Origin of the sequence: Pseudomonas agronomica, assembly GCF_025917275.1 — a bacterium.
GTDB classification, from domain to species: domain Bacteria; phylum Pseudomonadota; class Gammaproteobacteria; order Pseudomonadales; family Pseudomonadaceae; genus Aquipseudomonas; species Aquipseudomonas agronomica.
Genome location: NZ_JAOSHO010000002.1, coordinates 1 through 51,436 on the forward strand (window position 1 = coordinate 1; position 51,436 = coordinate 51,436).

Annotated in this window: 44 protein-coding genes, 3 tRNA genes, 1 other RNA gene and 2 pseudogenes; 17 read left to right on the forward strand and 33 right to left on the reverse strand. The window is 59.0% G+C overall.

Annotated features, from left to right (window positions below; genetic code table 11):
• Together OC610_RS00285 and OC610_RS00290 are read right to left on the reverse strand one after the other, a co-directional pair.
• A pseudogene (locus OC610_RS00285) lies at nucleotides 1-150 on the reverse strand (1,6-anhydro-N-acetylmuramyl-L-alanine amidase AmpD); the annotation flags it as partial.
• A 64-nt stretch (nucleotides 151-214) separates the two neighbouring features.
• Complete coding sequence (locus tag OC610_RS00290; protein ID WP_264425986.1) at nucleotides 215-2,425, reverse strand: DUF1631 domain-containing protein; 2,211 nt, start codon at nucleotides 2,423-2,425, stop codon at nucleotides 215-217.
• Between the two features lie 232 nt (nucleotides 2,426-2,657).
• Here OC610_RS00290 and nadC point away from each other — a divergent pair, with 232 nt between their 5' ends.
• Nucleotides 2,658-3,506: a carboxylating nicotinate-nucleotide diphosphorylase gene (gene nadC, locus OC610_RS00295; RefSeq protein ID WP_264425987.1), complete on the forward strand. Its 849-nt coding sequence runs from the start codon at nucleotides 2,658-2,660 to the stop codon at nucleotides 3,504-3,506.
• A gap of 38 nt (nucleotides 3,507-3,544) precedes the next feature.
• Here nadC and OC610_RS00300 read toward each other — a convergent pair whose 3' ends face one another.
• Complete coding sequence (locus tag OC610_RS00300; RefSeq protein ID WP_198797615.1) at nucleotides 3,545-3,850, reverse strand: DUF6388 family protein; 306 nt, start codon at nucleotides 3,848-3,850, stop codon at nucleotides 3,545-3,547.
• A 295-nt stretch (nucleotides 3,851-4,145) separates the two neighbouring features.
• Between OC610_RS00300 and OC610_RS00305 the strand changes: the two are divergent.
• Nucleotides 4,146-4,334, forward strand: a pseudogene (locus tag OC610_RS00305) (type II toxin-antitoxin system HicB family antitoxin); the annotation flags it as partial.
• Nucleotides 4,335-4,362: 28 nt separating this feature from the next.
• On the opposite strand, the gene OC610_RS00310 reads toward OC610_RS00305, so the two are convergent.
• The 16 genes from OC610_RS00310 to rlmE all read right to left on the reverse strand — a co-directional run bounded on the left by OC610_RS00310 (nucleotide 4,363) and on the right by rlmE (nucleotide 19,889).
• Nucleotides 4,363-4,438: transfer RNA gene (locus OC610_RS00310), tRNA-Thr, on the reverse strand.
• A gap of 125 nt (nucleotides 4,439-4,563) precedes the next feature.
• On the reverse strand, nucleotides 4,564-6,669 hold the full coding sequence (pnp, locus tag OC610_RS00315; RefSeq protein WP_264425989.1) for a polyribonucleotide nucleotidyltransferase: 2,106 nt from the start codon (nucleotides 6,667-6,669) through the stop codon (nucleotides 4,564-4,566).
• Between the two features lie 193 nt (nucleotides 6,670-6,862).
• Nucleotides 6,863-7,132 (reverse strand): 30S ribosomal protein S15, encoded by a 270-nt coding sequence (gene rpsO / locus OC610_RS00320; RefSeq protein ID WP_011332409.1) that lies wholly within the window; start codon nucleotides 7,130-7,132, stop codon nucleotides 6,863-6,865.
• A gap of 143 nt (nucleotides 7,133-7,275) precedes the next feature.
• A complete protein-coding gene (truB, locus tag OC610_RS00325) occupies nucleotides 7,276-8,193 on the reverse strand; it encodes a tRNA pseudouridine(55) synthase TruB (RefSeq protein WP_030139793.1) in 918 nt (305 codons plus the stop codon).
• Nucleotides 8,194-8,196: 3 nt separating this feature from the next.
• A complete protein-coding gene (gene rbfA, locus OC610_RS00330; protein ID WP_181287552.1) occupies nucleotides 8,197-8,598 on the reverse strand; it encodes a 30S ribosome-binding factor RbfA in 402 nt (133 codons plus the stop codon).
• 159 nt (nucleotides 8,599-8,757) lie between these two features.
• The gene (gene infB / locus OC610_RS00335) at nucleotides 8,758-11,277 is read right to left on the reverse strand and encodes a translation initiation factor IF-2 (protein WP_264425992.1); all 2,520 of its coding nucleotides are present in this window, start codon (nucleotides 11,275-11,277) and stop codon (nucleotides 8,758-8,760) included.
• 27 nt (nucleotides 11,278-11,304) lie between these two features.
• The gene (nusA, locus tag OC610_RS00340) at nucleotides 11,305-12,786 is read right to left on the reverse strand and encodes a transcription termination factor NusA (protein WP_181287550.1); all 1,482 of its coding nucleotides are present in this window, start codon (nucleotides 12,784-12,786) and stop codon (nucleotides 11,305-11,307) included.
• A 59-nt stretch (nucleotides 12,787-12,845) separates the two neighbouring features.
• Nucleotides 12,846-13,304 (reverse strand): ribosome maturation factor RimP, encoded by a 459-nt coding sequence (rimP, locus tag OC610_RS00345; RefSeq protein WP_033864484.1) that lies wholly within the window; start codon nucleotides 13,302-13,304, stop codon nucleotides 12,846-12,848.
• 136 nt (nucleotides 13,305-13,440) lie between these two features.
• Nucleotides 13,441-13,517: transfer RNA gene (locus OC610_RS00350), tRNA-Met, on the reverse strand.
• Nucleotides 13,518-13,614: 97 nt separating this feature from the next.
• A tRNA-Leu gene (locus OC610_RS00355) sits at nucleotides 13,615-13,700 on the reverse strand.
• 21 nt (nucleotides 13,701-13,721) lie between these two features.
• Nucleotides 13,722-14,105 carry a preprotein translocase subunit SecG gene (gene secG, locus OC610_RS00360; RefSeq protein WP_181287548.1) on the reverse strand — a complete coding sequence of 128 codons (384 nt, stop codon included), beginning with the start codon at nucleotides 14,103-14,105 and terminating at the stop codon, nucleotides 13,722-13,724.
• 4 nt (nucleotides 14,106-14,109) lie between these two features.
• Nucleotides 14,110-14,865, reverse strand: coding sequence for a triose-phosphate isomerase (gene tpiA / locus OC610_RS00365; protein ID WP_264425993.1), 756 nt, complete (start codon nucleotides 14,863-14,865; stop codon nucleotides 14,110-14,112).
• A 66-nt stretch (nucleotides 14,866-14,931) separates the two neighbouring features.
• Nucleotides 14,932-16,269: a phosphoglucosamine mutase gene (gene glmM, locus OC610_RS00370; RefSeq protein ID WP_264425995.1), complete on the reverse strand. Its 1,338-nt coding sequence runs from the start codon at nucleotides 16,267-16,269 to the stop codon at nucleotides 14,932-14,934.
• 16 nt (nucleotides 16,270-16,285) lie between these two features.
• Nucleotides 16,286-17,137: a dihydropteroate synthase gene (gene folP, locus OC610_RS00375; RefSeq protein ID WP_264425996.1), complete on the reverse strand. Its 852-nt coding sequence runs from the start codon at nucleotides 17,135-17,137 to the stop codon at nucleotides 16,286-16,288.
• A gap of 8 nt (nucleotides 17,138-17,145) precedes the next feature.
• Nucleotides 17,146-19,056 (reverse strand): ATP-dependent zinc metalloprotease FtsH, encoded by a 1,911-nt coding sequence (gene ftsH / locus OC610_RS00380; protein WP_264425997.1) that lies wholly within the window; start codon nucleotides 19,054-19,056, stop codon nucleotides 17,146-17,148.
• A 200-nt stretch (nucleotides 19,057-19,256) separates the two neighbouring features.
• Complete coding sequence (gene rlmE, locus OC610_RS00385) at nucleotides 19,257-19,889, reverse strand: 23S rRNA (uridine(2552)-2'-O)-methyltransferase RlmE (protein WP_003177853.1); 633 nt, start codon at nucleotides 19,887-19,889, stop codon at nucleotides 19,257-19,259.
• A 108-nt stretch (nucleotides 19,890-19,997) separates the two neighbouring features.
• On the opposite strand from rlmE, the gene OC610_RS00390 reads away from it, so the two are divergent.
• Entirely contained in the window at nucleotides 19,998-20,306 is a 309-nt protein-coding gene (locus OC610_RS00390) for a YhbY family RNA-binding protein (protein WP_003177852.1), read from the forward strand.
• A 10-nt stretch (nucleotides 20,307-20,316) separates the two neighbouring features.
• Here the strand turns inward: OC610_RS00390 and OC610_RS00395 are convergent, their stop codons facing one another.
• From OC610_RS00395 to grpE, 8 genes are all read right to left on the reverse strand, one after another.
• A complete protein-coding gene (locus OC610_RS00395; RefSeq protein ID WP_264426002.1) occupies nucleotides 20,317-20,721 on the reverse strand; it encodes an MFS transporter in 405 nt (134 codons plus the stop codon).
• Between the two features lie 28 nt (nucleotides 20,722-20,749).
• A complete protein-coding gene (gene greA / locus OC610_RS00400; RefSeq protein ID WP_030139783.1) occupies nucleotides 20,750-21,226 on the reverse strand; it encodes a transcription elongation factor GreA in 477 nt (158 codons plus the stop codon).
• A gap of 2 nt (nucleotides 21,227-21,228) precedes the next feature.
• Nucleotides 21,229-24,450, reverse strand: a complete 3,222-nt coding sequence (carB, locus tag OC610_RS00405; protein ID WP_264426003.1) for a carbamoyl-phosphate synthase large subunit — start codon at nucleotides 24,448-24,450, stop codon at nucleotides 21,229-21,231.
• Nucleotides 24,451-24,555: 105 nt separating this feature from the next.
• A complete protein-coding gene (carA, locus tag OC610_RS00410; RefSeq protein WP_264426004.1) occupies nucleotides 24,556-25,692 on the reverse strand; it encodes a glutamine-hydrolyzing carbamoyl-phosphate synthase small subunit in 1,137 nt (378 codons plus the stop codon).
• Between the two features lie 255 nt (nucleotides 25,693-25,947).
• Nucleotides 25,948-26,754, reverse strand: a complete 807-nt coding sequence (gene dapB, locus OC610_RS00415) for a 4-hydroxy-tetrahydrodipicolinate reductase (protein ID WP_264426005.1) — start codon at nucleotides 26,752-26,754, stop codon at nucleotides 25,948-25,950.
• Between the two features lie 9 nt (nucleotides 26,755-26,763).
• Nucleotides 26,764-27,888 carry a molecular chaperone DnaJ gene (dnaJ, locus tag OC610_RS00420; RefSeq protein WP_264426006.1) on the reverse strand — a complete coding sequence of 375 codons (1,125 nt, stop codon included), beginning with the start codon at nucleotides 27,886-27,888 and terminating at the stop codon, nucleotides 26,764-26,766.
• Nucleotides 27,889-28,253: 365 nt separating this feature from the next.
• Nucleotides 28,254-30,170, reverse strand: coding sequence for a molecular chaperone DnaK (dnaK, locus tag OC610_RS00425; RefSeq protein ID WP_030139778.1), 1,917 nt, complete (start codon nucleotides 30,168-30,170; stop codon nucleotides 28,254-28,256).
• A 101-nt stretch (nucleotides 30,171-30,271) separates the two neighbouring features.
• Nucleotides 30,272-30,838: a nucleotide exchange factor GrpE gene (gene grpE / locus OC610_RS00430; protein ID WP_181287537.1), complete on the reverse strand. Its 567-nt coding sequence runs from the start codon at nucleotides 30,836-30,838 to the stop codon at nucleotides 30,272-30,274.
• A 241-nt stretch (nucleotides 30,839-31,079) separates the two neighbouring features.
• On the opposite strand from grpE, the gene recN reads away from it, so the two are divergent.
• Entirely contained in the window at nucleotides 31,080-32,753 is a 1,674-nt protein-coding gene (gene recN, locus OC610_RS00435) for a DNA repair protein RecN (RefSeq protein ID WP_264426008.1), read from the forward strand.
• Nucleotides 32,754-32,828: 75 nt separating this feature from the next.
• Here recN and fur read toward each other — a convergent pair whose 3' ends face one another.
• The gene (gene fur, locus OC610_RS00440) at nucleotides 32,829-33,233 is read right to left on the reverse strand and encodes a ferric iron uptake transcriptional regulator (protein ID WP_030139775.1); all 405 of its coding nucleotides are present in this window, start codon (nucleotides 33,231-33,233) and stop codon (nucleotides 32,829-32,831) included.
• 97 nt (nucleotides 33,234-33,330) lie between these two features.
• On the opposite strand from fur, the gene OC610_RS00445 reads away from it, so the two are divergent.
• Nucleotides 33,331-33,858 carry an outer membrane protein assembly factor BamE gene (locus OC610_RS00445; protein ID WP_030139774.1) on the forward strand — a complete coding sequence of 176 codons (528 nt, stop codon included), beginning with the start codon at nucleotides 33,331-33,333 and terminating at the stop codon, nucleotides 33,856-33,858.
• 58 nt (nucleotides 33,859-33,916) lie between these two features.
• Here OC610_RS00445 and OC610_RS00450 read toward each other — a convergent pair whose 3' ends face one another.
• From OC610_RS00450 to OC610_RS00460, 3 genes are read right to left on the reverse strand one after another with little or no spacing between them, the layout of a single operon-like run.
• Nucleotides 33,917-34,219 (reverse strand): RnfH family protein, encoded by a 303-nt coding sequence (locus OC610_RS00450; RefSeq protein WP_264426009.1) that lies wholly within the window; start codon nucleotides 34,217-34,219, stop codon nucleotides 33,917-33,919.
• The gene (locus OC610_RS00455) at nucleotides 34,216-34,659 is read right to left on the reverse strand and encodes a type II toxin-antitoxin system RatA family toxin (protein WP_030139772.1); all 444 of its coding nucleotides are present in this window, start codon (nucleotides 34,657-34,659) and stop codon (nucleotides 34,216-34,218) included. The genes OC610_RS00450 and OC610_RS00455 overlap by 4 nt, the downstream gene beginning before the upstream one ends.
• A 7-nt stretch (nucleotides 34,660-34,666) precedes the next feature.
• A complete protein-coding gene (locus tag OC610_RS00460) occupies nucleotides 34,667-36,070 on the reverse strand; it encodes a sodium-dependent transporter (protein ID WP_264426011.1) in 1,404 nt (467 codons plus the stop codon).
• A gap of 118 nt (nucleotides 36,071-36,188) precedes the next feature.
• Here OC610_RS00460 and smpB point away from each other — a divergent pair, with 118 nt between their 5' ends.
• A complete protein-coding gene (smpB, locus tag OC610_RS00465; protein WP_030139770.1) occupies nucleotides 36,189-36,671 on the forward strand; it encodes an SsrA-binding protein SmpB in 483 nt (160 codons plus the stop codon).
• A gap of 117 nt (nucleotides 36,672-36,788) precedes the next feature.
• On the opposite strand, the gene OC610_RS00470 is transcribed toward smpB, so the two are convergent.
• The gene (locus tag OC610_RS00470) at nucleotides 36,789-37,556 is read right to left on the reverse strand and encodes a GntR family transcriptional regulator (RefSeq protein WP_181287532.1); all 768 of its coding nucleotides are present in this window, start codon (nucleotides 37,554-37,556) and stop codon (nucleotides 36,789-36,791) included.
• A gap of 262 nt (nucleotides 37,557-37,818) precedes the next feature.
• Between OC610_RS00470 and OC610_RS00475 the strand changes: the two genes are divergently transcribed.
• The 11 genes from OC610_RS00475 to OC610_RS00525 all read left to right on the forward strand — a co-directional run bounded on the left by OC610_RS00475 (nucleotide 37,819) and on the right by OC610_RS00525 (nucleotide 51,179).
• Entirely contained in the window at nucleotides 37,819-39,513 is a 1,695-nt protein-coding gene (locus OC610_RS00475; RefSeq protein WP_264426012.1) for a lactate permease LctP family transporter, read from the forward strand.
• A gap of 149 nt (nucleotides 39,514-39,662) precedes the next feature.
• Nucleotides 39,663-40,487 carry a (Fe-S)-binding protein gene (locus OC610_RS00480; protein ID WP_264426013.1) on the forward strand — a complete coding sequence of 275 codons (825 nt, stop codon included), beginning with the start codon at nucleotides 39,663-39,665 and terminating at the stop codon, nucleotides 40,485-40,487.
• Complete coding sequence (locus tag OC610_RS00485; protein WP_264426014.1) at nucleotides 40,484-41,938, forward strand: LutB/LldF family L-lactate oxidation iron-sulfur protein; 1,455 nt, start codon at nucleotides 40,484-40,486, stop codon at nucleotides 41,936-41,938. The genes OC610_RS00480 and OC610_RS00485 overlap by 4 nt, the downstream gene beginning before the upstream one ends.
• A complete protein-coding gene (locus tag OC610_RS00490) occupies nucleotides 41,938-42,609 on the forward strand; it encodes a LutC/YkgG family protein (protein WP_264426015.1) in 672 nt (223 codons plus the stop codon). The genes OC610_RS00485 and OC610_RS00490 overlap by 1 nt, the downstream gene beginning before the upstream one ends.
• A complete protein-coding gene (locus OC610_RS00495) occupies nucleotides 42,606-45,416 on the forward strand; it encodes an FAD-binding and (Fe-S)-binding domain-containing protein (RefSeq protein ID WP_264426017.1) in 2,811 nt (936 codons plus the stop codon). The genes OC610_RS00490 and OC610_RS00495 overlap by 4 nt, the downstream gene beginning before the upstream one ends.
• A 124-nt stretch (nucleotides 45,417-45,540) precedes the next feature.
• Nucleotides 45,541-45,831: a hypothetical protein gene (locus OC610_RS00500; protein ID WP_264426018.1), complete on the forward strand. Its 291-nt coding sequence runs from the start codon at nucleotides 45,541-45,543 to the stop codon at nucleotides 45,829-45,831.
• 93 nt (nucleotides 45,832-45,924) lie between these two features.
• Nucleotides 45,925-46,318: a transfer-messenger RNA gene (gene ssrA, locus OC610_RS00505) on the forward strand.
• Between the two features lie 187 nt (nucleotides 46,319-46,505).
• Entirely contained in the window at nucleotides 46,506-47,762 is a 1,257-nt protein-coding gene (locus tag OC610_RS00510) for an integrase domain-containing protein (RefSeq protein ID WP_264426019.1), read from the forward strand.
• Nucleotides 47,763-48,711: 949 nt separating this feature from the next.
• On the forward strand, nucleotides 48,712-49,692 hold the full coding sequence (locus OC610_RS00515) for an integrase domain-containing protein (protein ID WP_264426020.1): 981 nt from the start codon (nucleotides 48,712-48,714) through the stop codon (nucleotides 49,690-49,692).
• Nucleotides 49,689-49,964, forward strand: a complete 276-nt coding sequence (locus tag OC610_RS00520; RefSeq protein WP_221608127.1) for a hypothetical protein — start codon at nucleotides 49,689-49,691, stop codon at nucleotides 49,962-49,964. Before OC610_RS00515 ends, OC610_RS00520 begins: the two co-directional genes overlap by 4 nt.
• A 361-nt stretch (nucleotides 49,965-50,325) precedes the next feature.
• A protein-coding gene (locus OC610_RS00525; protein WP_264426021.1) for an IS5 family transposase occupies nucleotides 50,326-51,179 on the forward strand; the annotation gives its coding sequence in 2 pieces (ribosomal slippage) (nucleotides 50,326-50,667 and nucleotides 50,670-51,179; 852 coding nt in all).
• 11 nt (nucleotides 51,180-51,190) lie between these two features.
• Here the strand turns inward: OC610_RS00525 and OC610_RS00530 are convergent.
• A partial coding sequence (locus OC610_RS00530; protein WP_264426022.1) for a hypothetical protein occupies nucleotides 51,191-51,436 on the reverse strand: 246 nt, incomplete at its 5' end.

Consider the following 51,436-nt stretch of genomic DNA (forward strand, 5'->3'; position numbering starts at 1 on the left):
CTGCACTTTTCCCGTGGCGAACTGTGCCGGCGGCAAGCTGATGTTATGGATGACCAGCAGGGAAATTTCGCCATCGGGGCGCGCATTGAAATTGGGCGACGGGCAATGACGCACGCCATCGCACCAACCGCTCGCGGGGTCCAGCTGCATACAGGTTCCTTCGATAACGACGGAGAATCCCGTCAGTATGCCGCGATCGGACCGGGCAGCGCGATCACTTGCCGCGATTGAGTTGACGCAGATTACCCAGCACGGACTCGAGCGCGCGATCGAACAGCAGGGTATCGTCCAGCAACCGCGCCGCCCCCCGGCGAAACTCCAGGGCCAGGCTGGTGCGGCTGTGCTCCAGGACCTTGAGACCGGTGCGGTTGACGAAGACGTACTTGCCGGTTGCCTGGATGATTGCCGCCAGCTTGCAGCGAAGGTTGTTGTCTTCGTCTTCCTGGAACTCGACCCAACTTCCCAGGCGCAATTGGTCGACTTGAAGCAGGCCCACGTCATCGGCTGGCAGGCGCACGGTCGGTTCTTCGACGGGCGTTTTCGGTGCCGTGCGCAAGACGATGGGCTCCGCCACCTCGACCATGACCGGCAAATCAGTGGGTTCGGCCTGCTCCGTTACCTGGCCCAACCTTTGTAGAGCCTGGACATGGAGCACTTCCAGTTCGCTGAAAAACTCGCTGGTGGCGAACGGATCGAACGCCGAGCGACTCAGCCCTTCGCGCAAGGCCTTGAGCAATTCCGGCACCATCGCCAACAAGCGCAGGCCCGCATCAGGCTCTTCGTGGTGCTGGACGCTCCAGACCAACTGTTCGAGGGTCAACACATCGGCCTGCCATTCGGAGGACTGCTCGCCATGCTTGAAACCTGTCAACAACAACACCTGGCTCCAGGCCTGCTGCACGAAATCCACCACGGCCTGGGGCAGGAGCTTGCCCAGCATGATCTGGTTCAGCGCCCCTTCGACCCGCTGACGGGCCAGTTCAGCCTTGGCCCGCCCTTCTTCGGCGTCCCTGATGCGTTGTTCGAGCAACTCACTGCGACGGCGCTCATCGCTGGCAAACGCCAGGAAATCGGCCAGCACTTCGGAAAATATTGCCGGATCATCGACATAGTCGTTCAACAAGCGTTGCACCACTTGCTCGATGCGCTGGTAAAGGCTGTCGCGCTGGTGATCGTCGCAGTCGCCCCAGCCCATCGCCGCAGCGGCGATTTCATTGAGCAGCCGGCGCGCCGGGTGATTGCCACGGCTGAAGAAGCTCTTGTCCTGCACGGCGACCTTGAGCATGGGAATCTGCAGGCGTCCGATCAGGGCCTTGAGGACGTCCGGCAGGTTATGGTCATCAAGAATGAACTCGAACATCATGGCGATGAGGTTGATCACATCCTCATCAGCCCCCTCGACAACTCGGGACTTGCCGCTCTTGACGCTGACACGGGTCAACAATTGTTCGAGCTGGCTACGCAGGTCGAAATCATCCTGGACCGCAGGCGCCGGCACGTATTGCTGCAAATGAGACAGCAGGCGAAGCAAATCCCGTGTCGAGATCGGCTGGGCCGGCGTGCTCGGTTCCAGGGTCGGCGCGACGCTACCTCGCACCTGCACCAACAACTTCTGCAGCGCGGCAAACACTTCATGCACGCTGTCATCGACCTCCTCCGCCCGTCGCCGGACGGCGCCGTCGCCCCTGGGCCGAGGAGCTTCTTCGGCGCGATCCGACGCCCGGCGTGATGGCGCTGCCTTCAAGTCCGACAGGATGCCCGTGGCGGCCAGCAACTGATTGGCTTCGGCGTAGAACTGGTCGCATTCGCTGAGTACATAACGCTCGAAAAGCTTGAGCAGGATCAGCTTGACCTTGATGCCCACGCCCAGATTGCGTCCGGCCTGGAGAAAATGCTCGCACAGCAATGCCGGGCTCAACGGGTTTTGCTGGTTCGTCAGCGGCCGGTCCAGCAACACGCTGAGCCGCGCCGTGAGCTGATCGAGCGACACGCCATCGCGGCTGAGCACACGGCTGACCATGGTTTCCACCGCCAGCCGGCGCTCCAGCTCGTCATGGTTAGGGTGGGTCGGTATGGCCCCCAGCACGGGCGCCAGGGTCGCTTGGGTAAGGTCATACTGGGCCAGGCTGACAAACGCCTCGAAAAACTGTTCGATGAATTCCCGTTCGATGCTTTTGCGTTTGAGACGAAGGTCTCGCATGGCTTCGAAATAGAGGTTCTGCTCGACATCATTGCGCGCACGGTCGGCCATTTCGAACAGCGTGTCGTCGGCGTTATCGAACAGGCCTTGCAAACCAACGCGCAACTGCTGCGCCGCCTTGTCGCGAACCTGAAGCAGAATCACAGGCAGGCGGGCGAGCGGCGAACGATTCGCCTGGTCGGTAGGCACCTTGTGCAAAGGCACTACATTCCCGTCGTTGTGCATCCTGGCCTCCTGCAAAGGCATTCTTCGGTTCATGCCGTCAAAGTCATGACGTCAATCGAAAGGCGGATTATCGGTAAAAAGAGTCCGTCACACCAGAGGACTCTGTGAACAGGGTCAAAGAGATCGAAATAAATGACCGGCAATTTGGGTAAATGTTGCGAGCATGCGACCAAATGCAAGCCAACAAGTCCCAAGCGGATATAATCCGGCCACTTTGTTTGTGGAGCCCGTTATGCCGAATCTACGTCTCGCCGACCTGACCGCCGAAATCGAAGCCAACGTGCGCCGTGCGTTGCTCGAAGACATCGGCAGCGGCGACATCACCGCACAGTTGATCCCCGCCGAACGCCTGGCCAAGGCCACCATCATTACCCGCGAAGCCGCCGTCATCAGCGGTACGGCCTGGGTCGACGCGGTGTTCCGGCAACTGGACCCGCGTGTCGCGGTGCATTGGCAAGTACGTGACGGTGACCGGGCGGCCCCTGACCAGGCACTGTTCCACCTCGAAGGCCCGGCCCGCTCGCTGCTGACGGGCGAGCGCAGCGCGCTGAACTTCCTGCAGTTGCTTTCCGGCGTCGCCACCCGGGCTCGCTACCTGGCCGACTTCGTCGCCGACACCCAGGTCAAGCTGCTGGACACTCGCAAGACGCTGCCGGGGCTGCGCCTCGCGCAGAAGTACGCCGTGACCTGCGGCGGCTGCCATAACCACCGAATCGGCCTGTTCGACGCGTTCCTGATCAAGGAAAACCACATTGCCGCTTGCGGTGGGATTGCCCAGGCCATCAGCGCAGCCCACCAGATCGCACCGGGCAAACCGGTGGAAGTCGAAGTGGAAAGCCTGGCGGAATTGAAAGAAGCGCTGGCGGCCGGCGCCGACATCATCATGCTCGACGAACTGAGCCTGGACGACATGCGCGAAGCGGTGCGCCTGAACGGCGGCAAGGCGAAACTGGAGGCCAGCGGGGGCATCAACGAAAGCACGTTGCGCCCGATCGCCGAGACTGGCGTGGACTATATTTCCATCGGGGCGATGACCAAGGATGTGAAGGCCATCGACCTGTCTATGCGCTTGAGCCTCTGACAACGAAAAACGCCAGCCTGGAAAGGCTGGCGTTTTCTTCAGACCACCAGATTGTTCATCTCGCAGTATTCATCCCATTCCACACCCAACACCTCGGCCGCCTCCTTGTGCAACGCAAGGCGCTGCGCCTCGAATTCTTCAGGTGTGCTGGTGTATTTGAGGGTCAGCTCCCAAGGTTGCAGCCCCTGGGCTTCGGCCTCGTCTTCGAACGCCCATTTGATCTGGTCTTTCTGATCGTCGGCGGACAAGTCCTTGATCTCATCCCGCAATTGCGGCGTTTCTTTCAAGTACTTTTCCAGGGCTTCTTCGTGTCTGGCTTCTTGACTCAATTCTTTAACGGTCATGGCGTTCTCGCTGATCTGGGAATGGAAGATGGATCTGGATCATCAAGGATCTCTCTGACGCAGGAAGCCGTTGGAAGCCCGGTTTACCTGGCCTTCAGAACCATTCGTGGATCATCTGAAAACAAAGCTGATTGCCTTTTTGGGACAGGGGAATCCTAGCAGAGACGCAAGCCAGTGCAACAACTGGAATCAATGGAGGAGCGCGGTATGTGCGCGGTTACAGTTTCTCAGTTCCATGCACAGGGATTCACCCCGTATAAATATCCACGACTTCAGCAGTGAGGGTCGAGACCCCATGAACAGCCAATTGCAATACAAGGGCTATGTCGGCTCAATTGAAACAAGCACCCAGGACAAATGCCTGTTCGGAAAGCTCTTATTCATCAGGGCGCTGGTGAGTTACGAAGGACAAACGGTGGCCGAAGTGGAGGCGGCTTTTCGCGAGGCGGTAGATGACTATCTGCAAACCTGTCCGCAGCTCGGATAGAAGTCAAAAGTCCCTTGGAAGAACTTGGTGCCCGAGACAGGAATCGAACCTGCGACCTTCGCGTTACGAGTGCGCTGCTCTACCGACTGAGCTACACGGGCGGTGGCTAAAACTAGCACCGTCCCCTGTAGCCAGGCAACCTACCTGGCAGTGATTTTCGCCACACAGCAAAACGCCCCGAACCAGTCGGGGCGTTTGCTTGTTCAGCGGCTAAGCGAGGGGGTGATTAAACGCCCGATGCCTTGGCTGCCGCGACGTCCTTGATGGACAGCTTGATACGGCCGCGGTTGTCCACGTCCAGTACCAGCACTTCCACTTCCTGGCCTTCTTTCAGGATGTCGGTCACTTTCTCGACGCGAGCATCGCTCAGCATGGAGATGTGGACCAGACCGTCCTTGCCCGGCAGGATGTTGACGAACGCGCCGAAGTCGACGATGCGCTCGACCTTGCCGACGTAGATCTTGCCGATCTCGGCTTCCGCAGTGATGCCCAGGACGCGCTGGCGTGCTGCTTCTGCCGCTTCCTTGGTTTCGCCGAAGATCTTGATCGAACCGTCGTCTTCGATGTCGATCGAGGCCTTGGTTTCTTCGCAGATCGCACGGATGGTCGCGCCGCCTTTACCGATGACATCACGGATCTTGTCGGTGTCGATTTTCATCGCGATCATGGTCGGAGCATTTTCCGACAGCTCGGTGCGGGACTGACCGATGATCTGGTTCATCTGGCCGAGGATGTTCAGGCGCGCTTCCAGGGCTTGGCCCAGGGCGATTTCCATGATCTCTTCGGTGATGCCCTTGATCTTGATGTCCATCTGCAGTGCGGTAACGCCCTTGGCGGTACCGGCCACTTTGAAGTCCATGTCGCCCAGGTGGTCTTCGTCACCCAGGATGTCGGTCAGGACGGCGAACTTCTCGCCTTCCTTGACCAGACCCATGGCGATACCGGCAACCGGTGCCTTCATCGGCACGCCAGCGTCCATCAGGGCCAGGGAAGCGCCGCAGACCGAAGCCATCGAGCTCGAACCGTTGGATTCGGTGATTTCCGAGACCACACGGATGGTGTACGGGAACACGTCAGCGGCTGGCAGCATGGCCTGGACCGAACGACGGGCCAGACGGCCGTGGCCGATTTCGCGACGACCGGCGCCACCCATGCGACCACATTCGCCTACCGAGAACGGAGGGAAGTTGTAGTGCAGCATGAACGGGTCTTTCTTTTCGCCTTCCAGGGTGTCCAGCAGTTGCGCGTCACGGGCGGTGCCCAGTGTAGCAACGACCAGGGCCTGGGTTTCGCCACGGGTGAACAGTGCCGAACCGTGGGTCTTCGGCAGCACGCCGACTTCGATGTTCAGCGGACGTACGGTGCGGGTGTCGCGACCGTCGATACGTGGCTTGCCGTTGACGATGTTTTCGCGAACGGTGCGGTATTCGATCTCACCGAAAGCAGCCTTGACGTCGCTGGCCGATGGCTGGCCTTCTTCGCCGGAGAACTTCGCAACGACTTGATCCTTCAGCTCACCCAGGCGCGCATAACGGTCGGCCTTGACGGTGATGGTGTAGGCCTGGGAGATCGCGTCGCCGAACTCGGCACGGATCGCGCCCAGCAGCTCGGTGGCTTCTGGCTGTGGAGCCCAGGTCCAGGTTGGCTTGGCGGCTTCGGCGGCCAGTTCCTTGACGGCGTTGATTACCACCTGGAACTCGTCGTGGGCAAACAGCACGGCGCCCAGCATCTGGTCTTCGGTCAATTCCTTGGCTTCGGATTCAACCATCAGCACGGCTTCGGAAGTACCGGCCACGACCATGTCCAGGCTGGAAGCCTTCAGTTGCTCGTAGGTCGGGTTCAGCAGGTAGCCGGTGCTTTCGTGGAAGGCAACGCGGGCAGCGCCGATCGGGCCATCGAAAGGAATGCCGGAGATGGCCAGGGCAGCCGAGGTACCGATCATCGCAGCGATGTCCGGATCGGTCTTCTTGCTGGTGGACACGACGGTGCAGACAACCTGCACTTCGTTCATGAAACCTTCTGGGAACAGCGGACGGATCGGACGGTCGATCAGTCGGGAAGTCAGGGTTTCTTTCTCGGAAGGACGGCCTTCGCGCTTGAAGAAACCGCCAGGGATCTTACCGGCAGCGTAAGTCTTTTCCTGGTAGTGGACGGACAGAGGGAAAAAGCCCTTGCCCGGATCGGCTTGCTTGGCACCGACAACGGTCACCAATACGCTGACGTCGTCGTCAACGGTGACCAGCACTGCGCCGGAGGCCTGACGGGCGATACGGCCAGTCTCGAGGGTAACGGTCGACTGACCGAACTGGAATTTTTTGATTACCGGGTTCACGGTGTCCTACCTTCTTTGTGGCTCTTGGGGAACTTGTCTTCTTGCGAAATTCTTGGGCAATGGCGGGAATCGGCCCGACGCTTGTCCAGGGTAAAACGTGTATCCAGATAAAACTTGAGGCTGGGAGCCTGCCATGCACCAGCGGGAAACCCACTGATGCACGACAGACCACCAACCTCTAGCGCAATCGCTATTAGCGACGCAGACCCAGGCGAGCGATCAGAGCGCTGTAACGGCTCACGTCCTTGCCTTTCAGGTAGTCCAGCAGCTTGCGACGCTGGTTTACCATGCGGATCAGACCACGACGGGAGTGGTGATCCTTACCGTTGGCCTTGAAGTGACCTTGCAGTTTGTTGATGTTGGCGGTCAGCAGTGCAACTTGCACTTCTGGCGAACCAGTGTCACCAACAGCTTGCTGGTAGTCAGCTACGATTTGAGCTTTTTCTTGAACGTCGAGAGCCATGAGGCAATCCTTTTAGTCAGGAAACTGTTCCGAGGAAACAGCTTCAACAGGCCAGGGACAAATCCCTGTATCTATAAATGAGTAGTGACCGTGCCTGTTAACAGCCACACTCGCCAGCCTGCTGTTACACAGGCTGGTTCCGGTCATTCCGACCGAATCAGTCGACGCGGCGCAATGCGCCCGTCTTCGCTCACTTCACCGATACCGATGAAGCGACCGTTGTGATCCTGTACCCGGACCATGCCGAACTTCGGCGCATCCGGGGCACGTACCGGCTGGCCGTTGAGCCAGTAGAACGCACTGTGTTCCGAGAACTGCAACAGCGGCCAGTCCAGCAAGCCACTGTCCGATGGCATCAGGAAGCGGTCGACCGCTTCGTTGCCGCCTTCGGCATGTACCGCTTCGAGCTCTTCCAGCGTGACCGTCTGGGCCAGCGTGAAAGGCCCGGCCTGGGTCCGTCGCAATTCTGCCACGTACGCGCCACAACCGAGCTGCTCGCCAATATCCTCCACCAGGGTTCGGATATAGGTGCCTTTGCTGCAATCCACTGCCAGCCGCGCAGTATTACCGTCAAAGGCCAGCAATTCCAAGCGCGCAATAGTAACAGAACGCGGTTCACGCTCCACTACTTCGCCTGCACGGGCCAGTTTGTACAACGGCTGGCCATCACGCTTGAGGGCGGAGTACATCGGCGGTATCTGACTGATTTGTCCGCGAAATTTCGGCAACACCGCCTCGACATCCGCCTGACCAACGGTCACCGGGCGCTCCAGCAAAACCTCACCTTCGGCGTCCGCCGTGGTGGTGGTCTTGCCTAACTGCGCCAGGGTTTCATAACCCTTGTCGGAATCGAGCAGGTACTGGGAGAACTTGGTCGCCTCGCCGAAGCACAGCGGCAGCACGCCAGTAGCCAGCGGATCGAGGCTGCCGGTGTGACCGGCCTTCTCGGCGTTGAGCAACCAGCGAACCTTCTGCAATGCCGCGTTGGAAGTGAATCCCAGCGGCTTGTCGAGCAGGATGATGCCGCTGACGTTACGACGGATGCGTTTGACCTGAGCCACCGATTACTCCTTGGTGTCTTCGGGTTCAGCGGCCGCCGGGTGCTGGCTGTCTTCAGCCACGGCGCGCTCGATCAGCGCCGACAGATGCGCGCCACGCACGACGCTCTCGTCGTAGTGGAAGTGCAACTGCGGAACGCTGCGCAGCTTCATTTCCCGGGCCAACTGCATACGCAGGAAACCGGCTGCCGAGTTGAGCACCTTGATGCTCTGGGCGATTTCTTCGGCGCTGTCCTGCCCCATCACGGTGATGAAAATCTTTGCATGACCGACGTCACGGCTGACTTCCACTGCGGTAATGGTGACCAGGCCGACGCGCGGGTCCTTGACTTCGCGACGGATCAGCTGGGCCAGCTCGCGCTGCATCTGATCGCCGATTCGTTGGGTACGGCTGTATTCTTTTGCCATGTCTTGTTACCTGTTACTGCCCCACGGTGAAACCCGCGAGGTCTGAAAGCGGCAAACGCCCGGCCTGGCAAAAGCCAGACCGGGCGTTGCGTTTAGAGTCCGCCTGCGCGGCAGCGCATGTTCATGCGGCTGCCCGATGCGGCTCTTGAAGTACGCGAGTCAGAGGCTGCGAGCAACCTGGACCTTCTCGAAGACTTCGATCTTGTCGCCGACCTTGACGTCGTTGTAGCTCTTGACGCCAATACCGCATTCCATGCCGGCACGCACTTCGGAAGCGTCATCCTTGAAGCGACGCAGGGATTCCAGCTCGCCTTCGAAGATCACGATGTCTTCACGCAGTACGCGGATCGGACGGTTACGGTGAACGACACCTTCGATCACCATGCAACCGGCGATGGCACCGAACTTCGGCGAACGGAACACGTCGCGAACTTCGGCCACGCCCAGGATGTTCTCCCGCACGTCGCTGCCCAACATACCGGTCAACGCTTTCTTGACGTCTTCGATGATGTCGTAGATCACGTTGTAGTAACGCATGTCCAGGCCTTCCTGCTCGACGATCTTGCGAGCGCCAGCATCGGCACGCACGTTGAAGCCGAACAGTACAGCGTTGGAGGCCAGCGCCAGGTTGGCGTCGGATTCGGTGATACCACCGACACCGCCACCGACCACGCGCACTTGCACTTCGTCGTTACCCAGGCCGTTCAGAGCGCCCTGCAAAGCTTCCAGCGAACCACGGACGTCGGATTTGAGGACGATGTTGAGCGTCTTCTTCTCTTCCTGGCCCATATTCTCGAAGATGTTTTCCAGCTTGCCGGCGTGAGCACGGGCCAGCTTGACTTCGCGGAACTTGCCTTGACGGAACAGCGCGACTTCACGGGCTTTCTTCTCGTCAGCCACAACGCTCATTTCGTCGCCAGCGTCCGGAGTACCGTCCAGGCCGAGGATCTCGACCGGGATAGCCGGACCGGCTTCCTTGATTGGCTTGCCGTTCTCGTCGAGCATGGCGCGCACGCGGCCATAGTTCGAGCCGACCAGCACCATGTCGCCTTGGCGCAGGGTACCGTCTTGAACCAGTACGGTAGCCACCGGGCCGCGGCCCTTGTCGAGGCGCGATTCAACAACCACACCACGGCCAGGAGCCGAAGGCGTAGCGGTCAATTCCAGAACCTCGGCCTGCAACAGGACAGCTTCGAGCAGTTCGTCGACGCCAGTACCCATCTTCGCGGAAACCGGAACGAATGGAGTGTCGCCACCCCACTCTTCGGAGGTCACGCCGTGAACCGACAGTTCGCTGCGGATGCGATCGAGATCAGCGCCCGGCTTGTCGATCTTGTTCACCGCGACCACCAGCGGCACGCCAGCAGCCTGGGCATGCTGGACGGCTTCGATAGTCTGCGGCATGACGCCGTCGTCCGCTGCAACTACCAGGATCACGATATCGGTTGCCTTGGCACCACGAGCACGCATCGCGGTAAACGCGGCGTGACCCGGGGTGTCGAGGAACGTCACCATGCCGCGGTCGGTTTCAACGTGGTAGGCGCCGATGTGCTGGGTAATACCGCCAGCTTCGCCAGCGGCAACCTTCGCACGACGGATATAGTCGAGCAGCGAGGTCTTACCATGGTCAACGTGACCCATGACGGTCACGACCGGAGCACGGGAAACCGCTTCACCTTCGAACTTCAGAGACTCGGCCAGGGAATCTTCCAGGGCGGTGTCGCTGACCAGGGTCACTTTGTGGCCCAGTTCTTCAGCAACCAGCTGGGCAGTTTCCTGGTCCAGAACCTGGTTGATGGTGGCCGGGGTACCCAGCTTGAACATGAACTTGATGATTTCAGCAGCCTTGACCGACATCTGCTGGGCCAGGTCGCCCACAGTGATGGTCTCGCCGATCTTCACTTCGCGCACGACAGGGCCGGTTGGGCTCTGGAAACCGTGGGCGTTGCGTTTCTTCAGCTTGGCCTTGCCGCGACCGCCGCGACGGAAGCCATCGCTTTCTTCGTCGGTGGTACGAGGCGCAACGCGTGGTGCCGGCGCCTTTTCCTTGACCGAAGCACGATGAGGAGCGTTTTTACGCTCGCCATCGCCACCGCCACGACGGTTGTCGTCGGCACGTGGCTTGTCCGGACGACGTTGTTCGTCGCGCTTGCGAGTATCGGCTGGAGCCGGCGCTGGCGCCGCCACCGGAGCCGCTTCGCGAACAGGCTCGGCGACCGGGGCAACAGCCTCGACGGCTTCGGCTGGAGCAGGTTGCGCAGCAGCAGGCTGGCGACGCGCTTCTTCTTCAGCACGACGCTTGGCTTCTTCTTCAGCCTTCTGACGAGCAGCATTTTCTACTGCGCGACGTTCTTCCAGTTCGCGTTTGCGCTCGGCTTCGATTTCTTCCGGGCTGCGTTGTACGAAGACTTTCTTCTTGCGTACTTCAACGCTGATGCTTTTGCTACCGGCAACACGCAAGGTGCTGGTGGTTTTACGCTGCAGAGTGATCTTGCGCGGTTCTTCCACTTTCGCCTTGTGACTGCTCTTCAAGTGAGTCAGCAGGGACTGCTTCTCACTGTCGGTCACATGTTCCTCGGCGGCGGTGTGCGGCAGACCTGCCTCACGCATCTGCTGCAACAGGCGCTCTACCGGTGTTTTGACCTCATCGGCCAGTTGTTTCACCGTGACTTGCGTCATGCACTTCTCTCCTCAGGCCGCGCCTAATTACTCGAACCAGTGGGCTCGGGCGGCCATGATCAACTTGCCGGCACGATCATCGTCAATGCCGTCGATGTCGAGCAGGTCGTCAATAGACTGCTCGGCCAGGTCTTCGCGGGTAATTACGCCGCGCACCGCCAGTTCCATCGCCAAATCCTTGTCCATGCCCTCAAGCGAGAGCAGGTCTTCGGCCGGATGGGCGTCTGCCAGCTTTTCCTCAGTAGCGATGGCTTTGGTCAACAAGCGATCCTTGGCCCGAGCGCGAAGCTCGTTGACGATTTCCTCGTCAAAGCCGTCGATGTTGAGCATTTCCTCCACCGGTACGTAGGCAATCTCTTCCAGGCTGGTAAAGCCTTCATCCACCAGCACCTGCGCCAGTTCTTCATCGACTTCAAGCTCTTCGATGAAGTTGCGCAGGATGTCGCCGGTTTCAGCTTGCTGCTTAGCCTGGATGTCCGATTCGGTCATCACGTTCAGGGTCCAGCCAGTCAATTGGCTCGCCAGACGCACGTTCTGACCACCGCGACCGATGGCCTGAGCCAGATTGTCTGCGCCAACGGCGATGTCCATGGCATGGGCATCTTCGTCGACGATAATTGCCGCCACTTCAGCAGGCGACATGGCATTGATCACGAACTGAGCCGGGTTGTCGTCCCACAGGACGATGTCCACACGCTCGCCGCCCAACTCGCCGGATACGGCCTGGACACGCGAACCGCGCATGCCGATGCAGGCACCTTGCGGGTCGATACGCTTGTCCTTGGAGCGGACCGCGATCTTGGCGCGCGAACCCGGATCACGGGAAGCGGCCATCACTTCGATCAGGCCTTCAGCAATTTCCGGCACTTCGATGCGGAACAACTCGATCAGCATTTCCGGCGCGGTACGCGACAGGATCAGCTGCGGGCCCCGGTTCTCGGTGCGGATTTCCTTGAGCAGCGCACGCAAACGCACGCCAACCCGGAAAGTTTCGCGAGAGATGATGTCTTCGCGAGCCAGCAACGCTTCGGCGTTGTTGCCCAGGTCGACGATCACATTGTCGCGGGTGACTTTTTTCACGGTGCCGGAGATGATTTCCCCCAGGCGCTCGCGATAAGCGTCGACGACTTGCGCGCGCTCGGCTTCGCGAACTTTCTGCACAATGACCTGCTTGGCAGTCTGTGCAGCGATGCGACCGAACTCAATGGACTCGATTTTCTCTTCAACGACATCACCGACCTTGGCGCCCGGATGCGTTTCCGCAACCTTGCTCGGCCAGGTTTCGATAGCCGGATCGTCCAGGTCGGCTTCCTCGACTACCGTCCAGCGACGGAAAGTCTCGTAGGAACCAGTGTGACGATTGATTTCCACACGCAAATCAACTTCGTCTTCGAATCGCTTCTTGGTAGCAGTGGCCAGGGCCAGCTCCAGCGCTTCAAAAATAACGTTAGCCGGTACGCCCTTTTCATTGGATACCGACTCAACAACCAGCAGTACTTCTTTGCTCATCGTACGCCTCGCCTTTCGCAAGCCATTGGATCCGCGGGATCCGCAGTATCTGGCACGTATCAGTCAAAACTGGGAATAATGTTGGCCTTGTCGATCATGTCGATCGGCAACAGGAACTCGTGTTCGTCTACTTGCACCACGACGTCCTGCTCTTCTACACCGCGCAGAAGGCCTTGGAAGTTGCGTCGACCTTCGAAAGGCGAGCGCAGCCTGATCTTCACTTGTTCACCGGCAAACGAAGCAAACTGCTCAAGAGTGAACAGAGGGCGTTCCATGCCAGGCGAGGAAACTTCAAGGGTGTATTCGGAGGCGATGGGATCTTCAACATCCAGCACCCCACTGATCTGACGGCTGACAATGGCGCAATCGTCCACCAGCACACCGCCTTCTTTATCAATATAAACGCGCAACATTGAGTGGCGACCTTGAGCCGAAAACTCAATACCCCAGCATTCATAGCCTAGGGCCACGACCACCGGGGCCAACAAGGCCTGCAACTCTTCTAGCTTGCTCGACACCTGAACCCCCTCGTGCATGTAGTGCATGCTGTGCAAAATAAAAAATGGGCGAAACGCCCATCCTTGAAACGCCGTCGAACAGCGGCGTTGTAAAGTGTCCAGCTAACAAAAAGCCCCTTGGAAGGGGCCCTGAAACTGGTTGCGGGAGCCGGATTTGAACCGACGACCTTCGGGTTATGAGCCCGACGAGCTACCAGGCTGCTCCATCCCGCGACAAAGCTGGGGCGGAAGTATACGACCGATCCCTTATAGGGTCAATGTAACCCTTCCACCTACAAGAAAGCCCGCAATAGCGGGCTCTCCTGATAATTGGTACCGAGAAGGGGACTCGAACCCCTACACCCTATGGGCACAACCACCTCAAGGTTGCGTGTCTACCAATTCCACCACCTCGGCAATACAGCGTTTGAAACCTTCTTACTTCTGCTCTTGAGCTGGAGGCACGTCAGTCGCCGAATTGGCCGACTTTTGCTCTTGAAGCACCGGGACATCATCAGAAGCCGGTTGTTGCTTTGGCGCTTCCAACACCGCTGGGTTTGGTAAACCTACTTGAGTCAGCTCATGAGCCTTCTCTTTAGCAAAGTAACCTAACCCTAAGCTGGTTATGAAGAAACCGGCGGCGAGTATAGCAGTAAACTTACTAAGAAAGGTAGAGGAACCTTGGCTTCCGAACACAGTATTTGAAGCACCTGCACCGAAAGACGCACCAGCATCCGCACCTTTACCCTGCTGCAGCAATACGAGAGCGACTACACCCAGCGCGCCCAGCAGATGAAAAACGACTACGACTGTTTCCAGCATTTTTTCAGTTTCCCGCGGCGCGACAGATCGCACCGAACTCATCTGCATTCAGGGACGCTCCACCAATGAGCCCCCCATCGATATCCGGCATGCCGAACAGTTCGGCCGCATTGGCCGCCTTCACGCTGCCGCCGTATAGAAGCCGCACACCTCGTGCCACTTCAGAATTTTCTGCCGCCAACTGCGCGCGAATGGCTGCATGCACATCCTGCGCCTGTTGCGGCGAAGCCGTCAGCCCAGTGCCAATGGCCCAGACCGGCTCATAGGCAATGACTGCCTTTGCAAAAGCACCGACACCCAAGTCTTCAATGATGCTGCCCAGCTGACGCCCGACAACCTCAAGCGTCTTGCCAGCCTCACGCTGCTCAAGGGTCTCCCCTACGCACAGCACCGGCATCAGACCGCAAGCCTGGGCCGCAGCAAATTTGCGGATCAGCATCTTGTCCTGCTCGCCCATGATCTGGCGACGCTCGGAGTGTCCGACCAGGACCAGGGAACACCCTGCATCCACCAATTGACTCGGTGCAATCTCACCGGTCAACGCACCTTGCATGGATTCCACCGCAGAGTTCTGCGCGCCGACCGAAATCGACTTACCCTTCAAGCCATCAACCACTTGGTTGATATATAAGCAGGGCGGGAATACCGCGACATCAACACCGCTTGGCAAGGCCAGATTACGAAGGCCTTTGATCAGCTCAGCGACGCTGGCGCGGGTACCGTGCATCTTCCAGTTACCAGCTACCATAAGGCGACGCATGCTGTACCTCGTCGGTCAAAGTGGGCGCAGATGTTACCCAACCGATTCATGACTGGCAAGCCGAATTCAGGCAGAAACTTCAGTTACAAGTTTCGCCAGCTCCTCGGCGTAACCGCGGACCTGTGCTTCATCCTCACCTTCGACCATTACACGCACCAAAGGCTCGGTACCCGACTTGCGCAGCAGCACCCGCCCACGCCCCGCCATTGCCTGGGTTACGCGCTCGCTGGCCTGCTTGACCATCGCGTGCTCGAGCGGACTCGCACCGCCACCGAAACGCACATTGATCAAGACCTGCGGACATTTGCGCAACGCCTGGCGCGACTGCGCGAGACTTTCATTGCGCGCCTTGAGCGCCATCAACACCTGCAAGGCCGCGATGATCGCATCACCGGTGGTGGTATGGTCGAAACAAACAATATGCCCGGAGTTTTCGCCACCAATCACCCAGTTGCGCTCCAGCAACTCCGAGATGACATAACGGTCGCCGACGTTGGCTCGTACGAAAGGTATGTCCAGGTCCGCCAAGGCCAGTTCGAGCCCAAGATTGCTCATCAACGTCCCAACGACGCCGCCCTGCAGCTTGCCTCGACCATGCAAGTCGCGCGCAATGATGAACAGCAACTCGTCACCATCGACGACAGTGCCCGTATGATCGACCATCAGGACCCGGTCACCGTCACCATCAAAGGCGATCCCGAGATCAGCGTGCTCAGCCAGAACCGCCGCCTGCAACGCCTCAGTGTGCGTCGAGCCGCAGTTATGGTTGATGTTCAGCCCGTTAGGCTGAGCGGATAGAACCACCACGTCGGCGCCCAGCTCACGAAAAACGCTAGGGGCGACTTTATAGGTCGCACCGTGAGCGCAGTCGACGACAATCTTGAGACCGGAGAAACTGGTACCCGTCGGGACGCTACCTTTACAGAATTCGATGTAGCGACCCGATGCATCGTTGATCCGCGACACCTTACCGATCTTGCTCGACTCAACCACCGTCATCGGTGCATCCAGCAGCTCTTCGATCATCAATTCGATTTCATCCGGCAGCTTGGTGCCCTTGCCGGAAAAGAACTTGATACCGTTGTCATCATGAGGATTATGGGACGCGCTGATTACGATACCGGCTTGCGCCTGGAAGGTTCGCGTCAGGTAGGCGATGGCAGGCGTAGGCATCGGCCCCAGCAACATGACGTCGGCGCCCGCCGACGTCAGGCCAGCTTCAAGCGCCGATTCAAACATATAGCCAGAGATCCGCGTGTCCTTGCCAACCAACACTTTGCAGGCGCCCATTTTTCGGAACGCCATGCCCGCAGCCCAGCCGAGCTTGAGCATGAAATCGGGGGTAATAGGATATTCACCGACCCGACCACGGATACCGTCGGTGCCAAAATATTTCTTGCTCATAAGTGCTCCATCATTCTTATTCGGCTGAATCCACTGCTGCGATCATCCGCACGACGTCCATCGTTTCGCCTACATCATGTACCCGCAATATGCGCGCACCTTTTGTAATAGCCAATGCCGCGAGCGCGAGACCGCCATACAAACGCTCGCCCACCGGACGCCCCAAGGCATTTCCGATCATGCTCTTTCGCGAGACGCCAACCAACAGGGGACGCCCCAGGGCATGCAAGGCTTCCATATGCTTGAACAGGCTGAGATTGTGCGCCAATGTCTTTGCAAAGCCGAACCCAGGATCAAGGATGACCCGCTCGGCAGGAATGCCCACGGCAGCACATTCATTCATTCGCGTCACCAGGAAATCACTGACTTCCCTGGTCACGTCCTCATAGCTCGGATCGTTCTGCATGGTTCCGGGCTCGCCAAGCATATGCATCAGGCAAACCGGCAATCCCGTGGAGGCCGCGGCATCCAAGGCGCCGTCACGCTGCAACGAGCGAACGTCGTTGATCAATCCCGCCCCCAGGCGCGCAGCTTCGCGCATGACCGAAGGCGTGGACGTATCCACCGAAATGATGACGTCAAGCTCGCGGTGGATGCGCTCGACAATGGGCGCCACTCGCTCCAGCTCCTCGGTCGGCGAAACCGGCCGTGCACCTGGACGGGTCGACTCACCGCCGACATCGATCAGCGTTGCACCCGCCGAAGCCATGGCCTCGGCATGTCGCAACGCCGCGTCAAGCTGGCTGAATCGGCCGCCGTCGGAAAAGGAATCGGGAGTGACATTTAGGATTCCCATGACGTGAGCATGGGATAAATCAAGAACCCGGCTGCCACATGGCAACCGGGTCGAGGACTGGGCAGAAGTCATTTCAAGCCTTAAACGTCGGCAGCCGGACCACCGATCGGTGTTTCCGGACGCTCGCCCTGTACCGCCGGCGGCGTACCGGAGGAACCCGTGCCGCCCGGCCAATCACGGGGCTCACGAGGCGGGCGACCCGCCATGATGTCGTCGATCTGCTCGGCATCGATGGTTTCGTACTTCATCAGGGCATCAGCCATCGCGTCCAGCTTGTCACGGTTATCCGTGAGAATCTGTTTGGCGGTACCGTAACACTGGTCAATGATGCTGCGCACTTCAGAGTCGATCAGCTTGGCCGTCTCACCCGAAAAGCTCGCATGCTGGCCACTACCACCACGACCGAGGAATACTTCACCTTCTTCCTCCGCGTACATCAAAGGACCCAGCTTCTCGGAAAGCCCCCACTTGGTCACCATGTTCCGGGCGATCTGGCTAGCGCGCATGATGTCATTCGACGCGCCGGTCGTTACACCATCGAAGCCCAGGGTCATCTCCTCGGCGATACGACCGCCATACAGCGAACAGATCTGGCTGATCAATGCACGCTTGGACAGGCTATAGCGATCTTCTTCCGGCAGGAACATGGTCACACCCAGCGCACGACCACGCGGAATGATCGAAACCTTGTACACCGGATCATGTTCAGGCACCACGCGCCCGACGATGGCATGACCCGCCTCGTGGTAAGCGGTGTTCTGTTTTTCTTTCTCCGACATGACCATGGATTTGCGCTCGGCGCCCATCATGATCTTGTCCTTGGCCAACTCGAACTCTTTCATTTCCACGATGCGCTTGCCGGAACGGGCGGCAAACAGCGACGCTTCGTTCACCAGGTTGGCCAGGTCGGCACCAGAGAAGCCTGGCGTACCGCGGGCAATCACGGCAGGGGCGACGTCGTCGCCCATCGGCACCTTGCGCATGTGGACTTTCAGGATCTGCTCGCGGCCACGGATATCCGGCAGCCCCACCACGACCTGACGGTCGAAACGCCCTGGACGCAACAGCGCAGGGTCGAGCACGTCGGGACGGTTGGTAGCGGCAATCACGATGATGCCGTCGTTCATTTCGAAACCGTCCATCTCGACCAGCAACTGGTTGAGGGTCTGTTCGCGCTCGTCGTGACCGCCGCCCATGCCGGCACCACGATGGCGACCAACGGCGTCGATTTCGTCGATAAAGATAATGCACGGGGCGTGCTTCTTGGCCTGCTCGAACATGTCGCGGACACGACTGGCGCCCACGCCGACGAACATTTCGACGAAGTCGGAACCGGATATCGTGAAGAACGGCACCTTGGCTTCACCGGCAATCGCCTTGGCCAGCAAGGTCTTACCGGTGCCCGGAGGCCCTACCATCAGCACGCCACGCGGAATACGACCACCCAGGCGCTGGAACTTGCCTGGATCGCGGAGGAATTCAACCAGCTCGCCAACCTCTTCCTTGGCCTCGTCGCAACCAGCGACATCGGCAAGGGTAGTCTTGACCTGGTCTTCAGATAGCAACCGAGCCTTGCTCTTCCCAAAGCTCATCGGTCCGCCTTTACCGCCCGCACCGCCCTGCATCTGGCGCATGAAGAACATGAACACCGCGATGATCACCAGGATCGGGAAACTCGCTACCAGGAGCTGGGTCCAGATACTTTGCTGTTCCGGCTGCTTGCCTTCGACCACGACATGGTTGTCCACGAGGTCGCCGATCAGCCCATTGTCCTGAATAGCCGGACGAATGGTCTTGAAGCTGTCGCCATCGGTGCGCTTGCCGGTAATCACATAGCCATCAACGGCTACGCGCTCGACCTTGCCATCCTTGACCTGCTGGATGAAGTCGGAATAGTTGAGGGTCTGCGGCTCGTTAGGGCTGGAGAAGTTGTTCATCACGGTCACAAGGACAGCGGCGATGATCAACCACAGGATCAGATTCTTTGCCATATCGTTCAATTAACTACCCTCTGAAGCAAGCTCCGCTAATGGCGCGCGCTTCGCATGATATTCACCGGCCTAACTTACTACATTACCTACGACTCTGGCAGGCGCCGTCTGTAACCCTTTGTGAAACACTTTCTACACAATATTCGCTAATGCTCACGGGACGAAATACGAAAAACCTATCGCCCCGGTCGAAAAACCTCTTACTCCTCACTGCGACCACGGAAACCACGGCCCAGCAGGTACTGCTCACGGGAGCGATCACGCGATGATTTCGGCTTGCGCGTCGTGACCTTCTCGAACTGCTTGCGCACGCTCTTGTGGTATTCGTCGAAGCCTTCACCCTGGAAGACCTTGATCAAAAAATCACCACCTGGCTTCAATACCCGAGTCGCAAGATCCAGTGCCAACTCGCACAGGAACATCGATCGCGGCATATCAACAGATGCCAATCCACTCATATTGGGGGCCATATCGGAAATCACAAGGTCCACCTCGTTTTTTCCAACCGCTTCAAGGATCTGCGCCAGCACGGCGTCCTCGGTAAAGTCGCCCTGAATGAAGGTCACATCCGGGATGCTGTCCATTTCCAGGATATCGGAAGCGATCAGTGTACCTTGCCCACCAATCAGACGACTGGTCACTTGGGACCAGCCACCCGGGGCCGCACCCAAGTCGATCACGCTCATACCTGGACGGATCAAACGGTCTCTTTCCTGAATCTCCAGCAGCTTGTAGCTGGCACGAGAACGATACCCGTCTTTTTGCGCCATTTTCACGAATGGGTCGTTGAAATGCTCTTGCAGCCATTTAAGACTTGTCTTGGAACGGGCCACGGGCCACCTCTAAAAAAGTAAAACCGATCGTGATTAACTGGGCGGTCCCGGACTCGCTCGGGTAAACTGGCCGCCGCTTTTTACAAGATCAGACGCAGGGGTCAGATTATGCCGCTCACTCAAGAGCAGAAGAAACAATACAAATCCATCGGCCACCATCTGAAACCGGTTTTGACTGTGGCTGACAACGGTTTGACTGAAGGTGTGCTCGCCGAACTGGAACGCGCCTTGGGCGATCACGAGCTGATCAAGATCAAGCTCAACATCCTCGATCGCGAAGCCCGCCTGGCTGCGGTTGCCGAGCTGTGCAAGACCGGCAAGGCAGACCTGGTGCAGGTCATCGGCAAGATGGCGCTGATTTATCGCAAGAATTTCAGCGTCAACAAGCAACTGTCGAACGTTCACCGCTTCAAGTGATGTCAAAGGGTCAAGGGTGTGCCTCGCACACCCTGCCACTCCATCCAGGAACCGGTTGCAATACAAGCACCAATCCGGAAAACCCCAGCACCAGGTAACTGAATACCTGCCACTGGCTCGCATCCGGCCAGCCGAGATGCACCGCAAAGAACATTCCGCACGCGTACAACGACATGAGCAATAACTGCCCACGAATGTCGCGCCATAGACTGGCAAGGCCCTCGGCCTGAACCAGCACCAAAGCCTGAAATATCACGCACGCCGCGGAAAACCCCACCAGCAGCGCCGTCAGCGTGCCTGCAATTTCGTCGATGAGCAGCGGTGCCAGGCCAACTCGACCCAGCACCGGCAGCAAACCGATGTGCAACAACCAGATGCCGCCCACCCATAACATCTGGGTGAGCTGCCAGATCATGGCGCCGGCTCGCAGCGGGCGCCTTCGTTCAGATGTGACGGACTTCGACAATCTCATACTCGATGACACCACCCGGCGTCTTCACCGCCACCACATCGCCCTCTTCCTTGGCGATCAAGGCGCGAGCAATAGGTGAACCGACGGAAATCTTGCCGAGCTTGATGTCTGCCTCGTCCTCGCCAACGATCTGGTAGGTCACGCTTTCATCGGTCTCGACGTTGGCGATTTCCACCGTGGTGCCGAAAATGACCTTGCCGGTATGCGGAATCGTCGTGACATCGATGATCACCGCATTCTGCATGCGGCCTTCGATGTCACGGACACGCGCCTCGACCATGCCTTGCTCTTCACGAGCTGCATGGTATTCGGCGTTTTCCTTGAGATCTCCCAACTCGCGGGCCTCACCAATTGCCTGGCTCAAGCGCGGACGCTCGACCTTGGTCAGGAAAGCGTGTTCTTCTTCCAGGGCCTTCGCGCCCTGAACAGTCATCGGGTACTTGGTTATGCTCATGCCTTCAATCCTGCATGTAGATCCTGCAAGCGACGTACGGTCTTCTCGGGACCGAACTTGAGCGCTTCGCAGATCGCTTCGCCCGCAGCAATGGTCGTGGTGCAGTAGATCTTGTGCTGCAGCGCGTTGCGACGAATGGAGTAGGAATCGGCGATCGACTGGCGACCTTCCGTGGTGTTGATGATCAGCGTGACTTCGTCATTCTTGATCATGTCGACCACGTGTGGACGACCCTCGGTCACTTTGTTCACGCGGCGCACTTTCAGCCCCGCCGCCTCGATCAGCTTGGCAGTGCCGGCAGTGGCAACCACTTCGAAGCCCAAGTTGATCAGATCACGGGCCACACCTGCAACCAGTGGCTTGTCGTCATCACGCACGCTGATGAACGCGGTGCCGCCCGTCGGCAATACTTCGCTGGCACCCATCTGGGCCTTGGCGAACGCCTCACCGAAGGTATCGCCCACACCCATGACTTCACCGGTGGACTTCATCTCAGGGCCGAGGATCGGATCGACGCCAGGGAACTTGGCGAACGGGAACACCGCCTCTTTCACACTGTAGAAATTCGGAATGATTTCCTTGGTGAAACCCAGCTCTTTCAAGGTTTTGCCAGCCATGACCCGGGCAGCGATCATCGCCAGGGAAACACCGATGCACTTGGAAACGAACGGCACGGTACGGGAAGCACGCGGGTTGACTTCGATGACGTAGATGTCTTCGCCCTGCAGCGCCAACTGCACGTTCATCAGGCCGATAACGCCCAGTTCCAGGGCCATTTTCTTGACCTGCTCACGCATCTCATCCTGGATATGCGCCGGCAGCGAGTACGGCGGCAGCGAGCACGCAGAGTCACCGGAGTGAACACCGGCCTGCTCGATGTGCTGCATGATCGCGCCGATCACCACGTCTTTGCCATCGCTGACCGCATCCACGTCCATTTCGATGGCGCAGTTGAGGAAGTGGTCCAGCAGCACCGGGCTGTCGTTGGAGACCTGGACCGCTTCACGCAGGTAACGCTTGAGCTCGTCTTCCTGGTAGACGATTTCCATCGCACGGCCGCCCAGCACATAGGACGGACGCACCACCAGTGGATAACCGATCTTGGCGGCGGCACGAATCGCTTCGTCTTCGCTACGCACGGTGGCGTTTGGCGGCTGGCGCAGGTTCAGGCGCTCGACCATCTGCTGGAAGCGCTCACGGTCTTCGGCGCGGTCGATCGCATCCGGGCTGGTGCCGATGATCGGCACGCCAGCGGCTTCAAGGGCGCGAGCCAGTTTCAAAGGCGTCTGGCCGCCGTACTGGACGATCACGCCTTTTGGCTTCTCGACGCGAACGATTTCCAGCACGTCTTCCAGGGTCACTGGTTCGAAGTACAGGCGATCGGAGGTGTCGTAGTCGGTAGACACGGTTTCCGGGTTGCAGTTGACCATGATGGTCTCGTAACCGTCGTCGCGCAGGGCCAGTGCCGCGTGCACGCAGCAGTAGTCGAACTCGATGCCCTGGCCGATCCGGTTAGGACCGCCACCCAGGATCATGATCTTGTCCCGAGTCGATGGCGCGGCTTCGCACTCTTCTTCGTACGTGGAATACAGGTAAGCGGTGTCGGTGGCGAACTCGGCCGCGCAGGTGTCGACGCGCTTGTAGACCGGGAACACGTCCAGCTTGTGACGATGGGCGCGCAGGCTCTTCTCGGTCACACCCAGCAGCTTGGCCAGGCGCATGTCGGAGAAACCTTTGCGCTTGAGGCGGAACATCATGTCACGGTCGATGCTGGACATGCCCAGGGTCTTGACCTTCTCTTCTTCCTTGATCAGGTCTTCGATCTGTACCAGGAACCAAGGGTCGATCATGTTCATGCCGAAGATCTGCTCGACGGTCATGCCGGCGCGGAAGGCATCGGCCACGTACCAGATGCGCTCGGCACCCGGCACGGTCAGCTCGCGCTTGAGCACGCTCATGCTTTCCGGATCGTTCAGGTCCAGCTTGGGATCGAGGCCACAAACACCCACTTCCAGGCCACGAAGGGCTTTCTGCAGGGATTCCTGGAAGGTCCGGCCGATGGCCATGACCTCACCCACCGACTTCATCTGGGTGGTCAGGCGGGCGTCGGCCTTGGCAAACTTCTCGAAGGCGAAGCGCGGCAGCTTGGTCACGACGTAGTCGATGGACGGTTCGAAGGACGCCGGGGTCTTGCCGCCGGTGATGTCGTTCGACAATTCGTCCAGGGTGTAGCCCACGGCCAGCTTGGCAGCGACCTTGGCGATCGGAAAACCGGTGGCTTTCGAAGCCAGGGCCGACGAACGGGATACCCGCGGGTTCATCTCGATGACCACCATGCGACCGGTGTTCGGGCAAATGCCGAACTGGACGTTGGAGCCGCCGGTTTCCACGCCGATCTCGCGCAGTACCGCCAGGGAGGCGTTACGCAGGATCTGGTATTCCTTGTCGGTCAGGGTCTGGGCCGGCGCGACGGTGATCGAGTCACCGGTGTGCACGCCCATCGGGTCGAAGTTCTCGATGGAGCAGACGATGATGCAGTTGTCCTTTTTGTCACGGACAACTTCCATTTCATATTCTTTCCAGCCGATCAGGGATTCGTCGATCAGCAGTTCCTTGGTCGGCGACAAGTCGAGACCACGGGCGCAGATTTCTTCGAACTCTTCACGGTTGTAGGCGATGCCGCCACCGGTGCCGCCCATGGTGAAGGACGGACGGATGATGCACGGGAAGCCGAGGCGTTCCAGGACCGCGTTGGCCTCTTCCATGCTGTGGGCGATGCCCGAGCGTGGGCAGTCCAGGCCGATGGATTTCATCGCCTTGTCGAAGCGCGAACGATCTTCGGCCTTGTCGATGGTGTCGGCATTGGCGCCGATCATTTCCACACCGAACTTCTCCAGGACGCCCTCGCGCTCCAGGTCCAGGGCGCAGTTCAGCGCGGTCTGGCCGCCCATGGTCGGCAGCAGCGCGTCCGGGCGTTCCTTCTCGATGATCTTGGCAACGGTCTGCCACTTGATCGGCTCGATGTAGGTGGCATCGGCCATGGCCGGGTCGGTCATGATGGTGGCCGGGTTGGAGTTCACCAGGATGACGCGGTAGCCCTCTTCGCGCAGGGCTTTACAGGCCTGGGCGCCGGAGTAGTCGAATTCGCAGGCCTGGCCGATCACGATCGGGCCAGCGCCAAGAATCAGGATGCTTTTTATGTCTGTACGTTTTGGCATGGGTTTGTCACTCAAATCCGCAGGTCAGTCGGCTAGGCCGTCGAACAATCTTTGAAGCGCCCGAGGGGGCCACCGTTTTCGGGGCCGCCCTCGGGCTTCACGCGGTCAGCGTCGCTTGGCCATCTCGTTGATGAAGCGATCGAACAGCGGCGCCACATCGTTCGGGCCCGGGCTCGCTTCAGGGTGGCCCTGGAAGCTGAACGCGCTCTTGTCGGTACGCTCGATGCCTTGCAGCGTGCCGTCGAACAGCGATTTGTGAATCGCGCGCACGTTGGCCGGCAGGGTCGCTTCATCCACGGCAAAACCGTGGTTCTGGCTGGTGATCATCACCACGCCGGTGTCCAGGTCCTGTACGGGGTGGTTGGCACCGTGGTGGCCGTGACCCATTTTCAAGGTCTTGGCGCCCGAAGCGAGGGCCAGCAGTTGGTGACCGAGGCAGATACCGAAGACCGGGATCTCGGTTTCCAGGACGTCCTTGATCGCTTGGATCGCGTAGTCGCAAGGCTCCGGATCACCCGGGCCGTTGGACAGGAACACGCCGTCGGGCTTGAGCGCCAGGACGTCGGCGGCCGGGGTTTGCGCCGGTACCACGGTGACGCGGCAACCACGCTCGACCAGCATGCGCAGGATGTTCAGCTTGACGCCGTAGTCGTAGGCAACCACGTGGTATGGCAGCTCGGAAGCTTCGATCGTCGCGTGACGATCGGTCTTCAGGTCCCAGACCGTGGAGCGCCATTCGTACTGCTTCTTGGTGCTGACGACTTTCGCCAGGTCCATGCCCTTGAGGCCAGGAAAACCCTGGGCAGCGGCGATGGCGGCTTCTTCGGAAATGTTGTCGCCGGCCATGATGCAGCCGTTCTGCGCGCCTTTTTCCCGAAGGATGCGGGTCAGGCGACGGGTGTCGATACCGGCGATCGCCACGACGTTGTTGGCTTTCAGGTAATCGGACAGGGACATCGTGTTACGCCAGTTGCTCGCTACCAGCGGCAAGTCACGGATGACCAGGCCGGCGGACCAGACACGATCGGACTCGGCGTCTTCCGGCGTGGTGCCGGTGTTGCCGATGTGCGGGTAAGTCAGGGTAACGATTTGCTGGGCGTAGGAAGGATCGGTAAGAATTTCCTGATAGCCGGTCATTGCGGTGTTAAACACCACCTCACCAACGGTCTGACCGTCGGCTCCAATGGCTTCGCCGCGAAAAATGCTGCCATCAGCAAGGGCGAGTATGGCTGGCTTAGTCAAGAAGACCTCCCGTAAATAAAGCCTGAAAGGGCGATCGCAGGTTGTAAAAAAGCGGAGTGACGTATGGACACGTCACCCCGCTTGTTCACTGAATTATTCTGCGCGCTTTTAGTGGACACACTAAAGCTGTAGCTTACAGAAAAAGGCTTTTTTGGTCCACCGCTAATGAGCCTTAAAGGCAGGGGAATGCGACAGGTCGTCGCGAAGCGGTGTAAAACGGGGCTCAGTATAACCTGAACCCCGCCTCCAGGGACATCAACGCAGGTCGAGAACGTCCTGCATGTCGTACAAACCAGGCTCGCGCCCATCCAGCCACAACGCGGCACGCACGGCACCCTTGGCGAAGGTCATCCGGCTCGACGCCTTGTGGGTGATCTCCAGGCGCTCCCCTTCGGTGGCGAACAACACGGTATGGTCACCCACCACGTCACCACCACGCACGGTCGCGAAACCGATGGTGTCGCGCTCGCGAGCACCGGTATGCCCCTCGCGCCCATACACGGCGACCTGTCGCAGATCCCGCCCCAGCGCATCGGCAATTACTTCACCCATGCGCAAGGCCGTTCCCGAAGGCGCATCGATCTTGTGGCGGTGATGGGCCTCGATGATCTCGATATCCGCATCGTCACCCAGGACCCGCGCCGTCAAGTCCAGCAATTTGAGCGACAGGTTCACGCCCACGCTGAAGTTCGCAGCGAAGACGATTGGGATGTCCTTGCCAGCCTCAGTCAGTAACTGCTTCTGCGCAGCATCCAGACCGGTCGTACCGATCACCATGGCCTTGCCTGCCTTGCGGCAGATGGCAAGGTTTTTCAGCATGACTTCCGGCAAGGTGAAATCAACGAGGACGTCAAATTCGTCGATCACCTTTTCCAGCCCACCGGACATCGGCACGCCGATACGACCAATGGAAGCCAGCTCACCAGCATCGGCACCAACCAAGGTACTGTCGGGCCGGACGATGGCAGCCGTCAGCCCCGAAAGCGGCGAACGTTGCTGCACCGCCTCCACCAACGCCTTGCCCATGCGCCCGGCGGCGCCCATCACAGCTATACGTCGCATGCGAACTCCTTACAGGTCGCCGAAGAAGCGCTTCACGCCTTCGAACCAACCGGTGGTTTTTGGCGAGTGACTGTTGTCATTCGCCAGGGAGCTGCGGAACTCTTCGAGCAATTCACGCTGGCGCCGGCTCAGGTTGACCGGCGTTTCCACCGCCACGCGGCACATCAGGTCGCCCGCACCACCGCCACGCACTGGCGCAACGCCTTTGCCACGGATCCGGAACTGCTTCCCGGTCTGCGTGCCCTCGGGAATCTTCAGCTTGACGCGACCGTCGAGGGTCGGGATCTCAAGCTCGCCACCCAAGGCTGCATCGACGAAGCTGATCGGCACTTCACAGAACAGGTGCTTGCCGTCGCGCTGGAAGATCGCGTGCTCGCGCACATTGATGACCACATACAAGTCGCCGGTCGGGCCACCCTGGGCACCCGCCTCGCCTTCGCCAGACAAGCGAATGCGGTCACCGGTATCGACACCGGCCGGCACCTTGACCGACAGCGTCTTGTACTCTTCGACACGCCCTTCGCCGTGGCAGGAGTCGCACGGATCGGAAATGATCTTGCCTTGGCCATGGCAACGTGGGCAGGTCTGCTGGACCGAGAAGAAGCCCTGCTGCATGCGAACCTGGCCGATACCGCCGCAGGTCGGGCAGGTCACGGGCGAGGAACCCTTCTTGGCCCCCGAGCCATCGCACGGCTTGCAATTGACCAGCGTCGGAACACGGATATTGACCGTCGTACCGCGCACCGCCTCTTCCAGGTTCAGCTCCAGGGTGTAGCGCAGGTCGCTGCCACGCTGGGCGCCACCGCGGGCACCGCCACGACCTCCACCGAAGAAATCGCTGAAAACATCGCCGAAGATGTCGGAGAAATTCTGGCCGCCGAAACCGGCGCCACCGCCCCCCATGCTCGGGTCAACACCGGCATGACCGTACTGGTCGTAGGCCGCGCGCTTACTGGAATCGGACAGGACCTCGTAGGCCTCGTTGGCTTCCTTGAACATCTCTTCCGACGCTTTGTCGCCGGGATTACGGTCCGGGTGATGCTTCATCGCCAGGCGACGATAAGCCTTTTTCAGCTCTGCCTCGCTGGCACCGCGCTCGACACCCAATACTTCGTAAAAATCACGCTTTGCCATTAGTCTTTGCACTCTTATAGGACGTTCGGCAAACCTCTCCTGAACCTTGCCAAACTCGTTGAGCCCCAATACAGGCCCGGACCCAACTCACGTCAATTCAACGATCCTGGTCGTAGGCTTTGTAGGAAAAGTGCCTGCGCGACGTCTCCTACAATCCAAATCTTTCAGCCAGGGCCCCGGCCAAAATGCGGTGCTCATCGCCCGAAAAGCAGGAGCATTCCCGAACACACCGCCAACACCCGAACACTGTCGCATGCTGTAAAAATTCGCTGGCTCCAGACACGCCAACGCGGGAGCAAGCTCCCGCGCGGCGACATCCTACCAGCCACCGCACAAATGCAGTCAACCGGCCGACCAACAAGCGATTACTTGTTGTCTTTCACTTCTTCGAACTCAGCGTCGACGACGTCGTCGGCTTTTTCAGCCGATTCGCCTTGCTGCGCGGCGCCTTCAGCTGGCTGGGCCTGTTCGGCGTACATCTTCTGAGCCACTGGAGCGGAGACTTTCGACAGCTCTTCGATCTTCGCCTCGATGGCCGCCTTGTCGTCGCCTTTGACAGCCGCTTCAAGGGCAACCACGGCTGCCTCGATAGCGGTTTTCTCTTCAGCGGTCACTTTCTCGCCAGCATCGGCAACCATCTTGCGAGTCGAGTGCACCAAGGCATCACCCTGGTTGCGAGCGCTTGCCAGCTCTTCGAACTTGCGGTCTTCCTCGGCGTTGACTTCAGCATCGCGGACCATCTGCTGAATTTCTTCCTCGGACAGGCCGGAGTTGGCCTTGATCACGATCGACTGGGTCTTGCCGGTTGCCTTGTCTTTCGCACCGACGTGCAAGATGCCGTTGGCGTCGATGTCGAAGGTCACTTCGATCTGTGGCACGCCACGTGGTGCTGGTGGAATCTCTGCCAGGTCGAACTTGCCCAGGGACTTGTTCTGGGCAGCTTGCTTGCGCTCGCCTTGCAGAACGTGGATGGTCACGGCGCTCTGATTGTCATCGGCAGTCGAGAACACCTGGGATTTCTTGGTAGGAATCGTGGTGTTTTTCTCGATCAGCGCGGTCATCACGCCACCCATGGTTTCAATACCCAGGGTCAGCGGGCTGACGTCCAGCAGCAGAACGTCTTTCACGTCACCGGCGAGAACGGCGCCCTGGATAGCTGCACCCATGGCAACGGCTTCGTCAGGGTTCACGTCCTTGCGAGCTTCTTTACCGAAGAAATCGGTCACCAGCTTCTGCACCAGCGGCATACGGGTCTGACCACCGACCAGGATCACGTCGTTGATCGAACCTACGTCGATACCGGCATCCTTCATCGCAATGCGGCAAGGTTCGATGGTGCGCTGAACCAGGTCTTCCACCAGCGCTTCGAGCTTGGCGCGGGAGATTTTTACGTTCAGGTGCTTAGGACCGGTAGCGTCCGCGGTGATGTACGGCAGGTTCACGTCGGTCGACTGGCTCGAGGACAGTTCGATCTTGGCCTTTTCAGCGGCTTCTTTCAGGCGCTGCATGGCCAGCGGGTCACCCTTGAGGTTCATGCCGCTTTCTTTCTTGAACTCGTCGACGAGGTAGTCGATCAGGCGGATGTCGAAGTCTTCACCACCGAGGAAGGTGTCACCGTTGGTGGCCAACACTTCGAACTGGTGCTCACCGTCGACTTCCGCGATTTCGATCACGGAAACGTCGAAAGTACCGCCACCCAGGTCATAAACGATCACGGTGTGATCGCCCTTGGCCTTGTCCATGCCGTAGGCCAGAGCAGCCGCGGTAGGTTCGTTGATGATACGTTTTACGTCCAGGCCTGCGATGCGGCCGGCGTCTTTGGTCGCCTGGCGCTGGCTGTCGTTGAAATAGGCAGGGACAGTGATGACCGCTTCAGTCACCGCTTCGCCGAGGTAATCTTCGGCGGTCTTCTTCATTTTCTTCAGGATTTCAGCCGAGATTTGTGGCGGGGCCATTTTCTGACCGTTCACTTCAACCCAGGCGTCGCCATTATCAGCCTTGGCGATCTTGTAAGGCACCATCTTGATGTCTTTCTGAACGACTTCTTCGTCGAACTTACGACCGATCAGACGCTTCACCGCGTACAGGGTGTTATGCGGATTGGTCACAGCCTGACGCTTGGCGGACTGGCCCACCAGGATTTCGCCGTCGTTGGCGTACGCGATGATCGACGGCGTAGTGCGCGCGCCTTCAGCGTTTTCAATAACCTTGGCCTTGCCGTTTTCCAGCACGGAGACGCACGAGTTGGTGGTCCCCAGGTCGATGCCGATAATCTTGCCCATGTTAACTCTCCCGGAACTTGAATTTTGTTGCCGCAGCAGTGGTGGCTAACTGCGGTAGTACTTAAACGCTTGACTTCTTAATGGGGCCGTTGCGCCCGATTTCAAGCCTGCTCGTCAATAGAAGGCGAAACCGGTGCCGGCGCCTTGCTGACCACAACCATGGCCGGGCGCAGCAGACGGCCGTTGAGCAGGTAGCCCTTCTGGAAAACCTTCAGCACGCTGTTTGGCTCGACATCCGCACTTTCCTGCATCGCCATGGCCTGGTGATGTTCGGCGTTGAAGGGTTCGCCGTGTGGATCGATTGCTTCAAGCTGATAGCGCTTGAGGGTGTCCTGGAACATTTTCAGGGTCAGCTCGATGCCTTCACGCATCGGACGGATGTTCTCGTCGTCCGGGTTGGACAGCTCCAGACCGCGCTCCAGGCTGTCGATGATTGGCAGCAGGTCACCCGCAAAACGTTCCAGGGCAAACTTGTGGGCCTTCTCTACGTCTTGCTCGGCGCGACGGCGAACGTTCTGCAGATCGGCTGCTACACGCAACGCCTGATCCTGCGCACCGGCCAGTTGCTCCTCGAGCACTTGTACACGTGCCGACAGGTCTTCGCCCGAGTCCTGGGGAGCCTGATTGGCGTCTAGATTTTGCGTATCCTGCGTCTGTTCGTCAGCCATAGATTTCTCCTTTCAACTTCGTCCGCGAGCTCGACTCGCGCTTCTGCCCCGGTATATGGGGCCGGGTTTTCAAGCTTCAAGGGTCACCTGACGAATTAACCCTACAAAAGGCAGCAGCATGATCATTCCTCGAAGCACTAAGAACTTCGCGCCCCCAAGCAAATCGAGCTAAGCACAGGCATTGTCAGCCCGAAACAAAACACTGTATAAATAACCAGACCTAAAGCCTGGGAGCGGCCTTATGCTGGTGCACCTGTCCGTACACAACTACGCCATCGTCGAACATCTCGACCTCGAACTCGATCGGGGCATGAGCGTGATCACCGGTGAAACCGGCGCGGGCAAGTCGATCATGCTCGATGCCTTGGGCCTGACGCTGGGCGACCGCGCAGACAGCGGCGTGGTGCGTCCCGGAGCGGACAAGGCCGACATCCTGGCAACCTTCGACCTGGTCGACATCCCCGAAGCCAGCACCTGGCTGGCGGAACGTGACCTGGACACCGATGGCCTGTGCATCCTGCGGCGGGTCATCACCGCCGAGGGCCGCTCCCGAGGCTATATCAACGGCACGCCCTGCCCGCTGGGCGACCTGAAGGCCCTGGGTGAGCTGCTGATTGATATTCACAGCCAGCATGAACATCAATCGCTGCTCAAGACCGACACCCATCGTCGACTGCTCGACGAATACGCAGGCGCCACGGACCTGGCACGCCAGGTTCAATTGGCCGCCCAGCGCTGGCGGCAAACCCGGCAGGAACTGGATCGCCTCTCCAATTCCGGCGACGAACAGCGTGCCCGCCACCAGTTGTTGAGCTATCAGCTGGAAGAGCTGGAGAACCTGGCCCTGGGTGAAAACGAGCTGGAGGAACTGGAACAGGAACACAAGAACCTGACCAACGCCGAGGCGCTGCTGGGCATTTGCCGCCAGGTCGTTGAGCAATGCAGCGAAAGCGACTCAGGCAATGTACTCAACGCCCTGACAGCGAGCCTGAACCGACTCTCCAGCGTCAGCAACTCCGTAGGTGCCCTGAACGAAGCAACGAACCTGCTGACCAGCGCACAGATACAAGTCGAGGAAGCCGTCGGCGAGCTGAACCGCTTCCTCGATCATTTCGACGCCGACCCGGCACGCCTGCAATACCTGGAAGAACGCCTGGATACCATTTATACGCTCGCCCGCAAGCACCGCGTCCAGCCAACCGATGTCGTCGAGCTGCAGCAGCGCCTGCTCGAAGAGCTGGAAACCCTGAACGCCAATGACGAATCCATCGAGCGCCTCGGCGACGAGCTGGCCTCCTACGCGCGTCATTATCAGGAGAAAGCCAATGAACTCAGCCAACTGCGCCGCCAGGCCGCGACAGGGCTCGCCAATGCCGTGGAGCAGGAAATCCAGCGACTTGGCATGCCAGGCGGGCGCTTTACCATCGAGCTGCACCCCAACGCCGGCGACGAACTCCTGCCCAACGGACTGGAACAGGTCGAGCTGCTGGTCAGCGCCAACCCCGGGCAGCCGCTCAAGGCGCTGGCCAAAGTGGCGTCCGGGGGCGAGCTGTCACGCATCAGCCTGGCTATCCAGGTCATCACCGCACAAACCTCACGAGTACCTACATTGGTATTTGACGAAGTGGACGTAGGGATCGGCGGCCCGACAGCGGAAATTGTCGGCCAATTGCTCCGCAGGCTGGGCGAACGCGGCCAGGTCCTGACCGTTACCCATTTGCCCCAGGTCGCAGCCCAGGGACATCAGCACCTGTTTGTGCACAAGGTGCGCGGCGAAGACGCCACTCGTACCGCCGTGTCCAAGCTCAACAAGCATGAACGCGTGGAAGAAGTGGCACGGATGCTTGGGGGCATCGACCTGACCAAGGAATCCTTGGCGCACGCCAAGAAAATGGTGATCGCGGCAAAAATCTGAGGGACACCAAAAAGCAAGAAGGCGACCCGAGGGTCGCCTTCTTTCGTTTTGAGAACCTTGGTCCCCGCGACGAGCTTATTTGCGCTTGCGCACGTGCAAGACGAGATGGTGATCGATCAGCTCGAAACCATACTCCTCAGCAATCGCTTTTTGCAGCTTCTCGATTTCAGGACTGACGAATTCGATGACTTCACGGGTTTCCACGTCCACCATATGGTCATGGTGCTCCCCGTCAGCCAATTCGAAGACCGCATGACCGCCATCGAAATTATGACGAGCCACCAGACCCGCAGCTTCGAACTGGGTCAGGACACGGTAAACCGTGGCCAGACCGACGTCCTCGCCAGCTTCCATGAGCGCCTTGTAGACGTCTTCGGCACTCATGTGGCGTTGCTCTGCGGAATCGAGCATTTGCAGGATCTTGACCCTTGGCAGGGTCACTTTGAGGCCGGCTTTGCGTAGTTCGCTATTTTCAACCATGGTCAGCTTTCTCGCGATGCTGCTTCGCAGCTTCTCTTATTGCGGGTATGATCGGCGTTTACGTTGTCCCAGCCAAGATAGTGGAAGTCGCCCACCGATGCAAAACACCAAGCTCTTGCTAACCAGTTTCACCTTCGTGGGACTGCTCGCACTCGCCGGTTGTTCATTCCCCGGGGTTTACAAAATCGACATCCAGCAGGGCAATGTCGTCACGCAGGACATGATAGACCAGTTACGCCCGGGAATGACCCGTCGGCAAGTACGGTTTATCATGGGCAACCCCCTGCTGACCGACACGTTCCATGCCGATCGCTGGGATTATCTGTACAGCTTGCAGCCTGGCGGCGGCGAGCGGCAACAGGAACGCATCAGCGTTATCTTCAATGCCAATGACCAGCTTGTCAGCCTCTCGGGTGATTTCATGCCGGGTGTAAGCCGCGATGAAGCCATCATGGGCAAGGACAGCGGCACGACGGTGACCGACCCGACCCAGAACGCCGAACAGCCAAAACCGGAGAAACCGGCCAAGCCAGGTTCGCTGCTGGATCAGATCCAGAAGGACGTGGACAAAGTCGAGACCGTACCAGTGCCGACTCCAGAGCCGCTGGATACGTCACCGCAATAAATCGCGACATAAAAAAACCCGGCATGCCGGGTTTTTTCTTGCCTGCGATTCGGCCCGTCTATTGATCCGCCTGACGCGCCAGGGCAGCCTTGGCCGCCCGCAGGCGACGAATTTCCTTCGGATCAGCCAGTAAGGGTCGATAAATCTCGAGCCGATCCGCCGGCTGGACCACCTGCCGATCAGGATCGGCAACCACCTTGCCAAAAATCCCGACAGGGCAAGTGGTCAGGTCCAGCTCCGGAAACGCCTTGGCAATGCCCGACACCATCAGTGCGGCGCGAACAGACGTCCCTTCACCGACCTTGAATGAGCGCAAGACCTGGCGATCGGTAGCGGCATACACCACTTCTATCTCGATCAACGCTTGAGCTCGGCGTTTTGCTTGGCCCGCTGGCAAAACGCGTCAACAAGGGTATTGGCCGCCTGATTGAACAGCGGGCCCAGCGTCGCGCGTACCAGTGGCCCGGCATAATCAAATGACAGGTCCAGGCTGATCTTGCAGGCCTTCTCGCCAAGCGGCTTGAACACCCATACGCCATGAAGCTGATTGAAAGGGCCCTCTTCGAGGTTCATCTCGATGGATTGGCCCGGCACCAAGGTATTGCGGGTGACGAAATGCTGGCTCAATCCACCTTTGGCGACGTTAAGGCTGGCGCGCATATGGGTTTCGGAGCTTTCGAGCACCTCGGCGGACGAGCACCACGGCAGGAACTGCGGATAACTCGCCACGTCGTTGACCAAGTCATAGAGCGCCTGTGCCGGGTAAGGCAGCAAGGCCGAGCGTTGAATATGTGTCGTCATGCAAGCGTCACTTCCACAGCTGGGCGGCAAACACTACAAGAATGCCGATGGGCGCCACATAGCGCATCAAGAACAGGCTCAGGGCGAACAGCACCGGACTGCGCAGCGACAACTCATCGCGTACGGCTTCACGCCCCATGACCCACCCTGCAAACACCACGAAACACAAACCTCCCAATGGCAGCATGATCCGCGAGGTAAAGAAATCAATCACCCCGAAGAAGTCCAGCCCGCCGGTAGCTCCCCACTGGTAGAGGTGGAACAGGCCGTCTTCGTTCACGAAAAACTTTGCCTGCTTCCATATATTGAAGGAAAAAACCGTGCCCAAGCCCACGAACCAGCACGTAAAGGCCAGCCAGAAGGTAACCCAGGCGCGGCTCAGGCGGGTTCGCTCCACAAGATAAGCCACCATCGGCTCAAGCAGGGAAATGGCTGAACTCCAGGCTGCGATAGCCACCAGGACAAAAAACACCACCCCCATGACTTGGCCGAACGCCATGCTGCCAAAGGCAAAAGGCAGGCTGACGAACATCAGCCCCGGCCCTTCGCTGGGGTTCAGGCCGGCGGCAAACACAATCGGGAACAATGCCACCCCAGCCAACAACGATACAAAGGTATCCAGCAACGCGACCCCGACAACGGTCTTGGTCAGAGATGCATTCTTCGGCATGTAGGCGCCATAGATCATGATCGAACCGACCCCCACGCTCAGGGAAAAAAACGCGTGGCCCATGGCCGGCAACAAGCCATCCATGACCTTCTCCGGCTTGAAGTCGAACATGAAATGCACGCCTTCCATGAAATGGCCCGTGGTCATGCTGTAGCCCAGCAACACCAGGATCATCACGAACAACAGTGGCATCATGATCCGCAGGCTGCGCTCAAGCCCGGCGACGACGCCTCGGGCAATCACCACGGCAGAGAGCACCAGGAAAAGTGTGTGCCAAAGCGTCAGCCTCCACGGGTCGGCGATCACATTGCCGAAGTAGGCACCCACCTCATCGGGCGTCGCACCTTGGAAATCCCCACGCCCCATGTCGATGATGTAGTCCAGCGACCAGCCACCCACCACGCTGTAGAAGGACAGGATCAGCAACGCCGTGATCATCCCGGCGAACGCCCCCCACGACCATTTCGGCGAGTGCCCTGCCTCGACGGCCAATACCTTCAAGGCGTTGGCCGGGCTCTGTCGGGCGCGACGACCGATCAACGTTTCCGCCAGCATCACCGGCGCGCCGATGAGGACGATGCACGCCAGGAACATCAATACGAAAGCCCCGCCGCCGTAGACGCCGACCATGTACGGAAACTTCCAGATACTACCCAGCCCCACGGCCGAACCGGTCGCGGCGAGTATGAAGACCCAGCGGCTAGCCCAACTGCCGTGGACAGAAACCTTGTCTGTCGACATCGTGATCACGCCCAAGCGTTCAAAAAAGAGGCCGCATTGTCCGGGATTCATGCAACCTGCTCAAGCACACCGCTTCACCGTAGCCGACACGCACGCAACTGCCTATAATGCCGCCCCTATGGCTAAACAGAAGAAACACCCCACAGGGACCATCGCGCAAAACAAAAAGGCGCGACACGATTACTTCATCGAACAACGTTTCGAGGCTGGCATGGTCCTGGCCGGCTGGGAAGTAAAGAGCTTGCGTGCCGGCAAGGCGCAACTGGTCGACAGTTATGTCTTGCTCAAGGACGGCGAAGCGTGGCTGCTCGGCAGTCATATCACGCCGCTGACCACCGCCAGTACCCACGTCATCGCCGACCCAGTGCGCTCGCGCAAGCTGCTGCTCAACAAGCGCGAGCTGGAGAAGCTCTTCGCGTCCGTGCAGCAGAAGGGTTATGCGTGCGTCTGCACGTCGCTGTACTGGAGCAAGCACTTGATCAAGTGTGAAATTGCCCTGGGCAAGGGCAAGAAGGAATACGACAAGCGCGATACCGAACGCGAACGCGACGCCGGTCGCGAGTTGCAGCGTGCGGTGCGCAACAAGGGCAAGGAAGACTAAGCCCTCGATCTTTGTGGGAGCGAGCTTGCTCGCGATGACGTCGTCACATCCGCTGTAGATGGGTCTGACAGACCGTCTTCGCGAGCAGGCTCGCTCCCACAGATTCAACAATCATGATCAGATCCCCTTGCGCCGCTCCGCCCGCGCCACCCGCTGCACTTCCTGCCGCACCTCTTCCAGCACTTCCTGCACATACAGGATATGTCGGCTGGAGACTTCCCGCGCCAGCTCGGCGTGCCCATCCATGATGGCTTGATACAGCTCCCGATGCTGACTGATCAGCATGTCGCGCGTCTCGCTGCGCTGCTTGTACATGCCGCCAATGTTGGTCACCACATTACGCTTGAGCAGGTCGAACAGTCCGCGAATGGTGTGCAGTAGAACCGCGTTATGACTGGCCTCGGCGATCGCCAGGTGGAAACGGGCATCCGCCGCGCCCTCCTCTGCCCGACTCACTTCTTCATGGCGTGAATAACAATCCTGCAACGCTTCGAACGCGGTCGTCAGTCGCTCGCGGTCGACCTCCGTAGCGCGCAGTGCTGCGTAATAAGCGCAGGATGCTTCCAAGGTATGACGAAACTCCAATAAGTCGCGCTGTGCTTCGGGATTGCTTTCCAAGAGCTGCAGCAGCGGATCACTGAACGTCGACCCCAGCGATTCGACGACATAGTTTCCCCCACCCTGGCGACTGACCAGCAGCCCCTTGGCCGCCAGTTTCTGAATCGCCTCGCGCAACGAAGGCCGCGAAACACCGAATTGATCGGCCAGGGTCCGCTCGGCCGGCAGGCGCTCACCTGACTTCAGCGTGCCCTCGAGGATCATGCCTTCAAGCCGCTCGACAATATCGTCAGACAAACGGCGCTGACGAATCTGATCAAACCCCATAACTCAATTCTCCACGATCCCGACGGCTCGCCGGGCTCTCTATTCTGGCCCATCCGGGCCTTGTCCACACCCACCAAAAACCGCCAATGCCAGCAGATCAGATGTGATCTGCACCGCTTATTCGACGAAAGTTTCAGGGCGGCAAATTGACACACGACAACCAAGGCTTTTACCCTAGCCAACAGCGCTTGTAAATTGGTATTACCAATTATCCAGATCGCTGACCAGTGCCTGACCAACAACAATTAGGGGCTCACCCAATATGCAAACCTGGCAACAGCTTTACAGCCCGCTCGGCAGCCTAGGCTTGTCCGCACTCGCGGCCGTCATTCCCATCGTGTTTTTCTTTCTGGCCCTGGCGGTGTTTCGCCTGAAGGGACACGTGGCCGGCAGTATCACCCTGGCCCTGGCGATTGCCGTGGCGATCTTCGCGTTCAACATGCCTGCAGACATGGCTTTCGCCGCCGCCGGCTATGGTTTTGCCTACGGTTTGTGGCCCATCGCCTGGATCATCGTCGCCGCCGTGTTCCTCTACAAACTCACGGTCAAGAGCGGCCAGTTCGAGGTCATCCGCAGCTCGGTGCTGTCGATTACCGATGACCAACGCCTGCAAGTGCTGTTGATCGGCTTTTGCTTCGGCGCATTCCTCGAAGGTGCCGCCGGTTTCGGCGCACCCGTGGCAATCACCGCGGCCCTGCTGGTCGGCCTGGGCTTCAACCCCTTGTATGCCGCTGGCCTGTGCCTGATCGCCAACACGGCGCCAGTAGCCTTTGGCGCGCTGGGTATCCCGATCATCGTGGCCGGGCAGGTCACCGGGATCGACGCCTTCAAGATCGGCGCCATGACCGGTCGCCAGCTACCATTGTTGTCGCTGTTCGTGCCGTTCTGGCTGGTGTTCATGATGGACGGCCTGCGCGGCGTACGAGAAACCTGGCCGGCAGCGCTGGTGGCAGGCTTGAGCTTCGCCGTCACCCAGTACTTCACCTCGAACTTCATCGGCCCGGAACTGCCGGACATCACGTCCGCCCTGGCCAGCCTGATTTCCCTGACGCTGTTCCTGAAAGTCTGGCAGCCCAAGCGCACCGCAGGCGCCCAGATTGCGGGCGCCACCTCCAGCGCAACAGTCACCGCCAGCGCCGGTGGTTTCGGCCAGCCGCGCAGCACCGTGGCGTCGCCCTACAGCCTGGGGGAAATCATCAAGGCCTGGTCGCCTTTCCTGATTCTCACCGTGCTGGTTACGATCTGGACCTTGAAACCCTTCAAGGCGATGTTCGCCGCGGGTGGCTCGATGTACGCCTGGGTGTTCAACTTCGCTATTGCGCACCTGGACCAATTGGTCATCAAGTCCGCACCTATCGTGGTCAACCCGACCGCCATCCCGGCCGTGTTCAAGCTTGATCCGATTTCCGCCACCGGCACGGCGATTTTCTTCTCAGCGTTGATCTCGATGCTGGTATTGAAAATCAACGTCAAAACTGGTCTTACCACTTTTAAAGAGACCCTTTTCGAGTTGCGCTGGCCCATTCTGTCCATCGGCATGGTGCTGGCGTTCGCGTTCGTCACCAACTACTCCGGCATGTCCTCGACCATGGCCCTGGTATTGGCCGGCACCGGCGCGGCGTTCCCGTTCTTCTCGCCGTTCCTGGGTTGGCTGGGCGTGTTCCTGACCGGCTCCGATACGTCGTCCAACGCGCTGTTCAGCTCGCTGCAAGCCACCACCGCGCACCAGATCGGCGTCAACGACACCTTGCTGGTCGCGGCCAATACCAGCGGCGGCGTGACCGGCAAAATGATTTCGCCACAATCGATCGCCGTGGCCTGCGCCGCCACCGGGCTGGTGGGCAAGGAATCGGATCTGTTCCGTTTCACCCTGAAACACAGCCTATTCTTTGCAACGATTGTCGGCTTGATCACGTTGGCCCAGGCCTACTGGTTCACCGGCATGCTGGTTCATTAATTCCTACGCACAACATTGAAAAACCGACGCCGAACCGTGATTCGGCGTCTGCTATTCACAACCGGGTCTGCAAGGCTGCTGAAAGATTTCCTCACTATATTCAGCAGCCTCAGCGGACGGATAACCGGGACCACCCGGAGACACGCCTGATGAGCGAGCTTTTTTACAACGCCGTACCGAACGCGACCCGTGTCGCCCCGCCCCTGCCCGAACCTCGGCAGTACCCCAGCGAGAAACCTGCTCGGGTCTACCTGTTCGGGACATGCGTGGTAGACCTGTTCTATCCCGAGGCCGGGATGGATGCGATTCATCTGCTCGAACGCGAAGGGATCCGAGTGGAGTATCCGCAAGGGCAAACGTGCTGCGGGCAGCCGGCGTACACGTCCGGATACACCGAGCAGGCGCGGACGGTGGCGCGGGCGCAACTGGCGTTGTTTGCCGGGGATTATCCAGTGGTCGTGCCGTCGGGCTCGTGCGCCGGCATGCTGCGTGAACATTACGCCGACTTGTTCAAGGACGAGCCGCAAACGCTCAAGCAGGTCCAGGCGCTGGCTGCCAGGACCTATGAGCTGGCCGAGTTCCTGTTATTCGTCTGCAAGGTGCAATTGAACGACGGCGGCACGCCGGTGAAGGTCGCGCTGCATACGTCCTGCTCGGCACGCCGGGAAATGAATACCCACCTGCATGGCCGTGCGTTGTTGGCGCAGTTGCGCAATGTGGAACGCGTCGAACACAGCCATGAAAGTGAGTGCTGTGGTTTTGGTGGGACGTTCAGCGTTCGCATGCCGGACATTTCCGGCGCGATGGTGGCCGACAAGACCCGGGCGCTGAAGGAATCCGGCGCACATCAGGTGGTCAGCGCCGATTGTGGGTGCTTGATGAATATCAATGGCGCCCTGGAAAAACAGCAGGAAGCGTTGCGCGGCCAACATCTGGCGAGCTTCCTCTGGCAGCGAACCGGAGGTGCCGCATGAGCACGCCGACGCTGATCCCTACCGTTGAAGTGGGGAATGATTTTCGCGCCCGCGCCCACAAGGCGCTGGACGACACGCAATTGCGAAACAACTTTCGCAGCGCGATGGATTCACTGATGACAAAACGGGCAACGTCTTTCAGCGATGCCCACGAAAGAGAACATTTGCGAGTGCTGGGCAACGCTGTCCGCGCCCGTGCGTTATCCAAGCTGCCCGACCTGCTCGAGCAACTTGAAAGCAACCTGACCCGCAACGGTGTGAAAGTACACTGGGCGGAAACGGTGGACGAAGCCAATGGCATCGTCCTTTCGATCATCCGCGCTCACGAGGCGCGGCAAGTGATCAAGGGCAAATCGATGGTCAGCGAAGAGATGGAGATGAACCATTTCCTCGAGGCTCGGGACATTGAATGTCTCGAATCCGACATGGGGGAATACATCGTCCAGCTCGACCACGAGAAGCCTTCACACATCATTATGCCGGCGATCCACAAGAATGCCGGTCAGGTCGCGTCCTTGTTCCACGACAAACTCGGCGTGGAGTACACCAAGGACGTTGACCAACTCATTCAGATCGGTCGCAAGGTCCTGCGGCAGAAATTCTTCGAAGCCGACATCGGCGTTTCCGGCGTCAACTTCGCCGTCGCCGAAACCGGCACCCTGCTGCTGGTGGAAAACGAAGGCAACGGCCGGATGTCCACCACGGTGCCGCCGGTGCACATCGCCGTGACCGGCATAGAAAAAGTCGTGGAAAACCTGCGCGATGTGGTGCCGCTGCTCTCGCTGCTGACCCGCTCGGCCCTCGGCCAGCCGATCACCACCTACGTCAACATGATCTCCGGGCCGCGCAAGCCTGACGAACTGGACGGTCCCCAGGAAGTCCACCTGGTCTTGCTCGACAACGGTCGCAGCCAGGCGTTTGCCGACAGCGAACTGCGCCAGACCCTCAACTGCATCCGCTGCGGCGCCTGTATGAACCATTGCCCGGTCTATACCCGAATCGGTGGCCATGCCTACGGCGAGGTTTACCCGGGGCCTATTGGAAAAATCATCACACCGCACATGGTCGGCCTGGCGAAGGTGCCGGATCACCCGAGCGCCTCTTCGCTGTGTGGAGCCTGCGGCGAAGTGTGCCCGGTGAAGATTCCGATCCCAGCCCTGCTGCGGCGGCTGCGGGAGGAAAACGTCAAGGCGCCAGACAGTCCCAACCCGATCATGCGCGGCCAGGGCAGTAAATACTCGGCCAAGGAACGGTTCATCTGGAATGCCTGGGCCCGGCTCAACAGTTCGCCGAGGCTGTACCGGATGTTCGCCTTCCTTGTCACCCGCTTGCGTGCCCTGGCGCCGAAAGACGTTGGGCCTTGGACACAAAACCACAGCGCCCCGAAACCCGCCGCCCGCTCACTGCATGACCTGGCTCGCGACCACCTGAACCCGCAGGGAGACCGCTGATGAGCGCCAAGGAAAATATCCTCGCCAAGCTGCGTAAAAGCCTGACCGGCACCACGCCGGTTGCCGACACCTATGACGTTGAACTGGTGACGCAGACCTACCGCTATGGGCCTGGAGAACGCATCCCGCAATTGCGCAAGCAAATGGAAGCGGTCCACACCGAGATCCACCTGACCTCCGGCGAAGCCTGGCCGGCACTGTTGGCGCAACTATTGCGGGACCGACAACTGCCGAGCCTGTTGATCGCGCCGACAACGCCTCACGGACAAAAAATCGTACAGTTCTGGGCGAATAATCCGGACCTGCCAGCTCTAAAGGCCTACGACCGGCCTGTAGAAGAATGGAAAGCCGAACTGTTCAACCACACCCCGGCCAGCCTGACGGGCACCCTCGGCGCCATCGCTGCCACCGGCAGCCTGATTCTCTGGCCGACGCGGGAAGAGCCGCGGCTGATGAGCCTCGTCCCGCCGGTGCATTTCGCCCTGCTCAAGGCCAGTGAGATTCGTGACAACTTCTATGAAGTGCAACAGGAATTCGCGTGGGCCCAGGGCATGCCAACCAATGCCCTGCTGGTGTCCGGCCCGTCGAAAACCGCCGATATCGAGCAAGTCCTGGCTTACGGCGCCCATGGTCCGAAGGACCTGGTGGTACTGATTCTGGAGGACCAATGACGCTTCCGGCCCCTTTCCTGCGCGACACATACCAACTGATCCCGCAAAAACGACGCTTTGACGATCCGTTGTCCACCCTGGCCTTCGGCACCGACGCCAGTTTCTATCGGCTGATTCCGAAACTGGTGGTACGCGTCGAATCCGAAGATGAAGTCATCGCCCTGCTGAAACTGGCCCAGCGCGACCAGGTGCCGGTCACGTTCCGCGCCGCCGGTACGAGCCTGTCCGGCCAAGCGATCAGCGATTCGGTGCTGATTGTGCTGGGGGATAACTGGAACGGCCGGGAAATTCGCGAGCAAGGCCACCAGATTCGTTTGCAACCCGGCGTCATCGGCGCCCAGGCCAACGCCTGGCTGGCCCCGTTCGGACGCAAGATCGGCCCGGACCCCGCGTCGATCAATGCCTGCAAGATTGGCGGTATCGTCGCCAACAACGCCAGCGGCATGTGCTGCGGTACGGCGCAGAACACTTACCATACCCTCGCCGGCATCCGCCTGGTCCTGGCTGACGGCACGCGCCTGGACACCGAAGACGCCGCCAGCGTGGCCGCTTTTCGCACAAGCCATGGCGAACTGCTGGAGCAATTGGCGACACTGGGCCGCGAAACCCGCGCCAACACGGAACTGGCCGCCCGAATTCGCCACAAATACCGTCTGAAAAACACCACCGGCCTGTCACTCAACGCCCTGGTGGATTTCGACGAGCCTGTGGATATCTTGAGCCACTTGCTGGTCGGCTCCGAAGGAACCCTCGGATTCATCAGCGCGGTGACCTACAACACGGTCATCGACCATCCGAACAAGGCGTCGGCGCTGATCGTCTTCCCTGATGTGGAGACCTGCTGCAACGCCGTCACCGTACTGAAAAGCCAACCCGTCTCCGCCGTCGAACTGCTGGACCGTCGCAGCCTGCGCTCAGTGCAGGACAAGCCGGGCATGCCGGATTTCGTACGGCATCTGTCGGACAATGCCTGCGCCCTGCTGATCGAATCCCGCGCCGCTTCGTCATCGCTATTGCAGGAGCAATTGGCCCTGATCATGGCCTCGCTGGCAGGTTTCCCGGTGGAGAAGCAGGTCGATTTCACCGAAGACCCACGGGAAAACGCCCGGCTCTGGGCAATCCGCAAAGACACCTTCCCCGCCGTGGGCGCGGTCCGCAGGACCGGAACCACAGTGATCATCGAAGACGTGACCTTCCCAGTCGAACAATTGGCGATCGGCGTGAATCGCCTGATCGCGCTGTTCGACAAGCATCACTACGACGAAGCGATCCTTTTCGGACACGCGCTGGAAGGCAATCTGCACTTCGTCTTCACCCAAGGCTTCAACAGTGCGGAAGAAGTCGCACGCTACCAGGCGTTTATGGATGACGTGGCGCAACTGGTGGCGGTGGAATTTGGCGGGTCACTGAAAGCCGAACACGGTACCGGCCGCAACATGGCGCCGTTCGTTGAGCTGGAATGGGGCAGCGACGCCTATCAATTGATGTGGCAGCTCAAGCGCCTGCTCGATCCCAATGGCATTCTCAACCCGGACGTGGTGCTCAGCGAGGATCCGCAGATTCACCTCAAGCACCTCAAACCCTTGCCGGCCGCCGATGAGATTGTGGACAAGTGCATCGAGTGCGGTTTCTGCGAGCCGGTATGTCCGTCCAAGGACCTGACGCTGAGCCCGCGTCAGCGCATTGTGATCTGGCGAGACATCCAGGCGAAAAAACGCGACGGAACCGATACCTCGGAGCTGGAAACGGCTTATCAATACCAGGGCATCGACACCTGCGCCGCCACTGGGCTGTGCGCCCAACGTTGCCCTGTAGGAATCAACACCGGCGAACTGGTGAAAAAGCTCCGTGGCCGCAGTGCAACGCGTACGAAAACCGCTGATTGGCTTGCCGGCAATTTCGCTACCGCACTGCAAGGAGCGCGCTTTACCCTGCATGTCGCCAATGGTGCGCGAATGCTCTTGGGGGCACCGCGCCTGGCACGTCTGTCGGCAGGCCTGACGCGGCTATCCAAAGGACAAGTCCCACAGTGGACCAACGCCATGCCGCAGCCGGAAAGGGCCATTCGCTTCAGTCCCGCGGTGTCGGATGAACGACCCAGGGTGGTTTATCTGGCGGCCTGTGTGTCGCGGGTCATGGGCCCTGCCGTGGCCGACAGCGAGCAGATGTCGCTGCATGACAAAACCCGAGGCCTACTGGAAAAGGCCGGCTATCAAGTCGTTTTTCCGGAGAACGTAGACAGTCTTTGCTGCGGCCAGCCTTTCGCATCCAAGGGCTATGCCGAGCAAGCCGAGCACAAGCGCCAGGAACTGATCGGCGCATTGCTGCACGCCAGTCGCGGTGGGCTCGATCCGATTTATTGCGACACAAGCCCTTGCACACTGCGGCTGGTCCAGGACCTCGGCGACGTGCGCCTGGACCTGTACGACCCAGTGCGCTTCATTCGCACGCACCTGATGGACCGCCTCGACTTCAGTCCTCAGGAAGCGCCCATCGCGGTACACGTCACCTGCAGCACGCAACACCTGGGCGAAAGCCAGGCGTTGATCGACCTGGCGCGCAAATGCAGCAAAAACGTGGTCATCCCGGAAGGCATCCATTGCTGCGGTTTTGCCGGCGACAAAGGCTTCACCACGCCGGAGCTGAACGCCCATTCGTTGCGCTCGCTGAAAGGCGCGGTACAGCATTGCAGCGAAGGAATTTCCACCAGCCGGACCTGTGAGATCGGTCTTACGCAACACGGTGCAATCGACTACCACGGGCTGGTTTATCTGGTCGATCGAGTGACCCGCGCCAGGGCGACCTGAGAAAAAAATAGAACCCTGGCGAACGACGGCAGTCCATTGAGCAGGTCCTGCAACCGCAGGGCTTCCTCAAACTTGGTAGTCCTGATGGGCCAGCAAACGCTGCCCTTGGGTCAAGGAGAGACATATGAAACGCTCTGTGCTGTTAGGTCTGTTTGTCACTGCCTCGATGCTGGCATCTCCCTCGTTTGCCGCCGGCGATTCGGACAGTCTCTGCGACACCAATATCAAAACCATCGAGAACGCCAAGACTCAGGTCCAAGGTTCGGATCTTGAAGCGAAAGTCGAAGCCAGCGTCCAGCAAGCCAAGGCCCATCAGGCTCTGAAAACCGAGGAAGGCACCAAAAAATGCATCTCGGAAACTACCCAGACCATCCAGGAGATTCAGAAAGTCAGCAAAGACGGTAAAAACTCCTGAATGCAGGGGGCCAACCTTCGGGTTGGCCCCGGATGCGTTTTGACGTACACTACGCAGGCCTGTCGCTCCAGAGATTCACGGAACGCCAGGTTCGGGGCCGTTTAGGATTCGACGCCGGTTGCGAAACTTTAGGTGCATGCCGAGTTGGTAACAGAACTCGTAAATCCACTGTTGCAACTTCCTATAGTTGCCAATGACGAAACCTACGGGGAATACGCTCTCGCTGCGTAAGCAGCCTTAGCCCTTCCCTTCTGGTACCTTCGGGTCCAGCAATCACCAGGGGATGTCCGTAAACCCAAAGTGATTGTCATATAGAACGGAATCGCCGTGCAGTACGTTGTGGACGAAGCGGCTAAAACTTACACAACTCGCCCAAAGCACCCTGCCCGTCGGGTCGCTGAGGGTTAACTTAATAGACACGGCTACGCATGTAGTACCGACAGCGGAGTACTGGCGGACGGGGGTTCAAATCCCCCCGGCTCCACCAAATGATCAAAAAAAGACGTCCACAGACGTCTTTTTTTGTGCCTGCAATCCAGTAAATACGCGGCCTCCAGCGCTTTTGCGGTCTTTTGAGAGTTTTTGAGTTCCAACCGTTCGGGTATTCCAGGCGGTATTCCAGCTCACCCGGTGCTAATCTTTGGAATACCGAATCAGTGCTTGAGGACAATCTCATGCCTGCTCAAAACCTCCGCCTCTCCGATCGACAGCTCAAGGGAGTCAAACCCGCGTCCAAGGATTATGTCCTCACTGACGGTGACGGTTTGCAGCTCCGCGTACGCAGCAACGGCTCGTTGCTGTGGAATTTCAACTACCGCGAACCGGTTACCAAGAAGCGAATCAACATCGGCTTTGGGACCTATCCCGAACTGTCACTGGCGAACGCACGAAAGAAGGCAGTCGAAGCGCGCGAGCTGCTCGCCCAAGGCATTGATCCGAAGGTACAGCGCAATACCTTGAATGAAGCCAAGCGCGCAGAAACGGAACACACCTTCGAGAACGTGGCTACGGCCTGGTTCGAACTCAAGAAAGACTCGGTCACCCCGGCATACACCGAAGACATCTGGCGGTCGCTCACGCTGCATGTGTTCCCCGACTTGAGAACGACACCACTGGTGAAAATCACCGCGCCGATGGTGATCGCATTGCTTCGCCCAATCGAAGCGAAAGGCAGCCTGGAGACGGTCAAGCGTCTTAGCCAGCGGCTAAACGAGATCATGACCTACGGCGTAAACTCTGGCCTGATCTTCGCCAACCCGCTCAGCGGGATAAGGGCGGTTTTCAAGAAGCCCAAGAAAGAGAACATGGCTGCGCTTCCGCCCGAAGAACTACCCGAGCTCATGCTGGAGATCGCGAACGCCAGCATCAAACGCACGACCCGTTGCCTCATCGAATGGCAGTTGCACACCATGACTCGCCCCGCAGAGGCGGCGACTACTCGCTGGGCAGACATCGACTTTGAAAAGCGTGTCTGGACTATCCCACCGGAGCGGATGAAAAAGCGCCGCCCTCACAGCATCCCGTTGAGTGATCACGCTGTCGCACTGTTGGAGTCACTGAAGACTCACAGCGGCCATCGCGAATACGTCTTCCCGGCAGACAGAAATCCACGCACCCACGCCAATAGCCAGACCGCCAACATGGCGTTGAAACGCATGGGCTTCCAGGATCGCTTGGTCAGCCACGGCATGCGCTCGATAGCCAGCACCATCTTGAATGAACATGGTTGGGACCCGGAACTCATTGAGGTCGCACTGGCGCATGTCGACAAGGATGAGGTGCGCAGCGCCTACAACCGAGCCGACTACATCGAGCGACGGCGCCCGATGATGGCGTGGTGGAGTGAGTACATCCAGAAAACCGCCACCGGCAGCCTTCTCGCCTCTGCATACGGCCAAGTCAGAGACAAGAACGTGGTGCCGATCCGCTAGCGCTGTACAGGCGCAATAACGGCGGCGACAGCAACTGATCGCTCAAGATTCAGGGAAAGCAGCCTCGTTTTTCCGCTTTTCAGCACGGGTCCATCCAAACAGGGCTGCAAAGCCGCCCTGTTTGGATGGACCTCACTTTGAAGAGCTAAAAGCCACGACGTTGTCCGCGATTTACCACGGAATTCCACCGATGGATAACCGCTTTTCACGTCCCCAAGAGCGCTGAGCTTCGGCCCTTGACCGGGGTTATCCACAGGCGTAGAACAGGCCGTGCAAAGGCTGTCGATGACAGCACCCCAGGTGACCCGAGCCTTAAAGGTCACGCCGCTCCCGCGGTGGTTCTCCCCAAGGGCGATTCGCATCCGGCAGCTCACCCGGTCACCTCCCCGGTGATGGATGCTAACTACACTTCATGGCCTTCGTGCGCCAGACGACACTTCCTATTGCGCTGCCCTGCAGCAATCTATCCGCTTGGCCGAATCCTGCGCCAACTTGTGCCCGTCTCTTTCTTTGGAAAGAGACGGGCACTTCTACCACTGCTGCAGCCCTGATTGCACATGGCTTTGCGGCAATCCCCCTCGTGACAATCGGCGTGACAAACGCCGATGTCACCAGCAACAGCGGTGCAGATGATGGTGCCGCAGACCATGGAATGGACTGCACCTGACTGACAGTCAGGCATGCCCCGGTCATCGCATTGCTGCGTTCACCCAGCTCAGGATCTTCAGGCGCTGGTTTAGTCAGCCAGCGCTGCCTCCACCCGCCCACCGCTATCGGTGCTTAGGGGGCCAGATCATGAGATGCCCTTGCTCCCGGTCGTAAGGAGCCGCCAGTCCCGCGTAGAGGACATTCCCCACAGGTCGCAGGGGCCTTGATCCCTGATAACACTCAGCATTCTTGGCGGGATGACGTGGGGTGAGGATCGGAGAGCGGAGATGAGGTGACCGACATGGCATTGGTGGGTAGGCGCGATGGCCGTAATTTTGGCTACGGCAGACAACTGAGCTACGCAGGGCCGCAGGCACTCAAAGACATGTTCGGCGGTGGTCATTACGGCACGGTCAAAGCGCACTGTGATCGGTGGCAGGCATTCGTCAAATGGTGCCGTTCCGAACAGGGGCCCGGTATCAATGATTCGCGGCAGATTGATCGGAAGGTATTGTCCGACTATGCAGCGTATCTGCGCGACGTGGTTGGGCGCGGTGACCTCGCCGTCAGTACCGCACAAAACCGGCTATCCAGCGTTAACAGGACCATGGCTGCGCTTCGTGGTGATCAGTACGTGAAGTTACCAAGTCCGAGCAAGGCGTTGGGAATGCAGCGCACCGGGGCTCGGCAGTCGGTGCCACAGGGCCAAGACCGCGAACAGGTTAAGCAGATCATCGATGCGCTTTGCCGCCATCATCAGCAACGGGCCGCCGCGATCGTTCTGCTGTCGCGAGCCACCGGCATGCGCTTGCGTGAGGCAATCTTGGCCGACCTGCCACGGCTAAGCCGCGAGGCTGACGACCTAGACAGGATAAACATTCAGGACGGCACCAAAGGTGGCCGCGCTGGTGCCTCAGCGCCACGTTGGATTGCGGCGGACGACCATGTTCGAGGTGCGCTTGGATTTGCACGGAAGGTGTCGCCTGCTGGTAGCCACAACCTGATTGCTCCAAACGAAAGCTACCTAAATGTTCTGCAAGAAATCATCCGCCCTGCGCGAGACATCCTGCATGCACACAACTTGAAAGGCTTCCATGAGCTACGGGCCGCGTACGCGTGTGAGCGCTACAAGCAAATCACCCAGCACCGTGCGCCTATCAACGGCGGCCAATGTTGCCAGGTAGACAGGAACCTTGATCGAGAGGCCCGGAGGCAAATCAGCTATGAACTGGGGCACGGCCGGTTCGATGTGGTCACTGCCTACATTGGAGGACGAAAATGAGCAAGCCATTCGATATGGAGTTGTTCCTGGCTGGCGTGCTGATCGGTTCGCAATCGACACGTAAACGCCATTTGCGTCAGGCAGAGGTCATCCGAGCTGACATCGCAAAACACTGGCAGCGTGAAGCACCTTGGGCTTGGCAGAGAAAGCATGTGGCTTGGTTTCTTGAGCATCGTCTAGATCGACACAGCGAGGCGACGCGGTATTACTATTTGCTGACCGTGCGGCTGCTCGCTCGTCGTTTACAAAAATCATGGGTTTTCAATCTCTGAGTGAGACCGGCTGCTATCGACCGATTCTGTTGAAAAAGTCGGCCCTTCCGGACTTCCCGCATACTGATTACTGAAAACACCTTTTTAGCGCGCCGCTACGCGAAATCTGACCTCGGAATCCTCTACTCTAAGTAAGGATTTCAATCTTAAGCGCGTACTTTTCTGCCGTGCAAACCATGGTCGAGTTTTTCAACACAATCGACCCATACCGGCCCTTCGGTCAGGGCGCGCAATCGTGCACGGGAGGTGGTTCGTTGACTCAAGATCCTAGGTTCTGTACGAAATCCTTTGAAACCGCCGTCACCGCACCTGAACACTGATATTCGGTAAAGTTCGCGCCCATCGAAGGCAGGAGGCCACGATGGTGAAACGGTACGAAATTCCCGATGCAGCCTGGGAGCTGGTTGCTGACCTCTTTGAACAACCCCGGCGCAATGGTCGGCCGAGAGCCGATGATCGTTTGATGCTCAATGGCGTGCTCTGGGTGCTTTGCTCAGGCGCCGCATGGCGCGACATGCCCGAGCGCTTCGGGCCCTGGTCAACGGTCTATCAACGGTTTCGGGATTGGCGTAACCAAGGAACGTTCGACCTGATGCTCAGGCGGCTGCACATTAAGCTGAACGAGCAAGGATTGATCGACCTGGAAACATGGATGATCGATTCCACAGCTGTACGCGCAACCCGAGTTTCATCAGGCGCCGGGAAAAAAGGGGGCCTGATGAACCTTCAGACCATGCGCTAGGCCGCAGTCGCGGAGGCCTGACGACCAAGATTCATATGCTTTGCGACGCCAACGGCATACCGCTGCGTTTTCTACTTTCGGGCGGACAAGCGAGTGATATCTCGTATGCCCAGCCATTGCTCGATGAAGCCTATATCCCCAGTTTGCGCGGTCGTCCTCGCAAACGATGTCGCTGGCTTTTGGCCGACAAAGGCTACGATGCTGAGGCTCTGCGTCGCTACTGTGACCGCTACCGGATGCAGCCGGTAATCCCTCTGCGATCCATGAAACGCAAACCCAAGCCCGGTTTGCCTCGTTTGTTTGATCGGCCAAAATACCGGCAGCGCAACATCATCGAGCGCATGTTCGGCTGGCTGAAAGAAAACCGCCGCATCGTCACACGCTTCGACAAGCTCGCGAAAAGTTATGCAGCGATGGTCTCGTTAGCTTGTGCTATGCGGTGTTTGCGACATTACTTTTCGTACAGTGCCTAAGCTCAATCAAATTAATCGAAGTTAAACCCCTGGGCCAGGAACCTTTTTTTACGATCTTCTACGTACTTGGTACGATCTGCTTCGCTCGTGTTGTAGTCGCCTGCGCCTAGAATATATGCTGCGAATGGATCCATGCCATCAAACATTGAATTACCCTCTATTTGTAAATTTTTCATTATTTCAAAGGCAACTCCAATGGAGTGGCGGTCCTGCATATAGCTTTCGTCTGTCTCATCTTTTTCTAAGACTGCTGTGCC

What these genes read in the sequence shown, in the direction of transcription:
- OC610_RS00290 (WP_264425986.1), bottom strand. Translation starts at nt 2,425, where the DNA reads ATGCACAACGACGGGAATGTAGTGCCTTTGCACAAGGTGCCTACCGAC.
- nadC (WP_264425987.1), top strand. Translation starts at nt 2,658, where the DNA reads ATGCCGAATCTACGTCTCGCCGACCTGACCGCCGAAATCGAAGCCAAC.
- OC610_RS00300 (WP_198797615.1), bottom strand. Translation starts at nt 3,850, where the DNA reads ATGACCGTTAAAGAATTGAGTCAAGAAGCCAGACACGAAGAAGCCCTG.
- rpsO (WP_011332409.1), bottom strand. Translation starts at nt 7,132, where the DNA reads ATGGCTCTCGACGTTCAAGAAAAAGCTCAAATCGTAGCTGACTACCAG.
- rbfA (WP_181287552.1), bottom strand. Translation starts at nt 8,598, where the DNA reads ATGGCAAAAGAATACAGCCGTACCCAACGAATCGGCGATCAGATGCAG.
- infB (WP_264425992.1), bottom strand. Translation starts at nt 11,277, where the DNA reads ATGACGCAAGTCACGGTGAAACAACTGGCCGATGAGGTCAAAACACCG.
- nusA (WP_181287550.1), bottom strand. Translation starts at nt 12,786, where the DNA reads ATGAGCAAAGAAGTACTGCTGGTTGTTGAGTCGGTATCCAATGAAAAG.
- secG (WP_181287548.1), bottom strand. Translation starts at nt 14,105, where the DNA reads ATGCTGGAAACAGTCGTAGTCGTTTTTCATCTGCTGGGCGCGCTGGGT.
- tpiA (WP_264425993.1), bottom strand. Translation starts at nt 14,865, where the DNA reads ATGCGTCGCCTTATGGTAGCTGGTAACTGGAAGATGCACGGTACCCGC.
- glmM (WP_264425995.1), bottom strand. Translation starts at nt 16,269, where the DNA reads ATGAGCAAGAAATATTTTGGCACCGACGGTATCCGTGGTCGGGTCGGT.
- folP (WP_264425996.1), bottom strand. Translation starts at nt 17,137, where the DNA reads ATGACTTCTGCCCAGTCCTCGACCCGGTTGCCATGTGGCAGCCGGGTT.
- ftsH (WP_264425997.1), bottom strand. Translation starts at nt 19,056, where the DNA reads ATGGCAAAGAATCTGATCCTGTGGTTGATCATCGCCGCTGTCCTTGTG.
- OC610_RS00390 (WP_003177852.1), top strand. Translation starts at nt 19,998, where the DNA reads ATGCCGCTCACTCAAGAGCAGAAGAAACAATACAAATCCATCGGCCAC.
- OC610_RS00395 (WP_264426002.1), bottom strand. Translation starts at nt 20,721, where the DNA reads ATGATCTGGCAGCTCACCCAGATGTTATGGGTGGGCGGCATCTGGTTG.
- carB (WP_264426003.1), bottom strand. Translation starts at nt 24,450, where the DNA reads ATGCCAAAACGTACAGACATAAAAAGCATCCTGATTCTTGGCGCTGGC.
- dapB (WP_264426005.1), bottom strand. Translation starts at nt 26,754, where the DNA reads ATGCGACGTATAGCTGTGATGGGCGCCGCCGGGCGCATGGGCAAGGCG.
- dnaJ (WP_264426006.1), bottom strand. Translation starts at nt 27,888, where the DNA reads ATGGCAAAGCGTGATTTTTACGAAGTATTGGGTGTCGAGCGCGGTGCC.
- dnaK (WP_030139778.1), bottom strand. Translation starts at nt 30,170, where the DNA reads ATGGGCAAGATTATCGGCATCGACCTGGGGACCACCAACTCGTGCGTC.
- grpE (WP_181287537.1), bottom strand. Translation starts at nt 30,838, where the DNA reads ATGGCTGACGAACAGACGCAGGATACGCAAAATCTAGACGCCAATCAG.
- recN (WP_264426008.1), top strand. Translation starts at nt 31,080, where the DNA reads ATGCTGGTGCACCTGTCCGTACACAACTACGCCATCGTCGAACATCTC.
- fur (WP_030139775.1), bottom strand. Translation starts at nt 33,233, where the DNA reads ATGGTTGAAAATAGCGAACTACGCAAAGCCGGCCTCAAAGTGACCCTG.
- OC610_RS00445 (WP_030139774.1), top strand. Translation starts at nt 33,331, where the DNA reads ATGCAAAACACCAAGCTCTTGCTAACCAGTTTCACCTTCGTGGGACTG.
- OC610_RS00455 (WP_030139772.1), bottom strand. Translation starts at nt 34,659, where the DNA reads ATGACGACACATATTCAACGCTCGGCCTTGCTGCCTTACCCGGCACAG.
- OC610_RS00460 (WP_264426011.1), bottom strand. Translation starts at nt 36,070, where the DNA reads ATGTCGACAGACAAGGTTTCTGTCCACGGCAGTTGGGCTAGCCGCTGG.
- smpB (WP_030139770.1), top strand. Translation starts at nt 36,189, where the DNA reads ATGGCTAAACAGAAGAAACACCCCACAGGGACCATCGCGCAAAACAAA.
- OC610_RS00470 (WP_181287532.1), bottom strand. Translation starts at nt 37,556, where the DNA reads ATGGGGTTTGATCAGATTCGTCAGCGCCGTTTGTCTGACGATATTGTC.
- OC610_RS00475 (WP_264426012.1), top strand. Translation starts at nt 37,819, where the DNA reads ATGCAAACCTGGCAACAGCTTTACAGCCCGCTCGGCAGCCTAGGCTTG.
- OC610_RS00480 (WP_264426013.1), top strand. Translation starts at nt 39,663, where the DNA reads ATGAGCGAGCTTTTTTACAACGCCGTACCGAACGCGACCCGTGTCGCC.
- OC610_RS00485 (WP_264426014.1), top strand. Translation starts at nt 40,484, where the DNA reads ATGAGCACGCCGACGCTGATCCCTACCGTTGAAGTGGGGAATGATTTT.
- OC610_RS00490 (WP_264426015.1), top strand. Translation starts at nt 41,938, where the DNA reads ATGAGCGCCAAGGAAAATATCCTCGCCAAGCTGCGTAAAAGCCTGACC.
- OC610_RS00495 (WP_264426017.1), top strand. Translation starts at nt 42,606, where the DNA reads ATGACGCTTCCGGCCCCTTTCCTGCGCGACACATACCAACTGATCCCG.
- OC610_RS00500 (WP_264426018.1), top strand. Translation starts at nt 45,541, where the DNA reads ATGAAACGCTCTGTGCTGTTAGGTCTGTTTGTCACTGCCTCGATGCTG.
- OC610_RS00510 (WP_264426019.1), top strand. Translation starts at nt 46,506, where the DNA reads ATGCCTGCTCAAAACCTCCGCCTCTCCGATCGACAGCTCAAGGGAGTC.
- OC610_RS00515 (WP_264426020.1), top strand. Translation starts at nt 48,712, where the DNA reads ATGGCATTGGTGGGTAGGCGCGATGGCCGTAATTTTGGCTACGGCAGA.
- OC610_RS00520 (WP_221608127.1), top strand. Translation starts at nt 49,689, where the DNA reads ATGAGCAAGCCATTCGATATGGAGTTGTTCCTGGCTGGCGTGCTGATC.